Below are 55,514 nucleotides of genomic sequence, written 5' to 3' on the forward strand. Positions count from 1 at the left end.
GCCAAGAATTACGGGCGGCGGAAGACCCAGAGTTTGAGACTTTTTACACCAAAAACATTCTGCTGAACGAGGGCATCCGCGCTTGGATGGCTCCTCAAGATCAGCCTCACGAACAATTCCAATTCCCTGAAGAAGTATTGCCTCGCGGTAACGCTCTCTAAATTGATTTGGATTGAAATAAGGCATAAAAATAAACCCCTATTAAAAAGTAGGGGTTTTTCTTTTTTCAGCCAACAATTACAAAACATTGTGTTATATTAATTGAAGGTGACAAACACCCAAAGCAACAAGCTTTGTCCCTTTGAGATTTACGCCGTAAAGGCAACAAGGAGGTGATGCCCATGATAGAAAGTAGTATATCCTTGGGTCATCAAGTTGAAATGAGCCGGCTGCGCGCCGGGGCTGTTCTCTAAATAAAGCTTAGGCTTGCTTGGAGTTCCTTCCGGCAGTCTGGTTTCAACTTGAAGATCCACTACACCGCTCCTACATAAGGTTAACTAACCTTGGTAGGAGCGGATAGCTTTTTGTGGGGTATTGCACAGAACACTCATGGCGTGTCGTGCAAAATCAATAATCCTCCCCTGTGTCGAAGGATTATTGATTTTTAGGACTAAATAGGGCGTTGGCTGAATCGACGCAATAACAAAGAATTTGTAACTACGCTAACAGAGCTAAATGCCATCAATGCCCCGGCGGCGGCAGGATTAAGCACAAAACCAAAACTAGGTAGTAGTAAACCCGCAGCAATGGGAATACCTAGAGTATTGTAAGCAAATGCCCAGAACAGATTTTGGCGAATTTTTTGAAAAGTTGCTCGACTAAGCTCGATAGCGGCAACAACATCTGCTAAAGAATCGCGCATTAGAACAATTTGGGCAGCTTCCATTGCTACTTCTGTACCTGCTTTGAGGGCAATACCAACGTCTGCTTGAGATAGGGCTGGAGCATCGTTGATACCGTCTCCTACCATTGCCACATGATGATTTTGAGCTTGGAGTTGTTGGATTGCTTGGGCTTTTCCGGCAGGAAGAACTTCAGCAATAATATCGGCTTTGCTTAGTCCTATCTGCGCGCCCAATACCTCGGCGGCGGCTATCGTGTCTCCGCTCAACAGCATGACTTTTAGATTCATTGAGCGCAACTGTTCAACAGTGCGATGAGCCTCAGCCCTTAGCGTGTCGCTCGCCGCTATTAATCCGAGTAGGACACCGTTATGAGCAACAAATACTACAGTTTTTCCGTTAGCAGCCAAAGTTAAACTTTGCGATCGCTCTTGTTCGCTAATAATAACGTTATTCTGACTTAGCCACTGGTAGTTACCTAGTAAAACTTGTTTTTCTTCTACCACCGCCGATACTCCTAATCCTGGCTCGGTATAGAAGTCTTTTGCCGTAGGGATAGATAAATTTTGTTCTTTAGCTGCTTGGACAATTGCGGTTGCTAAAGGGTGACAAGTACCGCTTTCCACAACGGCGGCTAGTTGCAGTAGTTCGCTTTGGGATACTAACAAATTAGAATCGTGACCAATAACTACTACATCAGTAATAGTAGGATGACCGCTAGTTAGAGTACCAGTTTTATCAAAAACTACTGTATCTAGCTGATGTACTCGTTCTAGAACATCTCCTCCTTTAATCAACAATCCCTTTTGCGCTCCGACTCCCGTACCAACTAAAATCGCTGTGGGTGTAGCAAGTCCCATCGCACAAGGACAAGCTACTACTAGCACCGCTATAGCTAGTTTCAAGCTCAATAGTAGTGGCGAAGGTTGAAGCAACTGAGCATTGGCTAGATGCTGAGCGTGGAGTGACATATCGTGACTGCTCATCTGCCCAGGTAACAATACCTCTGACCAAAGGTGCGTACCAACAAAGTACCAAAATAAGAAAGTTAATATTGCTGCTGTCAATACTCCGTAAGTAAAGTAACCTGCTACAGTATCGGCTAGTTTTTGGACTGGAGCTTTGCGAGTTTGGGCAGCTTCTACCAAAGCTACTATTTGCGCTAAAGTCGTGTCTGCTCCGGTACGAGTTGCCTGCAATGCAAAAGCGCTTGACTGATTCAATGTCCCGGCGGTAACGGTATCTCCTAGCTGCTTGATTACCGGAAATGGCTCTCCAGTGAGCATAGATTCATCTACCGTTGTGCGCCCTGCTACTACTTCACCATCTACAGGGATTTTTTCCCCTGGTAGTACCTGTATCCATTCTCCTACTCGCACTTGAGTCGCAGGAATTTCTACGCTAGAAGAGGAGTGAAAATTATTATCTATAGATATCCCTTGCGGGGTTATTAATCTTGCTAATTGTGGTTGCAGTGCTAATAATTGCCTAAAGGCGGCGGCGGCTTGACCTTTGGCTTGTTTTTCTAGGGTTCTACCTAGCAATATAAAGCCCAATAACATGACTGGCTCATCGAAGAAGCATTCCCAGCCCAAGGGAGGAAATAATAAAGCCACGACACTCGTGATATAGGCTGTTAGAGTTCCTAGCGCTACCAACGTATTCATATTTGGCGCATTGCGTCGCCAGCCGCGCCAACCTTCAACTAAAATCGGTCTTCCGGGGATAAGGAGAGTAATAGTTGCAAGTCCCCAATGCAACCAAATATTTTTTAATACAGGTAGCGTTAATAAACTTTCTGGCAGATGCCCTAAGCTGGAAAGAATTAGTAGTAATGAAGCTAAAAGTAATTGCTTTAACGCTGAACGTGATTCGCGTTGCTGTCGTTCGCTAAAATCTTCTATTGTCGGTGTCTCGCCTGTCGTAGCATTACGAGCTTTGGTGGGAAACCCCGCCGCCGTCAAAAGTTCGGCTAGTTCCTGCGGCTCGACGCTGTTTTGACACTCTACTACAGCGACTTCTGTAACTAAGTTTACACAACTTGCGATCGCTCCTGGATGCTGCGCCAGTTGTTTTTCTACGGTTTTAACACAACCGCCACACTTCATCCCTGTAATATCTAGGGTAATCGTCTTGCTCGCAGATTGCTCTTGGGACGTTAAGTTTGACGCAGTTGGGGCAAGGGGCATATTGGGAAACTTGTTACGACATCTTAATCCTTATTTACTTTAGCGTTTCTGTACTTACGAGCGAGTAGTTTAGGCTTAACTAATTTGCCAGCAACTCTTGTTTTAGGTATGTTTTAGGTACGTTTAAGCAATAGAAGATTGACTATAAATAAAAAACTACCTGATATAGCAAGTAGTTTTTTGGTTTGTGAGTTATTAAGTTGTGTTTAAAGTTTCTTAAGAATGTCAGCCGATTAAGAAATTAGCCAAAATCCATTCTTTTGCCAATATTGCTTTCTTAGGGTTTTGTCTAATTGTTCTATAGTAATTAGCTTTCTCTCTAACAGTAGCTCTCCTAACTTTTTGTTTTTCAAATATTGTTCCGCCAACACTTGATTGAGTTGCTCTTGAGATATTAAATTTTCTGCAACGAACATCTCACCTAAACGAATATTTTGTTCGGATAACGCTCGATTGAGTTTATCCGACGAAACTAATTTCTTTTCTAGTAATACTTCACCCAACTTTTTACCACTTTGGTTTTGAGAGACCAAAGCTTCTTGTAACTCGGTTGTCGAAATCAATCCTTTACGAAGTAGCATTCTGCCTAGCATCGGTTTAGAAACCTGTTTTAGAGTTTTTGTAAACATTTTGCACCCCCCTTCGACCATGTATTTTTTAACAATTGCTTACTGATTGTGACGCTTCGCTTGAACTTAACTACGATGTTTCTTAAGTTTGTTTTTATTTATACAAGGCTTTACTTAACTTAGAAGAAAAGTTTTATTTACTGTTAACTACACATTGAAGCTTAATCATTTTGTAGTTGTATCTATAAAAAGAAGTAAAGCTATATAGTGTTATTCAATTTTATTGATTTATGTAGCAATTATCAACTAGAGCTACTACCCAAAATAAATAGACTGACTAGAGTACCGCTATTCCAAAGACTGTGAAGCAATATAGGAGCAAGAAGATTGCGCGATCGCGTATATACAAATCCTAACACTACTCCCAAAACCATTAGTGGCAGAACTTCAGATAAGCTCAAGTGAGCAATAGCAAATAGGAAAGCACTAATTAAAATAGCTTGCCAGAGCGAAAAGTAACGAGTTAAGGAAGGTAATAAAAAACCTCTAAACAAGAACTCCTCAAATAGGGGGGCGGCGACGGCGGCTGTAAGGAAGAATACAGCAAGAGCGACTCGATCTTGCCCCTCTAAAACCAAAGAAAGTAAAGGATTGCTGCCACCTTGTCCATTCCATAGTTGTTGATTGAGCAGGGATACAACTACAACTAAAGGCAATGCCGCGCAATAGCCTCCTAGCCCCCACAAAAACCAATTGCCTTTTACTTTGAAGCGAAACCAGCCTGGAGGTAAAGGTAAAAATTTCTTGATAGACAAATACAGCACTGTAACAGCACCGAAGGCTAGAAACAGGTAAGTTGCTAAAGTATATAAAGCTTGAACTCTGACACTAGCAACTCCTGGCTTAATTTGGAATACAGAAAATATGAGCGGGACAATTATTTGCCCCATCAAGAAAAAGCCGACTATAAATACTTGCCATACTATTTCCCAATCCCAAGGTGTTGACCAAGCAACATCACCATTTTGAGAAAATACAGATTCTTTGCCTTTTATCAAGCGATTGATGAACAAATAAATTAATAAGGACAAGCCTATTAAGCCCGTTAGGGCAGGGATACTACTGATAATCGCTAGTTTTAATAATGCTTCCTCTGCTTGCTCTTTTTCTTTTACTTGGAGAGCAACTTTTTCATCTGGGCGCTGTTGTAGTTCGTAGAGTTGAGATAGAGCGCGTCCTTGAAACCAACCTTCTAAGTTGGCTTGAATTAAGGCTTCAGCATCAGGAAGTAGTTGGGGAGGTTCGCTCCATAATCCTGTTAAAACTGTTGCTGTAGCGGGTAAAGATTTGTCTTGCAGGGGCGAATTAATAACATTAAGCCATGTTTGCGCTGCGGGTTTAATTTGTTTTTGTTGTACTTGGAGAATCCCTAGGCGTAAATTGAGTTCAGCAATTAATTTTTGGATTTGAGCAACAGATTGAAGTAATTGTTTTTGCTGCGATAAGCGGGAAGTATCGGTAATTGGGGCAAGCTGCGAATCAGGCTTGGGCGGTGCAGGAGTGTTGCGAGGTTTTTCTGCTAGTTGCGCCAGTTGATTTTGAGCTTTATCTAAATTCGCTTGGGCGGATTTTTGCGCGTCAAGATATTGCTTAGTTGCTGCTTGTAGAGGATTTTCGCCCAAAAGTGTTTTACTAGCTTTAGTCAGATTGGGATCGGCGCTTTGGGCGGGCAACTGTTGGGCGCGAAGCAATAAATTAGTCTGGTATAGTTCCAAGCGGCTTTGAATTTGGGGCTGCTGCCAACTTGACCATAAGGCGCTTCCAGCCAAGAAAATTATTGCTAAAGTAAGCAAACTTAAAATCAACCGCTTAATCGTCATGAATCTTGAATTACTTTAATAAAGTCGCCACAAATTGCATTATCGCATTTTTGCCCTTGGATTCTATTGACTAGAAAAAAATTGAGCAGCAAGCTGACTCTCTGGTAGAATGACGCTGATTTGTCTTGCGTTTAGCGCAGCAGTTTGTAAGGCTATGAGAGGAGAAAAAGATTGACTACTCGCGCGATCGTTGTACGCCACGGTCAAAGCAGCTATAACACCGAGCGGCGCATCCAAGGGCGCAGTGATGTTTCAACTTTGACTCAAAAAGGTCGTGATGATGCCTTAAAAACGGGTACGGCTCTAAGTCACCTTAATTTTGCCGCTATTTATACAAGTCCTTTAAAACGAGCAAAAACAACGGCGGAAGTTATTGGACAGTGTTTAGTAACTCCTGCCCAAACCCAAACTATTGATAACTTAAGGGAAATTGATTTACCTCTATGGGAAGGGATGCGCTCTCAAGAGGTTAAAGACAACTTGGCTCAAGACTATCGTTTGTGGAAGCAGCATCCCGACGAATTTATGATGCTTGTACCCCAAGAAGATGGTGGAGAAAAAAAATATTTTCCAGTTTTAGCCCTGTACGAACAAGCACGACAGTTTTGGCAAGAAATATTATCCCGCCACGATGGGGAAACCATTTTGATTGTGGGGCATAATGGCATTAATAGAGCTTTAATCAGCACAGCGCTAGGAATTGCCCCCAATCGCTACCACAGCCTTCAGCAATCTAACTGTGGCATCAGCGTCCTCAATTTTGCTGGAAATTTGGGGCAAAGCGTCCAGCTAGAATCAATGAACCAAACCGGGCATTTGGGCGAAGTTTTGCCCTCGCTGCGCCCAAATCATCATGGCACGAGATTATTGCTGGTACGTCACGGCGAAACCGAGTGGAATCGCCAAACTAAGTTTCAAGGACAAATAGATGTGCCTTTAAACGATAATGGGCGATCGCAATCTCGCAAAGCCCAGGAGTTTCTCAAGGATATAAAGTTTGATTTTGCTTTTAGTAGCCCAATGCTACGTCCCAAAGAAACCGCCGAAATTATTTTGCAATCTCACCCCCATATTGAATTGCAACTGCTTGATGGCTTAAGAGAAATTGGTCACGGACTTTGGGAAGGCAAATTAGAAACAGAAATAGAGCAAACCTATCCCGGAGAATTGGAGCGTTGGCGGACTGTACCGCAGGAGGTACAAATGCCCGAAGGAGAGAATCTAGAGCAAGTACGCGATCGCAGTATCGAGTCTTGGCAGCAAATTGTTACTTCCGCCCTTAATCAGCAGTTGCAGATAGGCTTAGTCGTTGCTCACGATGCGACTAATAAAGTGTTGCTCTGCCATATTTTAGGCTTAGATAACAAATATTTCTGGAACTTCCGTCAAGGTAATGGCGCGGTGAGTGTAATTGATTATCCTCAAGGCTTGGATGGTTTACCTGTTTTACAAGCAATGAATATCACAACTCATTTAGGCGGTGGTGTATTGGATAAAACTGCGGCGGGTGCATTGTGAAATTTAACCAGTAAAAAGCTGATAGCAATTATGACAAGCGAATTGCTACAACAAGTCCGGGTAATAGATCCCGTTGCCAATACCGATCGCGTTGCTGATGTGGAGATTTGTGATGGTGTAATTAAGGCAGTACAAGACAATATTACCCAGTGGTCTAGGGATACTCAAGTGCGCGATTGTCGCGGTTTGGTCTTGGGGAGTGTGCTAGTAGATTTATACAGTCACTCCGGGGAACCTGGTTTTGAAACTAGGGAAACTTTGTCATCAATGCTAGAAGCGGCGGCGGCGGGAGGTTTTACACGGCTGTGTATTTTACCCGACACCATGCCCAGCTTGGATAATCCCGCCGCGATCGCCGGAATAGAGCAAAAAAGGCGAGAACTAAGCGGTCGCTTACCTAAAATGTATGTTTGGGGAGCATTAACCCTTGGTGTCCAAGGGCAGCAAATGACCGAGCTTGCTGAACTTGCCACTGGAGCGGTGGGTTTTGCGGATGGTAAGCCCCTGCAAAACTTGGCACTGCTGAGGCGGTTGCTGGAGTATTTAAAGCCGCTTAATAAGCCTGTGGCGCTGTGGTGTTGCGATCGCCAATTGACAGGTAATGGGGTGATGCGCGAAGGCACAGACTCGATTATTTTAGGTTTGCCAGGGAATCCCGACTTCTCTGAAACAACGGCAATTGCGGCAGTAATTGAGCTAGTTGCAGCAATTGGTACTCCGGTGCATATGATGCGCGTTTCTACGGTTCGTAGCGTCCAGCTAATTGAACGCGCTAAAGCTCAAGGTTTGCCGATTACCGCCAGCACTAGCTGGATGCACTTATTACTCGATACTAAGTCGCATTACAACTACGATCCCAACTTGCGCCTCGAACCACCTTTGGGCAACCCGCGCGATCGCACGGCATTACAAAAAGCGCTACGTTTGGGAGTAATAGATGCGATTTCCCTCGATTTAGCTCCCTATACCTACGAAGAAAAAACCGTTGCCTTTGCCGAAGCACCGCCAGGAGTAATTGGGTTTGAACTAGCTTTAGGTTTACTGTGGCAGTGTTTGGTAGAAAACGGTCACTGGTCAGCTTTGGAATTATGGCGCTGTCTTAGCCTTAATCCAGCTACGTGTTTGCAACAAACTATCAAAGAAATTTGTCCTGGTAACCCTGCCGAACTTACCTTATTTGCGCCGCAGCAATCCTGGCTTGTAGAACCACGCACCTTGAAATCTCTGGCGACTAATACTCCTTGGCTAGGGCAAAAAATTACTGGGCGCGTGGTGCAAACTTGGGTGAATAAGCTGCCTTAATCTACTTCTCCTAAGCGATTTGGCGGCCAAAAGCGCACTACAGCGCGACCAATGATTTGGTTTCTTGGGACAAAACCCCACATATGACTATCGCAACTATTGTTGCGATTATCACCCAGCATTAAGTAAGAGTTTTGCGGGACGGTAATTGGCCCTAATTCGTAATTGGGCGCATCCGCAATATATGCTTCCGATAAAGGGCGATCGTTGATGAAAACTCGCCCTTGGGTTACTTGGATTTTGTCTCCTGGTAAGCCAATCAACCGCTTAATATAAGCATCCTTAATTTGAGGAATTTCTGACTTATTGGGGTCGGGATGCCAAGGATCTACCGCTTCTCCTTCCGGAACTGGAGGCACAAGTTGCGAACAAACTTTGGCGCTGTTGGGCGGCATAAATACGACAATATCTCCTCTTTGAGGTGCTTGGAGGCGATAACTTACTTTATCAATAATCAATTTGTCATTGATTTGTAGAGTTGGTAGCATAGAGCCTGTAGGAATCCAACGTGCTTCAGCGACGAAGGTGCGTATCCCTAATGAAAGAATAATACTGAGGGCGATCGTTCTACCGAGTTCGCCCAGCCATGAACCTTCACGCTCTTTTTGCGACTTGTTATCAGACACTTGCTTTGACTCGCGCGACATATATATTTAATAGTTTATGTAAGGATTTTTGACTCAATTTTTCCTAGAGACTCTACTATATTAAGTTTAAAGTTTTCTCGGTAGAATAGGGTGATTTTGGGGCGATCGCCGCCCAAAAAACCTAGCTTTTGAATTTGTTTCAATTTTTTACCTGCCAAATACTGCCATGTCTCCTAATTCCAGCTTACTTATCCGCCATGCCACAATTTTGCTCCCTGATGAAGAATTTTTAGTTGGAGATGTGCTGGTACGCGATCGCTCCATTGTCCAAGTTGCTCCAGAAATTACTGCTCCAGGTGTTAAAGAGATAGACGCAACAGGCAAAACTTTGTTGCCCGGAGTTATTGACCCCCAGGTACACTTTCGCGAACCTGGTTTAGAACACAAAGAAGACTTGTTTACCGCTAGTTGTGCCTGTGCCAAGGGTGGAGTAACGTCTTTTTTAGAAATGCCCAACACGCGCCCGTTAACCATCACTCAGGCGGCGCTCGACGACAAGCTGCAACGGGCGGCGCAAAAGTGCGTAGTTAATTATGGTTTTTTTATTGGTGCTACTGCCGAAAATTTACCAGATTTGCTAACCGCTCATCCCACGCCAGGCATCAAAATTTTTATGGGTTCGATGCACGGGCCGTTATTGGTAGATACGGAAGCGGCGTTAGAGGCGATTTTTGCGCGTGGAAAGCGCTTAATTGCAGTCCATGCTGAAGATCGTGCCAGAATTGAGCAAAGGCGAGCGCAATTTGCTGGCAACCACGATCCCAAAATTCATTCGCAAATTCAAGACAATCAAACCGCAATACTTGCTACCCAATTAGCTGTAAAACTCGCTAACAAGTACCAACGCCGCCTGCATATTTTGCATATGTCCACGGCAGAAGAAGCCGAGTTTTTGCGTCAAGATAAACCAAGCTGGGTGACAGCAGAAGTCACCCCCCAGCACTTGCTATTAAATACTAATGCTTACGACACCATCGGCACTTGGGCGCAGATGAATCCGCCCTTGAAGTCGCCCCATGACAACGAAGTTCTCTGGCAAGCTTTACTCGATGGAGTTATAGACTTTATTGCTACCGATCACGCCCCCCATACTTTAGAGGAAAAAGCCCAAGAATACCCCCTTACGCCGTCAGGAATGCCTGGGGTGGAAACATCGCTGCCTTTGATGCTAACGGCGGCAATGGAGGGGCGTTGTACAGTAGCCCAAGTAGCCAATTGGATGTCTACCGCCGTAGCGAAGGGCTATGGAATTGCTAATAAAGGTGCGATTTCTCCTGGCTATGATGCAGACTTAGTATTGGTAGACTTGAATGCTTATCGCCCCGTTGTACGCGAGGAACTATTAACTAAGTGCGGCTGGAGTCCTTTTGAGGGTTGGAATCTTACCGGGTGGGCGGTAATGACTATTGTGGGCGGTCAAATTGTCTACGAAAATGGGAAAGTAAATACAGAAGTGCGAGGGGAAGCTTTAAAGTTTGCCGATAACTAATATTTTGCACTTTCTAGGGCAACTTTTATGCCTAACGCGATTAAAATTACTCCCATAGTTTTTTCTACATAGTGAGATACAGATAAAAACCGATTTTTAATGATGGGATGAGAAATTGCTACTGCTAATAAGGTAAACCAGCCTAATGTAAAGACAAACATCTGCAATCCATAAAGCGCTCTTAGGCTTGCAGGCGTAGAGGGGCTAATGACTTGGGTAAACAAACTAAAGAAAAATAAAGTAACTTTTGGATTAAGTATATTAGTTATAAAGCCAATTTTTACCGCTTCTAGTCTATTTAGATCTTGTTTAGATTTTAGCGCTGCGATCTCTCTACTCGGTTTAGCTTTTAACGATTTATAACCAATGTAAATTAAATAAGCTGCCCCTAAAAGTTTGAGCGTGGAAAATAGAACGATTGACTTAGCAATAATTAACCCAATTCCAACCAGGGTATAGGTTAGGTGAACTAAAATTCCGAGCGATATGCCCAAAGCCGAATAAATACCAGTACGGCGAGAATAGACTAAACTATTGCGACAGATAATAGCAAAATCGGGTCCAGGACTCATAATTGCTACTAATTGAATAATCGTAATAGTTACTAATTGGGCATAAAAAGACATAGTTATTTTTGCAAAAATTCGTTTAATTCGAGCGCTACGCCAAAATTAAAAATTTCTACTTGTCGCTGCTCGTTTTTGTAAGTTAAACATAATTGTAAATAAGTTGGCGGCTTTTGTACCAATCTCTCCGCCCATTCAATTGCCACAATTCCCAAAGGATATTCCAGCCCATTCCAGTAACTTTCTAAATTTAATTGCGTAACTTCCATGCTTTGCAAGCGGTACAAATCTAGATGATACAGAGGTAAACGTCCTTCGACGTACTCGTTAATTAGGGTAAAAGTTGGGCTAACAATTGATTCAGTAATTCCCAAGCCTTCACCAATTCCTTGCACTAAAGTAGTTTTACCACTACCCAAATCTCCCTCTAATAAAAGTACGCTACCAGCAACTAAGGATTGTCCCAAACTTATCCCCAATAGTCGCGTAGCTTCAGCATCGGCTAGTAAAATTTTTAAAGGAGTTTTACCTTCAACCATAAGCGCGACTGTACCAACGCAATAACACTCCGGCTAGGCGCTTAGGATTGTGTCTGACTACACCTGTTACTTCATCTTCATCCATAACATTTGCTAAAATAACCCGTCGCCCTATCTTTGTGACTAATTCGCGATCGAGAAATACTGGATGGGAGTTTTCTTGAGCATAACGTTTTAAGCTGCGGGGTGAAGGGGCTTGTTTGTGGACTAACACGGCATTAAATAAACGTTCTCCACAAGCATTATCGATCGCTCTAATATGATCGGAAACAGTATAACCATGAGTCTCGCCTGCTTGCGTCATAATGTTGCACACATAGATGCAGGGTACGGGGGGGACTCTACCGCCTCCTTTGCGCCTAAAAGCGATCGCTTCGGTTATTTCTGGTACTAATAAATTGGGAATAACGCTCGTGTAGAGACTGCCAGGACCAATAATTATACAGTCGGCTTCTTCTATTGCTTGCAATACTTTGGGTAAGGCGGGGGGACTTGCAGGAATACTGCCAATTTTGAGAATACTTCCCCCAGCTTCGGTAATATTTGACTCTCCTTCAATTCTCCGCCCATCGGCTAATTCTGCCCACAAGCGCATATCGCTAAGAGTTGCGGGTAATACTTGCCCTCTTACGGCTAAAACATCAGAACTAGCGGCGATCGCTCTTTCTAGATCTCCCGTAATATCACTCATTGCTGTCAAAAATAGATTACCAAAACTGTGACCTGTTAATCCATCTCCCGCCGTAAATCGATACTGGAATAGTTCAGTTAGTAGTGTTTCCTCCGATGCTAGGGCTGCTAGACAGTTGCGGATGTCTCCCGGTGGCAAAACGCCATTTTCCCGTCGCAATCGCCCAGAGGAGCCACCATCGTCGGCTACAGTGACAATAGCAGTAATGTTGTTACTGTAAGTTTTTAGTCCTCTTAGCAAAGTCGATAGACCTGTACCGCCACCAATAACGACAATTTTTGGACCTCGATGCAGGCGGCGGTAGCTGAGAAGTACATCTATTAATTCTTCGTCGTCACCTTCAGGTCTTAAAACTTCTGTAATTGAACCAACCGTACGAGTTTGTCCCCAAAATATCAACAGCAAGCCAAATAGCAAAATTAAAGGACCGCTAATATAGTTTGGCAAAAAGTTGGCGATCGCACTTACAAGGTCTTGAGTCAATTGAATGGCATAAAAAATGGGTGTTAGCTTCACCCATATTGCTAAACCTAAAGCTGCGAGTATTACACCACCAGCACTTATTAGCAACCAGCGTTTGACCGATAACCCCGGCGAAAGCCATTTAAACCACTGGCTAAGTCTATACTGAGTCCGATTGCGCGACTCTTGCCTAAATAAGTTTAGGACTTGTTTGAAATAACTGATTGACATAGGCTAATTTGACAGAAGGATACACAGGATAGCTAGGACTACAGGATGCTCGGATCTAAGAAATCGCCCTTCTAATTTTCAACCATAGGCGGTAAGTAAGTTTATAGTTTAAGTCTTCATTTAGATTTGCTGCGTCTCCTACTTTACTAGCTTTGAGGACGTTAGAGCTTACTTTTTGGTTGCAACAATAGTTTATGGATAACAACACATATCTTATACAATTAATGCTCCATACAACTATCTAGGTGAATAATTTTTTCAGACATCTTAAGCTGGTTAACGTTTGAATGCTAATAATTGTTAGTTTATAGAAAATAATTAATTTGTATTGAGATGTTTAACTAAACTTGTGTAAGTTTGATTAGCTACTTCCCGGACAAAACTGCTCGTATCTATGTATTGATCAAATAAAGTTTTAGATTTACAAATGGAAAAGCGTATTTTAGGATTAGATCCAGGTTTGGCTATTTTAGGGTTTGGAACGATTTGCTATCAATTTGAAAATTTTTCAACTCTGGATTCATCTCAATCTTGTAACCTAGCAACTAAAGTAGTAAGTAGCTCCGTAAGCTTGGTAGATTTTGGCGTAATTAAAACTAACGCCAAGGTAGAAATGGGTAAACGCCTATGTATTATTTATGACGACTTGAATACGCTAATAGAACAGTGCAAACCCGAACTTGTCGCCATTGAAAAACTATTTTTCTATCGGATGGCTAATACTATTACTGTAGCTCAAGCTAGGGGAGTGATGATGTTAGTATTAGCACAGCATAATCTACCTTTTGTAGAGTTTACACCTGCCCAAATTAAACAGGCGCTCACAGGTTGGGGTAATGCAGACAAGAAGGAAGTACAAGAAGCCGTAGCACGAGAACTAGAGCTAGATTATATTCCACATCCTGATGATGCATCTGATGCTTTAGCTGTAGCGCTAACAGCATCTTTTCACTTATAAAAAAGTTGCCTATTGGGGCTTTTGTTTGGACTAAAGGCGATGGTTTAATATTGGTTTAGCAAATTACATTTCATAGCTACGATCGTTGCATTGTCTCGTGCGCCTCGTGTTAATACTAAATTAATTGTATCGTTGACAGATACTTTTAAGTGTCGATTTCCTGTAAAAATTTCTGCTAATTCAGTCTGCGGTATTAAATCCCAAATACCATCAGAGCAAAGTATAATAATATCGTCTTGTTCTAATAATATTGATAAGTCTGAGCCAAAAGTTGCCAATGTTTGGATGTGACTAGAATTTAATTTCTCTTTTGAACCAATACACTTAGTTAAAACATTTCGTTGCGGATGTTTACGACTTTCTTCATAGGTGATATCGCCATCTGCAAGGAGCATAGCTACTAATGAGTGGTCTTCGCTCAATTGACAAATCATTCTTTTGCGTATTAGATAAATGCGGCTATCCCCTACATGAGCGATTCTTAATTTGCGGGAGTCTGCCCAAGCTATACTTAGAGTTGTTCCACCTTTATTAACATTTTGATTTACACATTTATTTGCTTTTTTGACTACTGACTCTAGCCATTCTTGGCATTGATTTTCGTCATTACTAGCACAATCAATAGCTGATTCTATTACTGTTTTTACAGCCAACTGACTAGCAATTTCTCCTTGAGCTAATCCTCCCATTCCATCAGCTAAAACTGCCAAAATAGTATCTTTATAACTGCTAGAATACTGTTGTACGCTGTAGTTGTCTTCATTATGTAGGCGCTGCATAGATAGCCCAATGGTAGAACGACTTGCTACATCCCACTGCACTTTACAGTTACTAAATGTTTGTTTGGTTTCACCTAAAACTTTTACTAAGCGAATTAAAGAAATTCGTTCTTCTATAACCGGAGAAAGACAATGGCTAATAATTTGGTATATACCTGGTATAGGTTGAGTATTTAAACCAATAAAATTAAGCTTTGTATCTAGCAATTGTTGGTAAACAGCTTGATAAAGCAAAGTGCCTATAATATAAACGCTCATCCCTTGACTAATAGGATGCTCGAAAGCTATCTCTGGAGCGCAATACTCCTTTTCTCTACTAGCTACGACCTTATCGCCAATAAGCTGAACGTGAGTCAAATCAAAAAATTTGATTGTAGAGTCTACTACTTGAATAAACTTAGGAATTACTTGAAAAAAGCACCATCCTTGATGACTAGCTTGCTGAAATAATTGGCAAACTTGATGTGTTATCTCTAAAGATACTTCTTGGCTGTGCTTTTTTCGCAACCAAACATCTAAAGTTTGTCCTGGAATTGGTAGCTCGCTAAGTATAAGTAGCTTTGAATCTGGTACAAGATTTGTATGCGCTGTATGTTCATCCTCCAAATATTCATAGTTCTCCGTAACTTGCCAGTCAGCATCAAGGTAACTTTCAGAAATTGAGAACTCTATGGGATGATTAATTATCTGCGGTGAACATAATTCGCTGGGAAAATCGCTATCTTTTACAATGTTTTCAACTACAATACCAGTTCTTTCGATTGAATCTGTATTCAACCGAGAGTAATCAAAGCTATTGTTTTTATAATTCTCATCCGTAATATTTGATAGTGAATGTGTTTCCTTCACCCCAAAAGTTAGAATCTTTGAGATTGACTTACTGTCTTTAAGAGCGTAACGTAACTGCAATTCGCGACTTAGCCCGCCGTTTAGATCACCAATACGTAACAAGCCTAGCTTATTTGAATTAGCATTAGTTCTAGACACTTCTTGAATGCTAACTTGGTAATAATCTATGTCAGCAAATTTACATAAATGTGAATCAATAACTAAATAAAAGTTGTTTAGGTGGAAAGAAGTATTTTCTTGAACAATTAAACAGGACATATTAAAATATAGGAAGCCGCTATTCCAGACTAATTTGTGAGCTTGACTAAGCTTTTATTAATTAAAATTGTAGGCTATCTTTTGAGATTTATAAGCGGTAGGAACGGAAAAGATAAGGGCTTTATCAATTATTTGCACGCTGAAGCTATTTATGAATTTTTGACCTAATAAAAAATAATTAAGAGGGCTTTGATCCCTTCTTAATTATTTGGGTAACGATCTGGAGGAGAATCGAGCTTACTGCTGCTAAAAATAACGATCGCACTTTTAGAACTAAACCACCGCTTTCATCGCCCGTTCTAGAGCTTGCAAAGCCGAGTCTACCTCAAAAGATGAAACAATTAACGGTGGCACAAAACGGATAACTTTGGGTCCGGCTGGCACGAGTAACAAGCCCTCATTCATAGCAGCTTTGACAACATCGCTAGAAGTCAAAGGTATGTCTTGAGCAAGTTCCATGCCATTAATTAAGCCCCAACCGCGCACTTCTGCAACAATATCTGAGTATTTTGCCGCCAAAGCTTGTAAGCCTGCTCTTAGTTGTACGCCGCGTTGTTGGACGTTTTGAAGCAAGAAGTCGCGTTCTATGGTTTCTAGGACGCATAGCGCCGCCGCACAAGCAAAAGGATTGCCCCCAAAGGTACTAGCATGATCGCCAGGAGTGAAGACATCGCAAAAAGACTTACACATCACAGCCCCAATTGGAATACCGCCGCCCAAACCTTTGGCACTGGTAAAAATATCTGGTTCAATGCCCAAGTTTTCGTAACCCCACAGGGTTCCCGTTCTGCCTACTCCTACTTGGACTTCATCTAGCATTAATAAAATGCCCGTTTCGTCGCAAATCTCGCGGAGACGCTGGAAATAAGCGCGACTTCCAGGACGCACGCCGCCTTCTCCCTGCAAAGGTTCTAGCAGAATTGCCGCCACACCGCGATCGCCGGAATCTAATTCGGTAATTGCTGTCTCTACAGCTTTGACATCGTTATAAGGCACGTAATGGAAGCCCGGAACTAAAGGACTAAAATTTTTTTGATACTTTGGCTGTCCAGTGGCGGTAATAGTTGCTAAGGTGCGTCCGTGAAAGCTGGCATTAGCAGTCAAAATAATTGGTTCGTCGATTTGTTTTACTGTATGAGCGTATTTGCGGGCGAGTTTAATTGCACCTTCATTTGCTTCCGCCCCAGAATTACAGAAAAATACCCGATCGGCGCAGGATGTATCGATTAGCTTTTTGGCTAACTGGCCTTGAACAGGAATGTAGTACAAATTGGAAACATGATGCAGGGTTTTAATTTGCCGGGTTACGGTTTCAACTAAAGCGCTGTGAGCGTGTCCTAGAGTGCAAGTCGCAATTCCCGCTACAAAGTCTAGATATTCACGCCCCTGAGTGTCCCAAACCTTGCAGCCTACGCCTCGTTCCAATGCCAAGGGAAAGCGCCCGTAAGTAGTCATTACCGATTCGTTGAAGCTACTTGGATCGTAGGGGCTGCCCAAAACAGGGGCGGATTCGGTGGGTATAGAAAGATTGTCAGCTAAATCTATACGCATTAATTACTCCTTAAAAGGTTATTTATTTTTATCAAGTTTAATAGGTGTGAGCAAAAATTTTTGTCCGATTTGATTCAACTAGCGATATTGACCAGGAAAAACGGTTATAGTTTCGCATTCTATCTAGGGTGAAAACCTATTTGCTCTTACTTCCGTCTAGGACTAAAGTTCTAGCTAATAGATCAAACCGACTGCTAAAACCAAAATTTGGCTTGACTCCGATATAATCGTTGCTCAAACCAACTTGCATTGCCGCTTAAATAAAGCAATCTTATATAATCCAACAAGCTAACCGCCATCGGCAAACACCTGTGTACTCAACTTTCGAGCAAAAATATCGCCGCATCCAACAAGAGTTATTTGCTGGGGCGATCGCCCTTGTAGGTGTCTTTTTGATTGGCACTTTATGGTATTGGCTAGTAGAAGGCTGGACGTGGGAAGATGCGGCATACATGACCGTAATTACTCTAGCTACTGTTGGTTTTGGGGAAATTAACCCTTTGGGCAACCGGGGGCGGTTATTTACTATCTCTCTGATTTTGATGGGAGTAATTACAATTGGTTACATTGTTAATCGTTTTACAGAAGCTCTTATTCAGGGTTATTTTCAAGAAGGAATCCGACTGAGGCAACAACGGCGGGCAATGGAATCACTATCAGGACACTACATTATCTGTGGTTGCGGGCGTATCGGGCAGCAAGTAGCTTTAGAATTTGATGCCGAGGGAGTTTTATTTGTCACTGTAGACTTAAATATTGCTTCAATTCAAGCTGCGCAGCAATTGGGTCATATTGCAGTTCAAGGCGATGCTACTTTAGATGAAACTTTAATTAAAGTGGGCATAGAAAGGGCGTTCGGGTTAGTTGCTGCTTTACCTTCCGATGCGGAAAATTTGTACACCATACTGTCGGCAAAAACGTTGAATCCCAATGTTCGAGCGATCGCGCGGGCGAGCAATCGAGAAGCGTTGCAGAAGCTCCAACGGGCGGGAGCCGATGCTGTTGTCTCCCCCTATATCACAGGTGGGAAGAGGATGGCTGCGGCGGCGCTCAGACCCCAGGTAATGGATTTTGTTGATGGTATCCTGACTGGAGCCGACCGAGAGTTGTATATGGAAGAATATCGTCTCGATCCGGCAGTTTGTCCTTGTATTGGTCAAACTTTAAAAGAAGCGAGGTTGCGTAGCCAGACGGGTGCTTTGGTATTGGCTATTCGGCGCGTTGATGGCAGTTTAATTGGTGGTCCCACGGCGGAGACTGTTTTGATGGCGGGAGATTTACTTATTTGCATGGGTACGGCAGAACAGTTGCGGCAAATTAATCAAATCTTAGGTCCGATTCGCAGCCAAGTTCCGCGTCCGCCTAAGCACGGAAACACTTAGTCTAATTTCAAAGCATTAACTGGGACTTCATCCCAAGTTGCTACGGTGCGCATATTTGCTACCCATCCGGCGGTTTTTTGAATATCGGTTAAGTTACGAGCAAAAGAGTCGTGACAGTCTTTTGCCTGGGTTTCGTCGCAACAAGCAATGCAAGCATGAATCATCCCAGAAGGGTCAATTTGTTCGTTTATCCAAATAATCAAGGCTCGTTTCTCCCATTCATTGACAATTGATTTAATGTATCGCCCGTAACTCGGCAAGTTCGCCAGTCTGGTAAGACTTGCGCGCCCATCTGCTCGTAAAATGCGATCGCATCTATATTCCAATCTAGAACGCTCCACTCCAATCGTCCATACCCGCGCTCTACAGTAAGTTTGGCTAAGTAACCTAAAATCTCTTTCCCAATACCCTTACGTCGATACTCAGGTAAAACAAACAAGTCTTCTAAATATATTCCTGGCTGAGTGAGAAATGTTGAGTAGTTAGGGAAAAATAGCGCAAATCCGGCAGTTTCCCCCCCATACTCTGCAATTATTGCCTCAACGTAAGGATGAGAACCACACAAATGGTTATGCAAAGCTTCTACATTGCCAGTAACGGCATGAGCTAACTTTTCGTATTCTGCCAGTGCTTGAATTAAGCCAAACAAAATTGGTACGTCATCCGGTTGTACTTGACGTAATCTCAAATCTCTACCCATCACATACATCCACGACTGCTTTTAGATTTTACCTATAGTCCAGCCGTGGGATACAAAAAACTTTAAACTAGCCAGCCTTTCAAACGTTTAGCTATTTGCGGTCTTCTTAGTTTTCGCATTGCTTTACTTTGAATTTGCCGCACTCTCTCGCGGGAAAGATTGAACAAGCAACCTACTTCTTCTAAAGTACAAGGTTCGCTGGTCGTCAAACCATAACGCAAGGAAATCACGTCTTTTTCTCTGGGAGTTAATACGTCTGCTAGTACGTCCCAAATTTCTTGACGCATCATAGTTTCATTCATTTGCTGTTCGGGAGATTGCCCGTCTTCATCTTCTAGCAAGTCTACAAGTTCGGTGTCTTCTTCTTTACCGACGCGATGATTTAATGATAAAGATTTGCGCCTTAGTTGTTGCAGTTGGCGTAGTTGTTCAGGAGTAGTGTCTAAAGCTTCAGCGAGTTCGTTTTCTGTAGCGTTGCGATGCAGCTTTTGTTTGATTTCTCGCTGGGCTTTTTTGAGTTTATTTAGTTTTTCGACGATATGAATTGGTAATCTGATGGTACGAGCATCGTTGGCGATCGCTCTTGTGATTGCCTGTCTAATCCACCAATAAGCGTAAGTTGAAAATTTGTAGCCTTTGTCTGGATCGAACTTTTCTGTAGCGCGATTTAATCCCATCGCGCCTTCTTGAATTAAGTCTAAAAATTGGACTCCTCGATTCAAGTATCTTTTGGCAATAGATACTACCAAACGTAAATTGGAGCGGATCATTTTCCGCTTTGCTACTCTACCTTGATACAGCTTTTGCTCTAATTGGCGTTCAGTTAGACTCAGCGTGGCGGCAGTTTCTGCTTGGGTTACACCACGATTTAGTTCGCTACTCAATCGCTCTTGGATTTCACCTACTTCTACTAAAAATCGTACCCGTTTTGCTAACTCTACTTCTTCTTCTGCTTTTAGCAATGGATAGCGTGCCATTTCCTTAAAAAAGGCTCCCACTGCATCGTCTGTATCAGTTTTACGGTATCCTGATGGTCTAGCAGCAGCTAAACTATCTCCGTCTCTATCTTCTGAGCCTTGGGTTTCTACATCCCCTATTTCTTCTACAACTGCTTCTATATTTTCTAAAGACAGTTCTTCTAAATCGTCCACATGAGAATTACTTGTTTCTTCTATTGGTAACAACACATCAATTGAGTCTAATTCAGTAATATTCATATTTACGTTTAGGTGAGATAAACTAATTTACTTTGTAGGTACAGTGCTTGCACATAAATGATTAAAGGCACAGTAATCTAGCCTATTGGCTTGCAACTAATAGCAGTTTGAATAAATAAAACTTAATAGATTTTGCACTTGTTCTATTATGCTATTTTTCTCCTTTTAGCTGTTTAAATATTTCTGTTTTTATCCTAGCGCTAATATAAAAATAATGGTTTGCATGGCAAATCTATATGCAATCTAAAATGTCTACTCATGATGTACTTGAGTGCCTTTGAAGTAAGATAAAACTACTACCGAAAGTTACTTAACTTAAAATTTATCTTCTTACCAAAATCTGCTTACAATCAATCTCAGGCAATTTGTCAGTAAAATGTAGTGATGTTACAACTAAAACATCAAAAAATTCTTGACTAACTTTGCAAATTTTCTGTAACAACTACTCTCGCGATTGAGTAATTAAAATGATGGATGGCAGTAGTTGATTCTTGTGCTAAAGCAAATTTACTTAAGTGGTTTCTAGGGTAGACTTAGACATTTATACCTAAACATTACTGATTTATTGACCTCAAAAATAGAATCTCATACATCTCAAAGCTTTACTCTCTACCGATGGGGAGAAAATATTAGTTTTAAAATAACTAATTGCGTAAAATTAGTTACAACTATTTAAGCTATCTATTCAAATCTACCTAAACAAGCATAGAAGTAGTAGCTTAGAGCAGTATAAAAAAATTTAATACCTTAAACTAAAGCTTCAAGCACAGATGCCGATTTTTTATGTATATTCCTGAGTTAAACGGATCAAAATTTGTAGTAACAGAGCCTGCACCTAGCTATCAATCGACTCCAACAGATTCTAGGCGATGGGTTGAGGTACTGGTAGACTGTCCGGGAGCTACGGGAATATACACGTACAAATTGCCAGAAAGTATGTTGTCTGTGCAACTAGGTAGTATTTTAAGTGTTCCTTTCGGTACGCAACAAGTAGGCGCGATCGCAATTCGGTTATTAGAGCAACCAAACGCTGATGTACCTATCAATAAAATCCGCGAGGTTGAAGAAGTAGTAAGCGTAGGTTTTTTCAGTGCAAATTACTGGGAATTGTTGCAACGAGTAGCCGATTACTACTACACGTCGTTGATGCAGGTAATTAAAGTAGCATTGCCACCAGGCTTATTAGGGCGAAGTCAGCGTCGTATCCGTCTAAAACTTGAAAATATACCTGTAGGTGGGGAGGCTTTTTTACCTACTACTGCGCGTCAGGTATTGCAATTACTCCAAGCTCAAAATAACGGCGACTACAGCGTTAAATATCTCAAAAGTCAAATTAAAGGAGCAAGTTGGGGCGTAGAACAACTCCTAAAACGCGGTTGGGTAGAGAGTTATATAGAATTGCCGAGATATACCAAACCCCAAACAAAACAGGCAGTAACGCTAGTGGGTAATATAACGACTGGGGAATTAAATAAGCGTCAACAAGAAATTTTACAAGTTCTGCGCGATCGCGGTGGTGAATTGTGGCTAAATGAATTTCTCCCGCTATGCAAAACCACTTTACCCACTTTGAAAACTTTAGCCGTCAAAGGTTACATAGTAATTGAACCGCGCGAAGTTTTGCGCCAAGAAACATCACCCTTGCAAGCCCAAGATCGTCCCAAAACCTTAACTACCGCTCAAGCCGAGGCTTTGGCAATGATTAATAGTTTAGAGGGCGTTGCCGAAGTTTTATTGCATGGAGTCACAGGTTCGGGCAAAACAGAAGTATATTTACAAGCGATCGCGCCATTACTCGCCAAAGGAAAATCTGCCTTAGTTTTAGTCCCAGAAATTGGACTGACACCACAGTTAACCGATAGGTTTCGCGCTCGTTTTGGCGAAAAAGTTTGCGTCTATCACAGCGCTTTATCCGACGGCGAACGTTACGACACCTGGCGACAAATGCTAACGGGAGAACCCCAAGTAGTAATTGGTACTCGTTCGGCGGTATTTTCGCCTTTACCTCAGCTTGGCTTGATAATTTTGGATGAGGAACACGATAGCAGCTTTAAACAAGATAGTCCGGTTCCTACTTATCACGCCCGGAATGTCGCTAAATGGAAAGCCCAGTTGGAAAATTGCCCGTTAGTTTTGGGTTCAGCGACTCCAGCGCTAGAGAGTTGGTTAAGTAGAACGAAAGATAATAGCTATTACCTAGCTTTACCAGAACGGATACAATCGCGTCCTTTACCGCCTGTAGAAGTGGTAGATATGCGCCAAGAGTTGCAACTAGGCAATCGTTCCATATTTAGCCGTTCGCTGCAAGATGCGCTTAAAGATATGAAAGAGCGATCGCAACAGGGAATATTATTTATCCATCGACGGGGACATAGTACCTTTGTCTCGTGTCGCAGTTGCGGTTATGTCATGGAGTGTCCCAACTGCGATGTTTCTTTGGCTTACCACCAAACCGAAGCCGAGGCAAGTAAATTATTGCAATGTCATTATTGTAATTATGTGCGATCGCATCCCCGCAATTGTCCCGAATGTAGTTCGCCGTATTTAAAGTTTTTTGGGAGCGGTACGCAACGAGTAGCGCAAGAATTGACTGGGCAGTTTCCCCAATTACGTTTTATTCGATTTGATAGCGACACAACCCGCACAAAAGGCGCTCACCGCAATTTACTAACCCAGTTTGCAAATAAAGAAGCCGATTTATTGGTAGGTACGCAAATGCTGACTAAAGGTTTAGATTTGCCTCAAGTAACTTTAGTCGGCGTAATGGCGGCGGATGGATTGCTGCATTTGGCAGACTATCGGGCGAGTGAAAGAGCTTTTCAAACGCTCACTCAAGTTGCTGGGAGAGCAGGTAGAGGCGACGATCCAGGGCGGGTAATTATCCAAACTTATACCCCCGATCATGCCGTAATTCAAGCAGTGCAGCAACATGAATATGAGCCATTTATTGCGACAGAATTGGCAGAAAGAGCCGCGCTCAATTATCCGCCCTATGGGAGACTTATTTTATTGCGCTTAAGTAGCACGGAGGCGGAAGTAGTAGAGCAAACAGCGCTGCAAATAGCAGATAAACTGCGTCCCTTGGCATCTACAACTTACGAAATACTGGGACCCGCACCCGCCAGCATTTTGCGAGTTGCTAACCGTTATCGGTGGCAAATTTTGCTGAAATTTGCCGAGGAATTTTTGCCGCAATTACCTAATTGGGAAGAAGTGCGATCGCATTGTCCGCCGTCAGTTAGCCTCACTATTGATGTAGATCCGTTGAATATGATGTAGAACTACCTTTCAATTTTTAAACCCGATTGGACGCGCCACAAACTAGCATAGATTTTTTGCTGTGCTAGTAGCTGTTCGTGAGTTCCTTGTTCTACAAGCTTGCCGTATTCCATCACATAAATGCGATCGGCATTACGCACTGTAGACAGACGATGAGCGATCGCAATTGTTGTTCTATTAACAGTTATTTTTTCTAAAGACTTTTGAATTGCCGCCTCAGTTTCATTGTCTACGGCAGACGTAGCTTCATCTAATATTAATATCGGTGGATTTTTTAAAACAGCACGAGCGATCGCAATTCTTTGTCTTTGTCCCCCCGATAACTTTTGTCCTCTTTCCCCCACAATGGTTTCATAACCTTGGGGAAGCTCTTTAATAAATTCGTGTGATTCAGCAATTTTTGCGGCGGCGATTATTTCTTTTTCGTTAGCGGTAATCGTTCCATAAGAAATATTTTCGGCTACCGTACCGTGAAATAAGAATACATCTTGGCTAACTAAACCAATATGTGATCGCAAGTTTCTAAAATCTAACTCGCGGATATCTACCCCATCTAAGCTAATAGTTCCTGATTGCACTTCGTAAAGCCGCAACAATAACTTAACTAAAGTGCTTTTCCCTGAACCAGTTGAACCCACGATAGCGATCGTTTTCCCCGCCGGAATATGTAATGACAGGTTTTCAATTACTGGGTTGCGCCCATTGTAAGCAAAACTCACGTCCTCAAATTCCAACTCACCTTTTACCGATGGTAAGGAAATATGACCAGTACGAATTGCGATCGGCGTATCGAGTAAATTCATTACTCTTGTAGTCGAAGCCATCGCTCTTTGATATTGGTCAAAGGTTTCGCCTAATCTAGTTAAGGGCCACAACAAGCGCTGAATTAAAAAGACTAACGTGCTGTAGGTACCAACAGAAATATCTCCCCTCACCGCCGCCAAACCGCCGTACAAAAGCAACGCTGTAAAACCCACCAAAATAATCATGCGAATTAATGGCACAAAAGCTGCCGAAAGAGCGATCGCATGACGGTTACTTTGACGGTAAGCTTCGCTATCATTCCTCAACCGAGCAATTTCGTAGTCTTCGGTAGTAAAGCTTTTAATAGTTGTAATGCCCGTCAAATTATTAGTTAACCGCGCATTCAGCAAGCCCACTGTTTCGCGCACCGCAGCGTAACGAGGCGCAAGACGGCGTTGAAAGGCGATCGCACCCCACAAAATAAATGGCATCGGTAGCATTGGCATCCAAGCCACGCCAGGAGCCAAAATAAAGAACGCACCGCCAATAATTATTACGGTAGTAGTAACTTGAATTAAGTCATTTGCACCTACATCCAAAAACCGTTCTAGTTGGTTAATGTCATCGCTCAAAATAGACATCAAACCGCCCGTACTGCGTTCCTCAAAATAGGCAAGTTCCAATTCTTGCAAATGCTTGTAAGCATCTAACCGTAAGTCGTGCTGAATATTTTGCGCCAAATTGCGCCACAAACGAGCAAAAGCATACTCAAACACTGATTCTAGTACCCAAACAATCACTGTTAGGATAGACAGAATTACAAATTGTCTGTAGACATCTCGCACGCCCAAACGGGCAATAATTGAATCTTGTTGCTTGACAACTACATCGACTGCAATCCCAATTAAAGCTGGTGGTGCGAGATCGAAAATTTTGTTTAAAACCGAGCAAGTAGTCGCCAGCCAAAGTTGCTGTCGATAATTACTACTATAAGCAAGTAGACGCTGGAGCGGTCGATTGGTAGGAGTTTGGGCTTTGGCTAAGTGTTTTTTGGGCGATCGCAGTGACACTATGAACAAACCTAAATACTAAACTTCAATCATAGAAGTTAACGATCAAGTCGATAAATAGATGACTCCAAATTTTTTGTTATACGGCGCTAACGGTTATACGGGCGAATTGATTGCCAGGTTAGCTGTCAAACAAGGACTGCGCCCAATTCTAGCGGCTCGTAACTCTCAAAAAGTTGCCCCCCTTGCCACTGAACTAGGTTTAGAATACCGCGCTTTTGCTTTAGATAACCAATCAGCAATAGCTGCGGCTTTAGCCGATATAACAGTAGTGCTACACTGTGCGGGTCCATTTTCTCAAACTTCTGCACCAATGGTTGCTGGCTGTTTGCGCTCTCAAACCCACTATTTGGATATTACCGGAGAAATTAGTGTATTTGAAGAAGTCGCTTCTCAAGATACTTTAGCAAAAACCGCCGGAGTGATGTTGCTTCCGGGTGTAGGCTTTGATGTTGTTCCCTCTGACTGTCTCGCCGCTCACCTCAAAGGGCGACTACCATCAGCAACGCGGTTAACACTTGGGTTTCAAGCATTGGGGCGCATCTCTAGAGGCACGGCTACCACGATGATAGAAGCTCAACATCAAGGAGGAAAAATTAGGCGCGATGGAGTTCTAACGACTGTTCCTGCGGCTTTTAAGACTCGCTCAATTGACTTTGGACAGGGTAAAGTTGAAGCGGTAACAATTCCCTGGGGCGATGTATCTACAGCTTTTTACAGTACGGGTATTCCCAATATAGAAGTTTATGCCGCGTTTCCTGCTTCCACACGGATTTTAGCGATCACTAGTCGCTATCTTGGTTGGTTGCTAAAATTGCCAGCAGTGCAGAATTTTCAAAAACAGTTGATCCAAAATCAGCCGCCAGGACCTAGTGAAACTGAGCGCGCTGAGGGAAAAAGTTATTTATGGGGAGAAGTAGAAGATAGTTCGGGTAAGCGATTGAGTTCGAGATTGCAATGCCCAGAAGGTTATACTCTTACTACTTTGACGGCTGTAAAAATCGCGCAAAAGGTACTGGTGGGAGAATATACCTGCGGCTTTCAAACCCCATCAAAAGCTTATGGCGCAGACTTTATTTTAGATTTTCCAGGAGTTGGACGTGAAGATCTTGAAAATTGATCTCACTATTGAAACAAATAATGCGATCGCATCTTTCCATATTTGAGAAGCTGCTTTTCATTTTTACTGACTACTCGACAAATCTAAAGCCATTTAAACTGGCAACAAAATCCATCGCGTTGTGTTTCACAAAATTACTGGTATATCGGAGGAAAATAGGGATAAGTAAGCAATTTTTTATCAAGCCGATCTTAAGTGCGATTTTTATCGTTTTCCTACCACTGACAGCGTTTCATATTTGGGCAAAAACATCGCCAGCATCAGTAAAAGCAGTTCTTCCTAAAGATCTGCAATGGAAAGTTAATCCTAATATCAAGGGCGTTCAAAGCGCGATCACAATTGGCGATTCATCAAATTCATAATTGTATGTTTTGTTTGGAAAAATGGATAAAGGTGCAATATTTCCCGCTCACACTCATCCAGACGATCGAATCACAACTGTTATCTCTGGCGTGATGGATTACGGAGTTGGAGAACAGTTCGATCGCACTAAAGTTAATGCCTATCCAGCCGTGTATACACCATCGGGAGTATCGCATTTTATGTGGGCAAAAAATAGTAATACAGTGATGCAAGAAACAGGATTTGGTCCAACGGGGTTGAGGTTCACTACTGCTAAATAGTATAAGCAGACTTTATTTGAGAATTTTTAGGCATTGTGCGTGAAAATATAGATTGAATGCGCGTTAAATGAGATCAGAAAAATTGAAAGCTAGAGATGACCAAAATTGGCAAGGTATAGTTGGAGGAGCGATCGCAGCTATATTACTTTTGATTGCTCTTAATGCTTTTGTAATCATCAATCCCGGTGAAGCTGGGGTAATTAGTATTTTGGGTAAAGCTAGAGATGGAGCTTTACTTGAAGGCATACACGTCAAGCCGCCTTTTGTCTCGGTGGTCGATATCTACGACTTAACGGTGCAAAAGTTTGAAGTACCAGCGCAAAGTTCTACTAAGGATTTGCAAGACTTGACGGCTCGATTTGCGATCAACTTTCGCCTCGATCCTACCCAGGTTGTTGAAGTCCGCAGAAAGCAAGGAACATTACAAAATATTGTCTCAAAAATTATTGCTCCGCAAACCCAAGAATCTTTTAAAGTTGCCGCCGCCAGACGAACGGTAGAAGAAGCAATTACTAAAAGAAACGAACTAAAACAAGACTTTGATGAGGCTTTGGGAGCCAGATTAGATAAATATGGAATTATAGTTTTAGATACTAGCGTAGTAGATTTAACTTTTTCCCCAGAATTTGCGAAAGCCGTAGAAGAAAAGCAAATTGCCGAACAACGGGCGCAAAGGGCAGTATATGTGGCACAAGAAGCCGAACAAGAAGCCCAAGCAGACATCAATCGTGCCAAAGGTAGAGCCGAAGCTCAAAGACTTTTAGCTGAAACTTTAAAAGCTCAAGGAGGACAGTTAGTATTGCAAAAAGAAGCAATCGAAGCTTGGCGCACTGGCGGCGCACAAATGCCCAAAGTTTTAGTTATGGGTGAATCTAAAAGCAGCGTACCTTTTTTGTTTAATCTAGGGAACGTTCAAGAGTAAACTTAGCAAAAGCTGTCCCATTGATTTAGGGAATTTATTTTAGCCCGCCTAGGGTTAAAACCCGCTTGCTTATGGATAAAGTCGGCCGGAACCGACTGATAAATATTTTGCGAGAGGACAAGGAAAAAAGTATTTTCCTTGTCCTCTAATCATTGATCTAAACGCCTACAGTAGAAGACTGATAAGGGCTTGTGAGCTTATCTAATTGCTGGACTAATAGACTCAGAAATAAACCGACATCGGTAACTACACCAACAGATTCTACCGAACCGCGATCACTTAATTTTGTTACTACTGCCGGGTTAATGTCTACGCACACCATTTTTACCCCCGCCGCCGTCATATTTCCTACGCCAATGGAGTGCAGCATGGAAGACAGCATCAACACCATATCCGCGCCTACCAGCAATCGAGCATAATCTTCTTGCGCTTTAATCAAATCCATCTGTGTATCTGGTAACGGGCCATCATCGCGGATAGAACCCGCTAAGGAGAAAGGAATATTGTTTTTTACGCACTCGTACATGACACCACCCGTCAAAGCACCTTGCTCTACAGCTTTCGCAATACTGCCATAACGACGTACCGTATTAATTACCTTCAAATGGTGGCGATGTCCGCCGCGCACGCTGACCCCGCGCTTCATATCCACACCCAAGGAAGTCCCCATCAGGTTTTGTTCCATGTCGTGGACTGCGATCGCATTTCCCCCTAGCAGCGCCTGTACGTAGCCTTCACGTACCAATCTAGCTAGGTGTTCGCCGCCGCCTGTATGAATTACCACAGGTCCCGCCGTCACTACTACCTTACCACCTTGATCGCGAATTTGGCGCAATTCCCAAGCTACTTGTTCTACCACAAGTTCTACTCGACGTTCGCTAGAAACTCCCGCCGACATGAAGCTAAATTCTTGGGTATTGCGTTGTTCTCGTACTTCTGGTTTGCGGATGGTGCGGATACCTAATACATCTACTACTACTTGTTCCCCGACTTCCAGATCGCGCAATAGCTTACACCGAGCAACTATACCTGTAGGAGTTCGCTTGACTGCTACCGCGCCATCCATGCGCTGATTTTGCACCTTTATCCACGCGCCATCGATGCGTACTTCTGTAGGATAAATAGTTGTAACATAAAATTCATCAGGGGATACCCCAGCTTGAACAACTGGTTCTAACTTCGCATCGCGTTCGTCTTGGGGTAAATCTACTGCTCCTAGGTCGATTAGTTGCGATAAAATCCCTTCCATCACTTCATGAGATGGCGCAGATACTTTGACTTCGGCGGCGGAGGTACTTTGTCTTTGCTCTCCCAAATTAAAATTGAGGACTTTAAAACTACCGCCACTTTCTACTACCAAATCTAAAGCCTGATTGATTAAGCCCGAATCAAGCAAATGCCCTTCTAGCCTAATGGTGCGGCTTTCTACCGATACGTTGGCGCTAACTTCTGCTCTTACAGGCTCCGTTACTCGCAATGTCAAGCACTTCGCCGCGCCACCAGCTTTGAGAAATTCTGTTAGTGGGGTTTCAATTACCTGAAATCCCGCCGCCGTCAGACGCTCCTTTAAAGCAGCGCTGGCTTTATTCATGACTACGATGGAATTGATATTTACTGAATTGCAGGCAAAATTCACAGCATCAGCTTCGGAAATAGCTATACGCTTTGCTTCTGGTACGCGCATCTCAATCACGCGGTTGGAGTAAGCATCAAAGGCGGCGGGATAATACAGCAAATAACCGCCATTAAGCGGACAAAAGCAAGTATCTAAGTGATAAAATCGCTCGTCCATCAAGCGCAGAGATAATACTTCAATATCTAGCCATTTTGCTAAATAAGGGTGGGAATCGAGTTCTGAGCGAAACCCATAACCCGCCCACAACCAGCGCCCTTCCCGATCTAATAAAGCATCGCCAGCGCCTTCAAAGGGTAAATCTTTGGGCAATTCGTAGACATTGTAGCCCTTTTCTTCAAACCATTTTTTAAAGTAAGGTTCTTCCCCTTGGCGCTCTTTGTGAAAGAAGCGGCTGAGAACTACATTTTTTCCTAAAACCAGTCCCGCATTTGCCGTAAATACCATATCTGGTACGCCTTTGTGCGGTTCAACTAGGTCTACAATGGCATTGCCTGCAAGGACATGGTGTAATTTTTGCCATTGTTCAACCGCGCGATCGCGCGATGATTTATGAATATTCCCTTCCATCCAGGGATTGATGACATAATCCACATCGTAATGATCGGGCGCGCACATGAGAAACTGAATTTCAGAAGTCATAAAGATACTTGGTGGGACGAGCAATTCATCAATCTTTATATTGCATACATATTTGTGCTGTTGCAATTCTGCTAACTTAGCTACTTCTTGAAAACCTTTGGCAAAGGCAGCGCAAACTTTACGGGAGGCTGTGCCTGCCGGAAAGGTTTGCAAGAGAGAGCCACACCCCAAAGTTTCTGTTAACACTTTTTTAGTTAAGCAAAGTTTTAAGGAATTTTTAGCAGTAATATCTCTATTCTATGGGAACGCGGATTTAAACAACTTGATAAACAAAGTTGAGACTCGCCCAAGAATTTATATCTAGATGGTAAGTATCTAGATTGGGCTTATTTCCACTGCCATTGTGCAAGTCTTGCAACACAGCAGTAGCAACTTCTACAGGATTTAATAATGCCCCAATATACTCTTTTTCGGCGGTAGGTGCTTGAATACCATTTTGTAAAGCTGGCAGAGTAGACGTAAAACTTGCAATGCTAAAAATTAAATAAGTTTCTGTAACCGCCGCCGGGGTATGAGTCAACCACTGAAAATCGACCCAATTAGACGGTACGGTTATAGTTTCTCCGGGAGCTATTGCTATATTTTGGAGTAGGGGTTTTTCTAGGCTATTGGGTTCGCTAGTAGGTGAAATCGGGTAAAGAGCGATCGCACTTTTATTACTATCCAATCCCATTAGTAACAAATAGACTGGGCGATCGCTATTATTACAAACTCGGTACTGAATTTGACTGCCAATCGCAATAGTTGGCAGTAAGAGCGAAGCCTTAAGAGTCGAGTCTTTACGGTAACTCACAGGCGCAGTAATGCGACTGGAATGCAACTGCATTACTACTTGTTTTTCGGGGTTAATAACTTCTAAAGTTGCTTCTACTGGAAGCATTGAAGATCCCGCATTACTGGTTAGCCGCCACAATTTTGCTGCCAAAAGTGTCTTTAATTTCGGAATTAGCCGATTTACAGCCAATTTTGCCGCTTCCCCAGCTTCTCCAACACTATTAGGAATCAATTCTTGCTTGGGGGAAAATAACCCGTAACGACTAGCGGGGGATTCTGGTACTCGCCCAAATAAATAATCTACAGGTTGTTCAGCCGTTGTTACTAATGAAACACGAGGAATAGCTGCAAAAGCGCTGGTTGCATCTACTTTTTCAATCCGCTCTAAACTTGAATCTAAAGCAACATTTAAGCTGACATTACGCGGCAAAACTCTGATTGCTTCTCTAATAAGTTGCCCTACTTGCAAGGTATTATTACCAATAATTTGGGCTTTAGCCGTTAAACCATGACGCGATCGCACTTGCAATTGCATCGCTGTCAAATCTTCAGCTATAACATTCAATCGAGAATTTTCGGCGTAGTATTCCAAAACTGTAGGCGGTAAGCCTCCTAGCCACAATTGAGCGCTTTTGCCCTTGTCTTCTATAGCCGTTATGACACCATCAGCACTTTTTGGCTGGTTTTTGACTTGCGTTTCAACTACCGATGCTAACTTACTAAAGCTAACTTGAACAGTATTTGTTGGTGTAGCTTCCCATAAATATTGAGTTAAAGCATAGGTAAATAACCCCGCACTAAACCCCGTCCATTGTCCTTCTACTGCAAGTCCATTACTCGAAGCCGCACTTAAAATATTTCCTGGTGTAAGTTGCTTGCTAAAGAATTTTTGCTTGTTTTTAATTTCTTGTTGAAAAGCCAACTCCACCTTTGTCAATTGCCATTGTTCTAAGGAAGGTAAAGAGCGAACTTTTAAGTAATTAGGAGCAATGCTAGGAGACAGAAAGCCAGTATCAAAAATTGTTGTGATGTAAGAAGTAGCCAGACTCCGCAACAATAACTTTATAGTTTCCTCGCTCAGGTAGTTATCTATGCCATCATCGCAAGTAACTAAACTATTTAATTTTGCATCTCGATCTTTCAATTGCAGGCTACGACCGTAACCGCTAAAGTGAAATACAACCAGATCGCCCGGTTGAGCTTGAGTAGTTAAATGATTTAGAAAAGCACTCTCAATTTGGGTTCTAGTAGCTTGCTTATCCGTCAAAGTGAGAATATCGCTCTCTATAAAACCAAAACGGTGAATTAGTAATTCTTTTTGCAACTCAACATCAGTCAGACAACCTGCTAAAGGTGAATTACCTGGATATTGATTAATACCTACTAATAGGGCTAGTTTGCGCTTAAGTGGAGAAGCGATCGCATTAAGAGCGCGATCGCCCAAGTTCATCCACTCCGCTTCACTTATACCTAGTAATGCTAGTATCCAGCCTGCCCTTTTAAAAAAATTCCGCCGTTTCATAGCCCTCAGCCATCAGCCCTTAGCTATCAGCCTAACAGGAAGTTAGGCTTTGATTACGCGATCGCATCGCTCTAATTAATTTGGCATTTATGTCCCTACAGGAAGTCGCATCGCTCTAATTAATTCGGCGGCTACTTCAGGGCGAGAAAATTGCGGCGGTGGAAGTTCGCCCCGGCGTAGCATTTCACGAACTTTTGTCCCCGATAAATGAATCCGCTCTGAGGAAGTGCTAGGGCTAGTTTTTGTCGTCGCCATAGACTCGGTGCGAGTGCAGTAAAAAGCGTGTTCAAATTTCATGGGTACAATACCCAATTCTGCCGATTCAAACTCATCAAAAATGTGTTGAGCGTCGTAAGTGCCATAATAGTCACCCACACCTGCATGATCGCGCCCGACGATAAAGTGAGTACAGCCGTAGTTTTTCCGCACAATCGCATGAAAAATTGCTTCACGCGGTCCTGCGTAACGCATGGCGGCGGGATTAATCGCCAAAATTACCCGATCTTTGGGGTAATAGTTTTCTAAAATAATTTCATAGCAGCGCATCCGCACATCTGCGGGGATATCATCTTCTTTAGTTGCGCCGACTAAAGGATGCAAAAACAAACCATCTACCGTCTCCATCGCGCATTTTTGGATATATTCATGAGCGCGGTGGATGGGGTTGCGAGTTTGAAAACCAACAATTGTTTTCCATCCCTTTTCTTTAAACATTCGCCGCGACTCGATGGGATCGATTTGGTAAGCGGGAAACTGGGGATGAGCTTCGCGTTGCAACAGCCAAATTGAACCTGCTAGATTTATCTCACCTTGGTTGTAAACTACTTGTACTCCTGGGTGGTTAGCATCATCAGTTTTATATACATTAATTACTTCCTTAGTTTTGTCATAGCGATACTTTTGGGTTAATTCCAAAACGCCGATAAATTTACCTGTAGGATCGTCTAAACGAATCAAACTACCTTCTTTTAAGGGAGAAGCAACGGCTTCTGTTACTGATAAAGTAATTGGAATCGACCAAGGTAAGCCATTAGCCAGACGCATATCTACAACTGTGCGATCATAGTCTGCTTGTTCCATAAATCCCGTCAAGGGACTAAATGCACCTATTGCCAGCATGACCAAATCGGAAACAGCACGCTCATCAAGCTGCACTCGCGGCAAAACTTCAGCTTTTTCTAGAAATTCTTGCTTTTTTTCGGGGGAAGCAATGCGATTAACTAGCTGCATTCCGTGAGGAGCAATACCGTCTCTATAACTCATAATATTTCGATTTTATCTACAATCACCTATCGTACCAAGTTATCGCAGCATCATCGAACCAAGGGGTTTTTGTTCTGGGTTGCTGAAATTATTGTTTGCTCAATTCTTTTTAACCTTGTTTCCGGGCGTTTGGCATTTTCAACCCAATACAGGATATTTTTTTTGGATGTGTTACTAAATGCCTCAAAATATTTATTGGCAGTTTCATTTGCGGCTAAGGCTTGCTCTAAATCTACTGGAATAATCAATTGTTCTATCGCATCTAACTTGTTCCAAGAGCCATTTTGCTTTGCAACTTCAATTTTTTTAAAACCAGCCTCCGTCATCAAACCTTGTTCTATCAGTTCTGCAATATATTGCTTATTTAATTTTGACCAAACACTTTTTGGTTTTCGGGGTGTAAATATTTGCTGATAACGTTCTGCGTCTAAGGATTTTACTTTACTGTCAATCCAGCCAAAACATAAGGCTTCTTTTACTGCTTCGCTATAGCGAACGCTTGGCTTACGACTTTTTACTTTGTAGTAGACAAGCCATATCCAAAGCGATGTGCGATGGTTTTGCGCTAACCATTCTCGCCATTGCTGGCGATCGCTTGCATAAACAGTTTTTAGGCAATCGTCAGATTTTGGCATAGTAAAAAATTATTTTGTAGCTACTTAGTAAATAAAAAAGGCAAACATATTACTGTTTACCTTTTAAAAACTTACTTGATAATTTTAAGCTTGCTTTTCGATAATTCCGCCACCTACTACCATATCGCCATCGTACCAAACCGCCGCTTGACCGGGAGTAATACTAAATTGCGGCTCGTCAAATACTAACTTGACGCGCGAATTTTCTAAGGGAATAACCGTTACTGGTACACCACTTGAGCGATAACGGATCTGAACTTCAGCGCGAATTGGCGCAGTTGGTTTGTCAATACTTACCCAATTGACTCGTGCTACCGTACATTCAGTTTTATCGGCGCTCGTGCGATCGCCTACAATCACTTTATTGCTCGCGGAGTCCAATCCCACCACGTACAACGGCTCCGCCGCAGCGATTCCTAGCCCTTTACGCTGACCAATGGTGTAATGATGTACGCCGTCATGCTGACCTAATACTTTGCCTTGCAAGTCAACAATATCGCCTTTTTTAGGTGCAATATATTTATCCAAAAATGTTTGCATAGAGCCGTGACTTTCTACCAAGCACAAATCTTGACTTTCTGCTTTATCTGCCGTTTTTAGCCCGTAATAAGTCGCAATCTCGCGGGTTTGGGCTTTGATATATCCCCCTAACGGAAACACCGAAGCGGCTAACATTTCTTGACTGAGATCGTACAAAAAGTAAGACTGATCTTTATTGCGATCTACTGCTCGACGCAACTGGTAACGCCCTGATGCCTCGTCATAGGTAATTTGGGCGTAATGACCTGTGGCAATTTTGTCAATGCCCAATTCTTCACGGGCATACTTAACCATGGGACCAAACTTTACTGACTTGTTGCAAGCAGAGCAAGGCAAGGGTGTAATACCTTCGCCGTAACCCGCCACCAAGTAATCGATAATATTCGCCTCAAATACTTCCCGGCTATCAACTACATGATGGGGAATACCTAATTGCTGACAAAGCTCGGCAGCATCAACCATGCCTTCCGAGCAACATTGACCTTTCCCCTTCATTAACCAAAGAGTCAAGCCCACAACTTCATAACCGCGACTTTGCAAAATAGCGGCGGCGGTGGAACTATCTACACCACCAGATAAACCAACCACAACTTTGTTCATATTAGTCAATTGAAATGCCGGGACTATCTTCTAAGTTAACACTTTCATTGTTGAACAAGTGCGCTAAGCGCCAAAACACCGCATATTTACGGAATTTTGGCGCTAATAATTATTCTTTAGGCAAATTTTTCCGAGAAATTGCGCTTGAATCTGTATGCAAAGAAACCTAATCTTACTTTTTATAGTCTTGTTTTTTGCAGCCAATTTTTTAGAAACAACCATTGCTTTAGCACAGTTCTCCCTAATTACATCTATTACCCCATTACTACTCGAAACATGAATCGGATAAATCAAATTACCGTCTTTTTTAGCTGTCAATTTTTACTAGGAAGATGGTTTGTAACAACTGTTCCTACTCAGGCTCAAACATTTTCAAGTCCTTTGGCAATTTCTCAAACTGTAGTTGAAACCCTACCTCCACCACCGCAATTAAATAAGTCCAATTCTCACGTTGTCGATGAAGTCTTTGTTCCCCGCGATCTTGATTTTCGCGTACCAGAGACTCCTGCTCCTCAAAAAGTTGACAATTATTTAGTCTATATTAATAATGCTAATTCAGCCCAACTAGAACAAGTCAAACAGATGATCCCGACTGCTTTTATGCGTCAACATCAAGGAAAATCTGTAATTCAAGCTGGAGTTTTTGGCAAAGAATTAAATGCTATTACCCTAGCCCAAAAACTACAGTCTCAAGGCATTTCTCCTCATATATTCAATTTGACTACGGCTAAAGAAGTAGCTTTAAAAACAGACAGTTCTAAGTTTTACTTTGTTGTAATTCCTACTGATGTTAAAAATTTATCTAGTGTTGAAAGCCAGGTAAAATAGTTACCAATAGTAGTTGCAGCTATCATTAGTCAAAGACACGATCGCGGTTCTTATCTGCGTGTAGGACCCTTTACTGCCAAGGGACAAGCAGAAACTTACAATCGTTATTTGCTAGATTCTGGATTAAGCAATACGCAAGTTTATTACGGACGTTAGCACAATTGAGCGATCGCTAAATTAGTCGCTGCCTATAGTTAGAGACAGCCAAGATAACTATTAACTAAAGCAATATATATATATATACATATTTATGAAAATTTAATTGCTAGTTAGTATACAAAATACTGCAAAAAACAAATTTAAGTTTAATTAAATCATGAGATATTAATTTAATCTTAATTAAGCTTTACGTTGAGATAACTTAGCTATAGAATTTTCCTAGTGTGGCTCCTTCTTAAAGTGTAAGTAAGTTGACAGACGGTTAGACCGTTGGCAATAGATAATTTTTTAGTTGAAGGTGTGAGGAATAGATGATGTCTAAGATATTCTGGCAAGCTTTACTGTTTTACCCAGCAGTAATCGGAGCAACATTAGCGATCGCGCCTGTAGCAATGGCTACAAATGAAATAAAAACAACCCAAGCTGAACTACCAACAGTAGTAAATGAGCTAAAAATTGCTCAAGCAAGTGTAGAAGCTCAACAACCAGCCGCTAACCCTACTATCGATAATCTCAGCCAGATAGATAGCTACAGCAATGAAGGGAAAGGCAAAGTAGACAATAATACAATTTCTCAAGTAACCTCTGTATCGCAGTTATCTGACGTGCAGCCTACAGATTGGGCATTTCAGGCATTGCAATCGTTAGTAGAGCGCTATGGCTGTATTGCAGGTTATCCTGATGGCACATACCGGGGAAATCGCGCTACGACAAGATACGAATTTGCGGCAGGCTTAAATGCTTGTTTAGATAGGGTTAATGAATTAATTGCCACCGCCACCGCCGACGCAGTAAGGCGTGAAGACTTAGCAACCTTGCAAAGACTACAAGAAGAATTTGCAACAGAACTTGCAACCTTGCGCGGTAGGGTAGATAGCGTAGAAGCTGTCACCGCCGAACTAGAAGCAAATCAATTTTCGACCACTACTAAGCTACTTGGTGAAGTAGTTGCCGCCGCCACCGATGCTTTTGGGGACACCGTCGGAGATCAAAATAATACTGTACTGCAAGCCCGCGCCCGCCTCGAATTCCAAAGCAGCTTTACCGGGACAGATATTTTACATACCCGTCTAGCGGCAGGTAACGCCCAAGCATTTTCTTTTAACCAACAATCAAGTGGTACTAACAGAACATTTGAAGGACAGCAAACCTTCAACCTCTCACCTTCAACAGACAATAGTTTCTTCCTAGATTGGGCAGCTTACGAATTTTCAATCAGTAAAGTTCGCGTTTATCTTGCTGCTGTTGGCGGGCTTTGGGCAGATTTTGTGCCGACAGTGAATCCTTACTTTGAAGGTTTTACTGGGGGTAATGGCGCGCTTTCGACCTTTGCTGAACACAACCCAATTTACAACGTTGGTGGTGGTGTTGGTGGCGGCATCAATATTCCCTTTGGAGAAAGAGGAGTGTTAGGTGCTACGTCGATTAGCTTGGGCTATTTTGCTGATAATGGCAATAGTCCTGGCAGAATCAGTTCAACGGGGACAACCAACGGAGAGGAGTTTGCTGGAGTTGATGGCGACTTAGGTTTTGTCAATGGTGACTTTAGTGCGTTGGCGCAAATTAACTTTAACTTAGGAGATCGCTTAGGACTTGCGGCAACCTACGTTAGAGGCTACCATAATGCTGGCGATGGGATTTTTGATATTGGTAGTTCTGCTTCTAGAGCGATTGGTACACCTATCGTAGGTACGGCTCAGGCGAACGATCCTAGTTCACTTTTGGACGGACGACGAACAAAGCTAAGTACCGATTCCTATGGATTATCGGCAGCTTTACGGTTGAGCGATCGCATTTCAATTAGCGGCTGGGTAACTAAAACCGATGTTGAGTTGATCGATGTCGGTAGTGCAGACGTTTGGAGTTATGCTCTTGGAGTCAGTTTCCCAGATTTAGGTAAAGAAGGTAACGTGCTAGGGATTATTGCTGGTGTGGAACCGACGCTAAGAGACATTGATGTTGCGGGCGTTAGCTACGATCCCAACTATGGTTATCACATTGAAGGCTTTTACAAGTACCAGTTAACAGATAACATCTCCCTTACTCCTGGTCTAATCTGGCTAACGGCTCCGGGTCAAAGTGGACCTCGTGAGGACATAGTAATTGGTACTTTAAGAACAACATTCACTTTCTAAATCCGGTAATATTTACCTGAATGCTCAAAACCCCGCTTAGAGGCGGGGTTTTTCTTTGCTAGTAGAGACAAAAGTTCTTTAATCAAAGAACAATTACTATTTTTAGCAAAACTAGCAAACCCCAGTGGAGAACCGTAGTATAATGAGCGTAAAGCCGATAACAATTTTAATTATCTTTCGCGCTCATTTTTGCCTGTGGATATCTCTTGTAAATCTGAATATGCCTTGCTTGCCCTTCTAGAACTAGCAACTCATTACGCTGGTGGCGAACCTCTGCAAATTCGGCAAATTGCAGCAGAACAAAATATACCCGATCGCTACTTGGAACAGCTACTTGCAACCTTAAGGCGTGGGGGAATAGTAAAGAGTCAACGTGGGGCAAAAGGTGGTTACATCTTGTCAAGAGAACCCTGGAAAATTACCCTATTGGAGGTGATGGGATGCTTGGAGGGATTAAACTCTAATTCGCCTGAAGAAGAAGCGAATCCCAAAACATTAGAAAGTGCAATAATTCAAGAAATCTGGGTAGAAGCACGGCAAGCGGCGGATTTAGTTTTACAAAATTACACGCTTCAAGAGCTTTGCGATCGCCGCTCTGCTAGAAAGCAAGTGAATTTAATGTACTACATATAAAAGGGGGCGTTTTTACCTTTGCACCAATTTTTGGTTTGAATTTTTTGTTTGCTGTTGAACCCATCGATTACACAACTAACTAAGACTATGCGTATTGCTCGCGATATTACAGAATTAGTCGGTCGCACTCCTTTAGTGCAGTTAAACCACATTCCCCAAGCTGAGGGATGTGTAGCCCAAATTGTGGTAAAGCTTGAGAGCATGAATCCTTCCGCCTCCGTTAAAGATCGAATTGGGGTGAGTATGATTAATGCCGCCGAACAGGAACAATTAATCGCTCCTGGAAAGACAATATTAGTAGAACCAACTTCAGGAAATACAGGAATCGCTCTAGCAATGGCAGCCGCCGCTAGAGGATATCGTTTGATTTTGACCATGCCCGATACCATGAGCGGCGAGCGCAGGGCAATGTTGCGCGCTTATGGAGCCGAATTAGAACTCACTCCAGGCATTGAAGGTATGAGCGGGGCAATTCGGCGGGCGCAAGCAATTGTGGATACAACACCAAATGCTTATATGTTGCAGCAGTTCCGCAACCCCGCAAATGCCCAAATTCACCGCGAAACTACTGCCCTAGAAATTTGGGAAGATACAGACGGACAAGTAGATATGATTGTCGCCGGAGTAGGCACTGGGGGAACGATCACGGGGGTTGCAGAGGTTCTTAAGACCAAAAAGCCTAGCTTCAAAGCGATCGCCGTTGAACCCGTCAATAGCCCAGTTTTATCGGGAGGCAACCCCGGACCGCACAAAATTCAAGGCATTGGCGCAGGTTTTATTCCCCAAGTTTTGAATGTGAACATGATTGATGAAGTAATCAAAGTTAGCGATGATGAGTCGATTGCTTACGGTCGGCGTTTGGCACGGGAAGAAGGGTTGCTTTCGGGTGTTTCCTCCGGTGCAGCATTACGGGCGGCGATCGTTGTTGCCCAGCGTCCAGAAAACGCCGGAAAATTGATTGTGATGATTCAGCCGAGTTTTGGCGAACGCTACTTAAGCACTCCATTATTTCAAGATTTGGAGCCGCGAGTTCCGGCAATAGCAGGAAGTAGAGAGTAAAACTAAGAGGGCAATATACTCGATTATTTTGCCCTCGCTCTTGCGCTAAAGTGGTGAAATGGCAGATCTAAACAACCACTACGACACCCTCCAGGTGCTTCCTAATGCCACAGGTGCGGAGATTAAGCAGGCTTATCGCCGTCTGGTCAAGCAGTTTCATCCTGATAGCCATCAGGCAACAAATGATTGCCAAGAGATTATTCGGATTAATGCGGCTTATGAAGTACTTAAAGATATGGCTAATCGGCGATCGTACGATCGCCAATTGAACGCTAGTAAAGTTCAAAGTAATCCGTTTGCAAAATCCCCAACTTCGGCAAAAAGCGATCGCGCTTCTCGCAAAAGAGGTAGGGCAGCAGACGAGCAAGTCCAAACATGGCTACAACAAGTTTATCAACCTGTAAATCAGCTATTGCTTGGCATTCTTAATTCCTTAGACGAACAAATTGACGAACTTGCGGCAGATCCTTTCGATGACGAATTGCTAGAAGGATTCCAAGACTATCTCAAAAATTGCTGCGATTTTCTTAAAGAAGCGCAAAGTATTTTTCGCTCAATGCCCAATCCGCCAATTGTAGCTAGTGCCGCCGCCCATCTTTACTACTGTCTCAATCATTTAGGTGATGGGCTAGACGAATTAAACTACTTTCCCCTCAACTACGACGATCGCTATCTTCATGTTGGTCAAGAATTGTTCCGCATTGCTGCGTCTTTGCATGAAGACGTACAAGCTGCTTTAGCTGACTTTGCCTAAAATCTTAGTTTTGGGCTAGTAGGTTAAATCAGACTTGCTTTATGCTTTAAGTAGGTAGGTTAAGATTTTTTACAAACTGCGTCTAAATACTCATGCAATGTATTGTCAATCGCCGCGCTCAATTTTCTGCCAGCCATCGCTATTGGTTGCCCCAATTAAGCGAAGCTGAAAATATTCAACGCTTTGGCTTATGTACCCGCTCTCCCGGACATGGACATAATTATGTGTTGTATGTAGCGATCACCGGAGAACTAGATCGCTACGGTATGGTGATGAATTTGTCGGAAGTCAAGCAGGTAATTAAGCGCGAAGTTACCGACTATTTAGACTATTCCTACCTGAATGATGCTTGGTCAGAATTTCAACAAACTCTGCCGACTACCGAAAATATTGCCCGAATTATCTGGCAAAAGCTAGAGTCTCATTTACCTCTAGTCAATATTCAACTATTTGAACACCCTCAACTTTGGGCAGATTATCAAGGAAACGGTATGGAAGCTTATCTAACTATCAGCACTCACTTTAGCGCCGCTCATCGTCTGGCGCATCCTGACCTTAGTTACGAGGAAAATGTCGAAATTTATGGCAAATGCGCTCGTCCCAACGGTCACGGTCATAATTACCATCTAGAAGTAACCGTAAAAGGCGAAATAGATTCTAGAACAGGGATGTTAGTTGACTTAGGTGCTTTGCAAGCAGCTATCGACGAGCAAGTAGTTGAGCCATTCGATCATACTTTTTTGAATAAAGATATTGCTTACTTTGCCCAAATAGTACCAACGGCGGAAAATATTGCCGTCCGCATTCGGGACTTATTGCGATCGCCTCTTGAGCAATTGGGAGCGCAGTTGCATAAAATTAAGCTGATAGAAAGTCCCAATAATTCCTGCGAAGTATACTGCACTCAAGCAGAGGCAAAAGTCAGTAATGCCAGCGAAGTCGTTTTAACCTCGGTGTAGTTATAAATAACAGTGACAATTTAATTACACAATTCCACTTATCCAACTAAAATAGATACGGTAGTTGCAGCAATGCGACGCTATCTGCTGCACTTAAATGTTGCTGGAGGCGCAAGCAATGGTAGAAACTTTAAGCATTTCCAAACAAGACATTGCCGTCATGTCTGCGGAGGAAGTGGAAGACTTAGCTTTACGTCTAGAGCAAGATAATTATACAAATGCTTTTGACGGATTAAACGATTGGCATTTACTTAGAGCGATCGCCTTTCAGCGTCCAGAATTGGTAGAGCCTTTCGTTTATTTATTAGACATAGATCCTTACGACGAGTCGTAAATGCTCGGTAGGAAAATTTTAATTGGCGTAGGCGGCGGTATTGCGGCTTACAAAGTTTGCGAACTTGTATCGACGCTATTCAAAGCTGGGGCGGAAGTACGGGTAATTCTCACTAATTCCGCCCAACAATTCATTACGCCGCTAACTTTAGCTACTCTTGCCCGTCATCCAGCTTATACCGATAAAGATTTCTGGCAATCAACCCACCATCGCCCTCTACATATAGATTTGGGTGAATGGGCGGAAGTTTTAGTTGTTGCACCTTTGACAGCCAATACTCTTGCTAAATTAGCTCACGGTATGGCAGATAATCTACTTACTAATACCGTTTTAGCTTCTAATTGTCCAATTTTACTTGCCCCTGCCATGAATACAGAAATGTGGCAGCAATTATCAGTACAGCGCAACTGGCAGCAATTATTAACGGATAGCCGATATTATGGTATGGAAACCGGGCATGGCTTGTTAGCTTGCGATCGCGTGGGCGCGGGGCGCATGGCAGAACCTGGGGAGATTAATACTCATTTGCGATCGCTTTTGTACGCAAAAGGACAGCGAGACTTGCTCGGAAAACGAGTATTAATTAGTGCGGGTGGAACGCGAGAATATTTAGATCCTGTCCGGTTTATTGGCAATCCATCTACAGGGAAAATGGGTTTAGCTTTAGCCCAAGCTGCATTAAGTAGAGGCGCAATAGTAACGCTAGTTCACGCCCCTATTAGCGGCGATATCCCTTCAGGGGTACAGACAATTGCGGTAGTAAGCGCTGACGAAATGCGCCAAGCAATGTTAACTAATTTTGCTAACGCCGATATTACAATAATGGCGGCGGCGGTGGCAGATGTAAAGCCTGCAAATTACAGCAGCGAAAAGTTGCCTAAAAAGTCGCTACCTCAAAGCTTACCTCTAGAATTTGTTGGGGATATAGTAGCGCAATTAGGACACTTAAAGCAGCCGCATCAGCGTTTGATAGGTTTTGCCGCCCAGACGGGAGATATTGTCACGCCAGCCTTGCAGAAATTGCAGGCAAAAAAATTAGATGCGATCGCATCTAACCCCATCGATTTACCCAATAGTGGTTTTGGTAGCGATTCTAATAGCGCAGTTTTTATAGATGCTCAAAATCGTCAAGTAGAAATTCCTGCTTGTAGCAAACTGGAACTAGCACATCATTTGTACGATTTTATTAGAACGTTGTTTTAGGCTCAACTCCACGACTGTTGATAGAGTATTTTTCTAGAATAAATTGTTAAGATTTAAAAAGTTTAAACAAGATTAGTCAATGAAAACTGCTTTGATTACTGGAGCTTCGGCGGGGATTGGGGAAATTTTCGCCCAAGAACTAGCACAAAAGCAAATGAATTTAGTTTTGGTAGCACGTTCGGAAGAAAAGCTGCAATTATTGGCACAAAACTTGCGATCACAGTACACAATTGACGTAGATGTTATTGTTCAAGACTTGACTGCCCCAAACGCGGCGCAAGATGTATTTGACAAGGTAAATCAAAAAGGAATAACCATCGATTTATTGGTTAATAATGCTGGTTTTGGTGACTACGGTGATTTTGCCGAGCGCGATGGCGAAAAACAAGTAAAGATAGTTCAACTAAATATATTGGCATTAGTAGACTTAACGCACCACTTCTTACCAGGAATGCGCGATCGCCGTTCTGGAGGGATAATCAATATGGCCTCGAGCGCTGCTTTTCAACCAATGCCATACTTTACGGTTTACGCTGCTAGTAAAGCTTTTGTATTGAGTTTTAGCGAGGCTTTGTGGGCAGAAAATCGTAGCTACAACGTTAACATTCTTGCCGTTTGTCCGGGTCCATCGCCTACGAGCTTTTTTGCAGATGCGGAGTTTCCGAGCTTTTTAGCGAAAGCCGCCGAAGCAAATTCTACTCCTCCAGAAGTAATAGTGCGTGAAGCTTTAGAAGCATTGAAAAGCGATCGTTCTACGCTTGTACCTGGAGATATTAGAAATCAAGTGCTTGTAAATATCCCGCGATTTTTACCGAGAGAAGCCTTAATAAATTTGTGGAAAACTATTCTAGGAACAGGTATAAACAATAAATCTAAAGCTTAGTTAGTTTCCTTTCAATCAGCCTAGGGTTAGAACCCCAGGCTTATAGCTATTGGCTCAACCCAACGCTGGAAATATTTTGCCTATGTGTATTTGTTACTTACATATAGCGAGTGAGTTGGATGCGATAACGTTCTTTTTTAGTTACAGCAATTTCGCCGACTTCCAATCTCCCCTTACCGCTAATAGCAATCAAATCGCCAGACTTGACTTGATAACTTGCTTGAGTAACATCTTTCCAATTGACGCGCACATCGCCGCCATCAATTAAGTCCGACATTTTGCTGCGAGACATTCCAAAACCCGCAGATGCGATCGCATCTAACCGTAAAGAAGCTTCAACAGTCGTTGATGCCTTTTTTTTGGGTTCTCTAATTTTTAACTCGCTTAAATCGATACGCTGAGTTTTCACCGGGACAGAACGCACCTGCTGTAAGCTCATTTCTAAAAATTCTCCTAATTCAGGCGCAACGATCGCCTGCGCCCCCCGTTCGCCCAATACAATAACATCTCCCGTCTTCTCGCGGACAATTCCCGTCCCCAACATCGCCCCCAAAAAGTCGCGGTGCGTCGCTGTATCAAATAGGAAGTTTCCAGCGATTTCTAGCGCTACTAACTCCACCTGCTCGCGTTCTAGAGGCATTTCCGCACGGGCAATTGCAACTCTTTGACGTTCGGCTTGTTCGTACCCGCCCCAAGCTACCATTTGCACCTCTGTCAAGCGGCTAAACACCCGTTGGAGTTCGGCAAGTTCTGGAGGCGACAGAAAGTCTGTTAACACAACTTCCCACGTCTTAATTGACTGTTCGGCGCGATCGATTACCCGCGCTATACTGTCTCGATTTTCTACACCTTTTAAAATTTCTTCTCTTGGTAGCATTTAAAACTATTAACTAGATAAATTTTATTACTGCTCGTCAGGATCGTTGTATCCTTGTAAGTTTTCTGGCTCTAACTGTCGCAATACTCGGTTAGCTTGACGAGTAACTAGATCTGATCCTTTGACAACTACTAAATATTTGCCTGCATTTAGACGATTGCGGTAGGGAAGCGCGTCGCCGCCACCTAGAGTTAAACCCACTCCACCACCCGCGAAAAAGCTGCCCATCAAACCGCCAGCCGCACCTAAAAGAGCGCCAATTACAATATTACCTACGCTCCCCGCCCAAGGAAAAGTATTTAAACCTGTCAGCAGATTAAAAGCTCCGCCAGCAATAAACCCAAAAGGTACTAGCCAAAATGATAGTAAACGCGATTGTTTTTTAGCTTCGGCATTGGGATCGATTAAACCAAACTCGTCCGCCGTTTTATAACCCTTGCCCAAGATACTGACATTTGCTAAAGGTATGCCTTCTTTTTCTAGAGCTACATAGGCAGTCTCAGCTTGAATGCGATCGCTCATTACGGCGATAAGATAGTTCATAAAATACGATAGATTTTGTGATTACTGGTTTCGGCTTTGGGTTATAGTTTAACTTGCTGCGAGTATGCCCTAAACTATAGTTATTTTAATTATGGCGGGAACAATTATTGCTTGTGCCGCCGTGACTTTGGGCGCGATTGCGCTTTTAGCGCAGCGTTAAAAGCGATCGCACTTTCGTTATGCAAACAATCTTCAAGTTTTGAAGTATTGATACGGAACCAAGCAAAGCTAAAGTTAAAAATTAAAGCCCACCGTAAAAAAGAAGTATAGCGCGACTTCCTATAGAAAAATGCCCAAAGTTCTTGTATCTGACCCCATCGACCAAGTTGGAATTGATATCCTCTCTCAAGTTGCAACCGTTGACATAAAGACCAATTTATCGCCCGAACAATTTATCCAAATCATTCCAGAGTATGACGCACTAATGATCCGCTCTGGTAGCCGCGTTACTAAAGAAATTATTGATGCGGGAACCCAACTAAAAATTATTGGACGCGCTGGCGTAGGGGTAGATAATGTCGATGTACCCGCCGCGACGCGCCGAGGCATTGTAGTTGTAAATTCCCCCGAAGGAAATACAATCGCCGCCGCCGAACACGCTCTAGCGATGATGATGGCGCTCTCTCGCTACATTCCTGATGCCAATACTTCGGTAAAAAGCGGACAGTGGGATCGCAAAAGCTACGTGGGCGCTGAAGTTTACAAAAAAACTTTGGGAGTTGTGGGTTTAGGTAAAATTGGCTCTCATGTCGCTAATGTTGCTAAAGCCATGGGGATGAAATTAATTGCTTTCGATCCATTTATTTCCAACGAACGCGCCGAACAGTTAGGCTGTCGTTTGGTAGATATGGATCTACTCCTGCGAGAGGCGGACTATATCACCCTACATATTCCCAAAACTCCCGAAACAACTCACCTCATCAACGCCGAAGCTTTAGCTAAGATGAAGCCCAACGCCCGAATTATTAACTGTGCTAGAGGCGGCATTATTGACGAAATTGCTTTAGCTGAAGCTTTAGAAAAAGGGCAAATTGGCGGCGCGGCTTTAGACGTATACGAAACCGAACCCTTGGGAGAGTCGCCCCTCAAAGCCTTGGGCAAACAAGCAATTTTGACTCCGCACTTGGGCGCATCTACCGCCGAGGCGCAAGTAAACGTAGCCATAGATGTTGCCGAGCAAATTCGGGACGTATTGCTAGGCTTGCCAGCGCGTAGCGCCGTAAATATTCCCGGACTTAGCCCGGATGTAATGGAAGAACTGCGACCTTATATGCAACTAGCTGAAACTTTGGGTAAGTTTGTCGGTCAGTTGGCAGGGGGGAGAGTAGAGTTGCTCAATGTCAAACTCCAAGGCGAACTTGCAACCAATAAAAGCCAGCCATTAGTAGTAGCATCGCTCAAAGGCTTGCTCTCCCAAGCTTTGCGCGAACGGGTAAATTATGTAAACGCTAGTATTGAGGCAAAAGAGCGGGGAATACGAGTTATTGAAACGCGGGATGCGGCGGTCCGAGATTATGCCGGATCTTTGTACTTAGAAGCAAAAGGCTCGTTAGGCGCTCACTCGGTTACAGGCGCACTACTAGGAGATGGCGAAATTCGGATTACAGATATTGACGAATTTCCGATTAACGTCCCACCAACTCAACATATGCTGTTTACTTTGCACCGCGATATGCCAGGACTCATTGGTAAAATCGGCTCGTTGCTAGGCAGCTTCAATGTCAATATTGCCAGTATGCAGGTAGGACGTAAAATTGTTCGTGGCGATGCGGTGATGGTGTTGAGTTTAGACGATCCATTACCCGATGGAATCTTAGCGGAAATTATCAAAGTTCCAGGAATTAGAGATGCGTATACAGTCACTTTATAGCCGTGCTAATTGCTAATGCTTTATGGCAAATAGTTGGTGGGAACTACAAATTAATTGCGATTCAAGCTTAGAGGAATCGATTTTCTGGCGCTTGGACAAGTTCGGCTGTCAAGGGACAGTGAGTGAGAATAATGGTGCTGCTAGTTTAGTAAAGGCTTATTTACCCAGAAATCAAGTTCAACTACTTGACTTGGCAGCGCTGTCATTGTGGCTGAGGCAAGATGCTTTAATTGCCGAACTACCTACGCCATCAATGCACTGGCAATTGATAGATGAAGAAGATTGGGCAAGTAGTTGGAAAGACTACTGGCAACCAGAGGAAATCGGCGAGTATTTTTTGATTAATCCAGCTTGGATAGAAGTACCAGAAAATACAACGCGCTTAGTTCTTACTCTCGATCCGGGGATGGCTTTCGGTACGGGCAATCATGCAACGACTCAGCTATGTTTGGAATCATTAGAAATGCGGATTGATCAAGATTCCCAAGGCGAAGTATTAGCAGACATTGGCTGTGGTTCGGGCATTCTTTCTATTGGCGCGTTGCTACTTGGTGCGAGTAAAGTCTATGCCGTAGATACAGATTTATTAGCTGTAGAATCTACTACTAGCAACCGAGAGTTGAATAAAATTGCAGGCGATCGCTTATTAGTAGATAAGGGTAGTGTAGAGCAAGTACAAAAGCTGCTTCATAATGAGCAGGTAGATGGCATTATGTGCAATATTTTGGCAGAAGTAATTATTCGCTTAATTCCCCAAATAAGCGCGCTTTGCAAACCAACAACATGGGGGATCTTTAGTGGTGTATTGCTCGACCAAGCGGCAGATGTGGCAGATACTTTAGAAGAAAATGGCTGGGTTGTTGCAACTATTTGGCGGCGCAAAGAATGGTGTTGCTTTAATGTCCGGCGTTCTTAAAGCTATATTTCTCACGTCGTTCTGTTTTTGGCTAGCGAGTCTGTGCGATGGGTAAAAAGACAAAATTTAGGGGTCAATGGAGGTTTTGCGTAGTTGATGCAGTAGAACAATTCTGTTAAAAGCGGACTCGTCAGTTGGTTGATGATATGGCAAAGGTTATCGGTGAGGGCAGTATTTACAAACTGCCGGGAAGAGATTTGAAACGCAATAAATAACCATGGCAGATTAGAAAATATTTTTGTTGCTTATTCCTCCCCTAATGTTTATTGAAATTGTTCTGGAGTACAACCTTTCTGATGAAGTCCACAAGCTTGCGAATCAGTTATTAGTAGAATCGTTTCCAGATTATCCACTCGATCGGAGTTACTACAAACTTTTGCCGCAGTTCCGTTACTTGGTATGGGCAGGCGAGAACTTGATTGCTCATATGGGCATCGAGCATCGAGTGATTACCAACACGGGAACTCCAGCGCGAATCTTCGGTCTGATTGATTTGTGTGTATCCTCATCCTATCGATCGCAGAAAATTGCAACGACATTGTTACAGCAGATAGAAGAATTGAGCAAAACGAGCAAGATTGACTTTTTGATCTTATTTGCAGATGATTCTCGTTTGTACGCTAAAAATGGATATCAACGAGTCGAAAACCTTTGTCGTTGGATGAAGGTTGATGAACATCAAACCCTTGGTGTAGGGGAGGAATTAATGTCAGATTGTATGATGGTCAAGCAGATTAGCGAACAAACTTGGCAAGACGGAATGGTCGATCTGCTCGGCTACTTGTTCTAAATTTTCGCGCTAGCTGTACGCCGCAGCCCAACAACTGTGCTACACCGGAATGACCCAATATAGGCAGTGGTTGAACACTAAGGTGGGCAGCACGACAAAGCAGTGCTACTGGCATCGATTAGATACTTAGAAAGACTTTTCGTAAACCTGCTAGAACCATTGGCAAAGGCATTTTATCCTCTTGAATCGCTGTGTTGAAACTAGGACGCGCTCTAAGTTGGTTGAAATATGAACTGAGGGCAGGACGTGTAATATCTTGCCACAAATGACCGATTTTCAACTCGTCTAACCGATTCAAAACGGCTGTCCATACTGTTGTATCCGCTAAGGAATAACTATCTCCGCATAGTCAGGCTGTTTGACTTAATTGAGATTTTAGTCGCTCCAACATTGGTTCGAGTTTTGCATTGAGATTCGCAATCTCGCTTGCATTTTGAATCGTGCAATTCCATTGCCTCACGTCCTCTAGCTTAATAGCATATAGTTCTTTGAGTTCTGGATTTGCTTGCATCAATTTAGGAAGAAGTTTTGCTTTCATTTGAACTGAGCGCCGCAACACAGCCCCTTCAATTCCTCGGTAGTTCCCGTACATCACCTCTCGCATTGGAAATCGATTTTGCAGATCGATCCAGCTATTCATCTTTTCTTGCAATACAAATTCAACTGGAATTAATTGAGGATGGGGAAATTGTTCATCTAGGTATCGAACGATCGCGGCGGAATCAGTAATGACTCGATCGTCGTGGAGTAGGGTCGGAACAACACCTTTAGGATTGAGCCGCATATAGCTCGGTTGTAAGTTCTCAAAGGTCAGGAGGTTGATTAAATGGCTTTTCAATTCCAGATTTTTCTCAGCCAAAACTAGCTTTACTGTTTGAGAACAGAGCGAACTCGAAGCGTGATACAGTGCAAGCGTCATGGTCAATTCTCCTCTTAAGCGCGTGACATGATAACGATCCCTGCGGCAATCAAACTTGATTTGGCTTGATGGAGTTTCAGGATTATCCTTGATTGGTTTCTTGTTGTGGTCATGTATTGTAGTGCAAGAATGGCGCATTACCCAGGTTGTAGAGTAAGGTGAATCGCGCGGGACAGCAGCAGAACAATGTGGTGGTGCGGACGTGCAGGGTCTACTCATCTATCGTTCGATTTCCTTGACCGCTACCCACCTTTACTGTCATGGCGCTAGGGGATTAGATAATGGAGATCCAGAAGCAGCGATTACTATGGTAAGTAAGTGGCGATAAGACTTATAAGATCGCAACAACCTTACTAGAGCGAATATCAAGATGCCTATTTTGCTGCCAATCAAGTTTATAGTCCAAGAAAATATAATATGACATTTTTTAAGCATGAATTATGATAGACGCGATCGCTTACAATGTTCCTTGCAGAAATAGAGCGATCGCAAATAAATCAAATTCTCGTTTTTATTTACTCTCCCGCTTGCAATCGCTTGACTAATTCATTAAAAGGCTGCCAATTGTCTTCGGTAGCTATAGATTCCCACACTGATTCTATAACTGGTCGAAGTAATGTTGTTTTAGGATTGCTTTGCTGTAATTGATGGGCTACTTTTTCCATCTCATCAATAGAAAGATTGGATAAGCTTTGTTGATATAAGTTTTGCCATTTTGATAAAAGCTCTGCTGGAACATCCCCAAAGTTAAATATGCTGTCTGCTTGCTCTCTCCAACTAGGTGTAAATCGCGATCGCAATTGAGTAAAAAAGTCGTGATAGCCAATTTGAGTATCTTTTAAAAGTTGAATTGTTACTTCTAATAGCTCGTCGGATTGGGGAAAATCTGGACTCGTAAAACCTAACTTTTTCAGCATCAAATGCTTGTACTCAACCTCATAATATTCGTAAAACTTTGCTAACCCTTGCGCCATAGCATTACTATCAATAACGGCGGCTAAAGGCTGTTGCAATGCCTCTAAATTCGTACAACAAACATCTGGTTGATTGCCGTAACTATAGCGCCGATAATGGTCAAAATAAGCTGCTGTAAATTGCAAATCGTAGCTAGGAATAAAAGCATAAGGACCATAGTCAAAGCTTTCTCCAGTAATAGACATATTATCGGTATTTAGTACGCCATGACAAAAACCTGCTGCCATCCATTGCGCGGCTAATTTGGCAATTCTAGCCACTAACTGAGCGTAAAAAAGTGCGTATCGATCGGGTTCATTGTGAATGTCTGGATAATAATATTCAATTACATGGTCTAATAGCTTTTGAGTTAAATCTGGGCGATTGATGTGATGAAGTCGCTCAAAAGTGCCAAAACGAATATGCGATCTGCTAAATCGTACCATTACTGACGATCGCGTTGGCGACGGCTCATCTCCCCGCCAAAGTTGTTCCCCCGTCTCCACTAAACTAAAAGTGCGAGAAGTCCGCACGCCCGTTTGATGCAGCGCCTCAGTTGCCAATACTTCCCTTACTCCCCCTTTGAGCGTGAGTCTACCATCACCGCCGCGAGAGTAAGGAGTTTTACCCGATCCTTTCGTACCAAAATCGTACAATTCTCCATCCGTACCGCGTACTTGTCCGAAAAGGAAGCCTCTACCATCACCCAAATCGGGGTTGTAGTAGCCAAATTGATAACCGTGATAGCGTAAAGCTAGTAAAGGCTGGCGTTGAAACTTACCAAAAGCCTCAACAAAATCGCTGTCGGTGACGTTTTGAGGCTCTAATCCTAAAAGAGGTAATACAGAGTCGTTGCGAAAACGTAAGATTTGTTCGGGAAATTGCGCCGCTTCAACGGTGTCGTAGTATTCATCGCCCAAGGATTCGATTGCGGGTTCGTAATTGAGGCTGAGTAAGGGATTTGTCATGGTTGGGTGTTATTTCAGCAAGTTTTCTAGTTCGTCTAGCAGCAAAGCTTCCGCTTCTGCGTCTGTAAGCTGCTGAATTTGGGATACAGTCAGATCGATGTCTGCACCACTCTCTTTTAGACCAAAACTAGAGTCTTGGAGCAATTTTTCAGCTAAATAATCAGTGAGTTTGGCGACAGTGGGATAATCCAAAGCCAAAGTAGAGGGTAGAGTACAGCCTAAACTACTTTGTAGTTGGTTTCGTAGCTCTACAGAAGTAAGAGAATCTATACCCAAATCAGTAAATCCTTGATGCACGTCTACTGAATGAGTAGAATTTAACCCCAAAATTTTAGCAACTTGCGATCGCACGTATTCAATTATTAGCTCGTGGCGAGTAGTATTATCTAAGCTTTCTAATTGCTCTGGTGAAAAATCCCTACAGATTTTTGGCTGCACCAACGGCGTAGTTTCTGGCAATGTTGCTAATTGGGTATAAAACTTAGAGTTTTTTTGCCACCAATGCGCCCAATTAATAGGTACTACACCTACTTGAGTAAACCCTGAGTAAGATAGCAATTGCTCCAAAACTTCTATTCCTTGTTGGGGGCTGATTGTTCCCATCCCTTATAGTTAGCTTGTCCCGCCGAACCGAGGAGAGAAGCTACCGAAGAAAACATGATAAAAAAGTCTAGAGGACAGTTGCGAGTTAAAACGTGTAAATTCCAAGCGCCTTGTACTTTGGGAGCAAGCACTTTTTCAAATCTTTCCCAAGTTTGCTGTTGTAAAATGCCATGATCTAAAATTCCCGCCGCGTGAATAATTCCGCGTAAGGGTGGTAAAGATTCTATATCTGCAAGCACTTGAGCAAGTTGGGAAGTATTAGCAACATCGGCTTGGGCAACAACTACGGTTATATTTGTAAACTGAGTTTTTAACTGCTCTTTGACTTCAACTGTAGGCGGGTTGCGCCCTACTCATACTAAATACTTTGCGCCTTTATCTACTAAAAACTTGGCGACAATTAAACCCAAATCCCCCAAACCACCAGTAATTAAATAAGTTCCATCGCTACGAATTGGGCAAGGGCGAGTATTTTGGCAATGGTATGCGATCGCAATTTTACCGATATGTTTGGCTTGTTGCATATACCGAAAAGCATCTACTACTCGCTCAGGCGGGAACAATTGACAAGGGAGTGGCACAAGTGCGCCGACTTTAAACTTCTGCATTAGTTGGCGCAGCATGGAAGCGATTAAATCACGCTGCTGTTGAGTTACTTGCAATAAATCGAAAACATAATAAGCCGCATCAGGCTTTAATTGCTCAAGTTGACTTGCTTGCCAAATTCCCAATTTTCCAATCTCTACAAACCTCCCGGTATCAGCTAAAACTGAGAGACTTTTGGGGATAAATTCACCCGTAAGGCAACTAAGGACAATATCTACACCCAAACCATGAGTAATTTCCATCACTTCATCGGCAAAACCTAACGTCCGGGAGCTCATAATATGTTTTACTCCCATAGAGCGCAAAAACTGCTCTTTGCTGGGAGATGCGGTAGCAAAAATTTCGGCGTTGCGGAAAGGGTAATGATATTTTGCTAAAATGAAGGTATGAAATGTTGTCATTGCAACTCAAATCAGACAGTTAAGAACGGACATCGTAAAGACAGACAGTGCTACAAGTGGAAGCAGTGCGGTCGCCAGTTTCTTGAGTCATATCGTCCTTGGCAATAGTCAAGTGATGTAAAACAACTATGCCTCAAAATGGATTTGAACGGTATGGGACTACGAGGTATTGAACGAGTGACCGATATTCACCACCCTACAGTCATGGGGTGGGTAACAGAAGCGGGATAAAAAAATGCCAGATGTACCAGAGCCGGAAGCAGAACCAGAGATGACCGAGCTAGATGAATTACAAACATTTGTGGGCAGCAAACAGGATAAAATTTGGTTATGGACTGCGATAAATCATTGGCAAGCTGGCATTATTGCTTGGACAATCGGCGCTCGTAGTTCTGTGACGTTTCAACTATTATGGACAGTCGTCAAATGTTGGCAGAGTTTTTTGGATGTAACAGATGGGTATGCTGTTTATCCAAAGTTTATTGATGACTCAGGTCACGTAGACGCGCAAGACTTATATGACACGTGTGGAAGGGGAAAATACACGATTGAGGCACTATTTGGCACGCCTGCACCCTTAAAACACTCTGTTATTCCAAGTCGATAGAAATGATTAAGTACTCTGTTCAGATTGTTGTTGCACTACCTGCGGTTCAGAACACTGCCTATTCCTGCCTCAATCATTACTCTTTCCGCAACGCCAAAATTTCTGCATCAAATAACTCGATATCTGCGATCGCAGGTTTGGCTTTAACGTAGTTAGGATTAGTTAATAGTTGAGGATCTACCCCTGAAGCTAAAACTTCCTCATCGCTAAAAAATGAGATCGATTCCACCCCATCACATAAATTTTCCTAAAATTCCTCAACAGTATTCGCCCCAGGAAAACGGCAAGCCATACCGATTACAGCAATATCACAGCTAGTTGTAGTAATTCTTTTAGCGATCGCGCACTTTACGGTTTGATTGCCCAAATATCCAGCCATTGCCCTTACAGTTGAATATTTATACTAAGTTGTGGTCAGAGGTAGTAGAGTATTAAATAGAGAGAACTTTGGCAAAGATAAATGTACAGGAGTCAAGTAACGCAAGCCTGTCCTCATCTAGACCTAGAGACAGTCAAGCAGAAAGTAA

Annotated in this window: 50 protein-coding genes and 3 pseudogenes; 25 read left to right on the forward strand and 28 right to left on the reverse strand. The window is 42.8% G+C overall.

The genetic code is table 11. The features are described 5' to 3' along the window. Positions 1-161: pseudogene (locus AC2VE5_RS10440) on the forward strand (photosystem II D2 protein (photosystem q(a) protein)); the annotation flags it as partial. Between the two features lie 449 nt (positions 162-610). Here AC2VE5_RS10440 and AC2VE5_RS10445 read toward each other — a convergent pair. The 3 genes from AC2VE5_RS10445 to AC2VE5_RS10455 all read right to left on the reverse strand — a co-directional run bounded on the left by AC2VE5_RS10445 (position 611) and on the right by AC2VE5_RS10455 (position 5,480). Then, positions 611-3,031: a heavy metal translocating P-type ATPase gene (locus AC2VE5_RS10445; RefSeq protein WP_486887688.1), complete on the reverse strand. Its 2,421-nt coding sequence runs from the start codon at positions 3,029-3,031 to the stop codon at positions 611-613. 233 nt (positions 3,032-3,264) lie between these two features. Then, on the reverse strand, positions 3,265-3,660 hold the full coding sequence (locus AC2VE5_RS10450; RefSeq protein ID WP_486887689.1) for a cyclic di-GMP-binding domain-containing protein, MshE-related: 396 nt from the start codon (positions 3,658-3,660) through the stop codon (positions 3,265-3,267). A 242-nt stretch (positions 3,661-3,902) separates the two neighbouring features. Further along, positions 3,903-5,480 carry a CPBP family glutamic-type intramembrane protease gene (locus AC2VE5_RS10455; protein ID WP_486887690.1) on the reverse strand — a complete coding sequence of 526 codons (1,578 nt, stop codon included), beginning with the start codon at positions 5,478-5,480 and terminating at the stop codon, positions 3,903-3,905. Between the two features lie 171 nt (positions 5,481-5,651). On the opposite strand from AC2VE5_RS10455, the gene AC2VE5_RS10460 reads away from it, so the two are divergent. Continuing rightward, entirely contained in the window at positions 5,652-6,998 is a 1,347-nt protein-coding gene (locus AC2VE5_RS10460; protein WP_486887691.1) for a histidine phosphatase family protein, read from the forward strand. A gap of 30 nt (positions 6,999-7,028) precedes the next feature. Beyond that, positions 7,029-8,300, forward strand: a complete 1,272-nt coding sequence (locus tag AC2VE5_RS10465; RefSeq protein WP_486887692.1) for a dihydroorotase — start codon at positions 7,029-7,031, stop codon at positions 8,298-8,300. On the opposite strand, the gene lepB is transcribed toward AC2VE5_RS10465, so the two are convergent. Together lepB and AC2VE5_RS10475 are read right to left on the reverse strand one after the other, a co-directional pair. Beyond that, entirely contained in the window at positions 8,297-8,947 is a 651-nt protein-coding gene (lepB, locus tag AC2VE5_RS10470; protein WP_486887693.1) for a signal peptidase I, read from the reverse strand. The two genes, AC2VE5_RS10465 and lepB, sit on opposite strands and share 4 nt — an antisense overlap. Positions 8,948-8,961: 14 nt before the next feature. Continuing rightward, a complete protein-coding gene (locus AC2VE5_RS10475; protein WP_486887694.1) occupies positions 8,962-9,090 on the reverse strand; it encodes a hypothetical protein in 129 nt (42 codons plus the stop codon). Positions 9,091-9,113: 23 nt separating this feature from the next. Here AC2VE5_RS10475 and AC2VE5_RS10480 point away from each other — a divergent pair, with 23 nt between their 5' ends. Beyond that, the gene (locus tag AC2VE5_RS10480; RefSeq protein WP_486887695.1) at positions 9,114-10,436 is read left to right on the forward strand and encodes a dihydroorotase; all 1,323 of its coding nucleotides are present in this window, start codon (positions 9,114-9,116) and stop codon (positions 10,434-10,436) included. On the opposite strand, the gene AC2VE5_RS10485 is transcribed toward AC2VE5_RS10480, so the two are convergent. From AC2VE5_RS10485 to AC2VE5_RS10495, 3 genes are read right to left on the reverse strand one after another with little or no spacing between them, the layout of a single operon-like run. Then, positions 10,433-11,062 carry a LysE family transporter gene (locus AC2VE5_RS10485; protein ID WP_486887696.1) on the reverse strand — a complete coding sequence of 210 codons (630 nt, stop codon included), beginning with the start codon at positions 11,060-11,062 and terminating at the stop codon, positions 10,433-10,435. The two genes, AC2VE5_RS10480 and AC2VE5_RS10485, sit on opposite strands and share 4 nt — an antisense overlap. A 2-nt stretch (positions 11,063-11,064) precedes the next feature. After that, a complete protein-coding gene (tsaE, locus tag AC2VE5_RS10490) occupies positions 11,065-11,541 on the reverse strand; it encodes a tRNA (adenosine(37)-N6)-threonylcarbamoyltransferase complex ATPase subunit type 1 TsaE (RefSeq protein WP_486887697.1) in 477 nt (158 codons plus the stop codon). Then, on the reverse strand, positions 11,534-12,925 hold the full coding sequence (locus AC2VE5_RS10495) for a gluconeogenesis factor YvcK family protein (RefSeq protein ID WP_486887698.1): 1,392 nt from the start codon (positions 12,923-12,925) through the stop codon (positions 11,534-11,536). Before AC2VE5_RS10495 ends, tsaE begins: the two co-directional genes overlap by 8 nt. A gap of 427 nt (positions 12,926-13,352) precedes the next feature. Between AC2VE5_RS10495 and ruvC the strand changes: the two genes are divergently transcribed. Next, positions 13,353-13,883: a crossover junction endodeoxyribonuclease RuvC gene (gene ruvC / locus AC2VE5_RS10500; RefSeq protein ID WP_486887699.1), complete on the forward strand. Its 531-nt coding sequence runs from the start codon at positions 13,353-13,355 to the stop codon at positions 13,881-13,883. 44 nt (positions 13,884-13,927) lie between these two features. Here the strand turns inward: ruvC and AC2VE5_RS10505 are convergent, their stop codons facing one another. Both AC2VE5_RS10505 and AC2VE5_RS10510 read right to left on the reverse strand, forming a co-directional pair. Continuing rightward, positions 13,928-15,769 (reverse strand): PP2C family protein-serine/threonine phosphatase, encoded by a 1,842-nt coding sequence (locus AC2VE5_RS10505; protein WP_486887700.1) that lies wholly within the window; start codon positions 15,767-15,769, stop codon positions 13,928-13,930. Between the two features lie 273 nt (positions 15,770-16,042). Next, positions 16,043-17,320: an acetylornithine/succinylornithine family transaminase gene (locus AC2VE5_RS10510; protein ID WP_486887701.1), complete on the reverse strand. Its 1,278-nt coding sequence runs from the start codon at positions 17,318-17,320 to the stop codon at positions 16,043-16,045. A 311-nt stretch (positions 17,321-17,631) separates the two neighbouring features. On the opposite strand from AC2VE5_RS10510, the gene AC2VE5_RS10515 reads away from it, so the two are divergent. After that, complete coding sequence (locus tag AC2VE5_RS10515; RefSeq protein ID WP_486887702.1) at positions 17,632-18,702, forward strand: potassium channel family protein; 1,071 nt, start codon at positions 17,632-17,634, stop codon at positions 18,700-18,702. On the opposite strand, the gene AC2VE5_RS10520 is transcribed toward AC2VE5_RS10515, so the two are convergent. The 3 genes from AC2VE5_RS10520 to AC2VE5_RS10530 form a co-directional block, all read right to left on the reverse strand. After that, the gene (locus tag AC2VE5_RS10520; RefSeq protein ID WP_486887703.1) at positions 18,699-18,905 is read right to left on the reverse strand and encodes a glycogen debranching protein; all 207 of its coding nucleotides are present in this window, start codon (positions 18,903-18,905) and stop codon (positions 18,699-18,701) included. The genes AC2VE5_RS10515 and AC2VE5_RS10520 overlap by 4 nt on opposite strands. Further along, on the reverse strand, positions 18,902-19,402 hold the full coding sequence (locus tag AC2VE5_RS10525; protein WP_486887704.1) for a GNAT family N-acetyltransferase: 501 nt from the start codon (positions 19,400-19,402) through the stop codon (positions 18,902-18,904). Before AC2VE5_RS10525 ends, AC2VE5_RS10520 begins: the two co-directional genes overlap by 4 nt. A gap of 62 nt (positions 19,403-19,464) precedes the next feature. After that, positions 19,465-20,619, reverse strand: coding sequence for an RNA polymerase sigma factor, RpoD/SigA family (locus tag AC2VE5_RS10530; protein ID WP_486887705.1), 1,155 nt, complete (start codon positions 20,617-20,619; stop codon positions 19,465-19,467). Positions 20,620-21,402: 783 nt separating this feature from the next. On the opposite strand from AC2VE5_RS10530, the gene priA reads away from it, so the two are divergent. Further along, complete coding sequence (gene priA / locus AC2VE5_RS10535; protein ID WP_486887706.1) at positions 21,403-23,898, forward strand: primosomal protein N'; 2,496 nt, start codon at positions 21,403-21,405, stop codon at positions 23,896-23,898. A 2-nt stretch (positions 23,899-23,900) separates the two neighbouring features. Here the strand turns inward: priA and AC2VE5_RS10540 are convergent, their stop codons facing one another. Continuing rightward, positions 23,901-25,712, reverse strand: a complete 1,812-nt coding sequence (locus AC2VE5_RS10540; RefSeq protein ID WP_486887735.1) for an ABC transporter ATP-binding protein — start codon at positions 25,710-25,712, stop codon at positions 23,901-23,903. 61 nt (positions 25,713-25,773) lie between these two features. Here AC2VE5_RS10540 and AC2VE5_RS10545 point away from each other — a divergent pair, with 61 nt between their 5' ends. From AC2VE5_RS10545 to AC2VE5_RS10560, 4 genes are all read left to right on the forward strand, one after another. After that, the gene (locus AC2VE5_RS10545) at positions 25,774-26,832 is read left to right on the forward strand and encodes a saccharopine dehydrogenase family protein (RefSeq protein WP_486887707.1); all 1,059 of its coding nucleotides are present in this window, start codon (positions 25,774-25,776) and stop codon (positions 26,830-26,832) included. 20 nt (positions 26,833-26,852) lie between these two features. Continuing rightward, positions 26,853-27,194 (forward strand): hypothetical protein, encoded by a 342-nt coding sequence (locus AC2VE5_RS10550; protein ID WP_486887708.1) that lies wholly within the window; start codon positions 26,853-26,855, stop codon positions 27,192-27,194. Positions 27,195-27,215: 21 nt separating this feature from the next. Beyond that, positions 27,216-27,455: a cupin domain-containing protein gene (locus tag AC2VE5_RS10555; protein ID WP_486887709.1), complete on the forward strand. Its 240-nt coding sequence runs from the start codon at positions 27,216-27,218 to the stop codon at positions 27,453-27,455. 67 nt (positions 27,456-27,522) lie between these two features. Next, the gene (locus tag AC2VE5_RS10560; RefSeq protein WP_486887710.1) at positions 27,523-28,377 is read left to right on the forward strand and encodes a prohibitin family protein; all 855 of its coding nucleotides are present in this window, start codon (positions 27,523-27,525) and stop codon (positions 28,375-28,377) included. Positions 28,378-28,534: 157 nt separating this feature from the next. Here the strand turns inward: AC2VE5_RS10560 and argZ are convergent, their stop codons facing one another. The 5 genes from argZ to mnmA all read right to left on the reverse strand — a co-directional run bounded on the left by argZ (position 28,535) and on the right by mnmA (position 35,986). Continuing rightward, the gene (gene argZ / locus AC2VE5_RS10565) at positions 28,535-30,652 is read right to left on the reverse strand and encodes a bifunctional arginine dihydrolase/ornithine cyclodeaminase (RefSeq protein ID WP_486887736.1); all 2,118 of its coding nucleotides are present in this window, start codon (positions 30,650-30,652) and stop codon (positions 28,535-28,537) included. A 253-nt stretch (positions 30,653-30,905) separates the two neighbouring features. Then, entirely contained in the window at positions 30,906-32,948 is a 2,043-nt protein-coding gene (locus tag AC2VE5_RS10570) for a caspase family protein (protein ID WP_486887711.1), read from the reverse strand. Between the two features lie 87 nt (positions 32,949-33,035). Further along, a complete protein-coding gene (gene sat / locus AC2VE5_RS10575; protein ID WP_486887712.1) occupies positions 33,036-34,211 on the reverse strand; it encodes a sulfate adenylyltransferase in 1,176 nt (391 codons plus the stop codon). A gap of 50 nt (positions 34,212-34,261) precedes the next feature. Further along, a complete protein-coding gene (locus tag AC2VE5_RS10580) occupies positions 34,262-34,846 on the reverse strand; it encodes a YdeI/OmpD-associated family protein (protein ID WP_486887713.1) in 585 nt (194 codons plus the stop codon). Between the two features lie 84 nt (positions 34,847-34,930). Beyond that, the gene (mnmA, locus tag AC2VE5_RS10585; protein ID WP_486887714.1) at positions 34,931-35,986 is read right to left on the reverse strand and encodes a tRNA 2-thiouridine(34) synthase MnmA; all 1,056 of its coding nucleotides are present in this window, start codon (positions 35,984-35,986) and stop codon (positions 34,931-34,933) included. Between the two features lie 276 nt (positions 35,987-36,262). Here mnmA and AC2VE5_RS10590 point away from each other — a divergent pair, with 276 nt between their 5' ends. From AC2VE5_RS10590 to AC2VE5_RS10630, 9 genes are all read left to right on the forward strand, one after another. Continuing rightward, a complete protein-coding gene (locus AC2VE5_RS10590; RefSeq protein WP_486887715.1) occupies positions 36,263-36,814 on the forward strand; it encodes a hypothetical protein in 552 nt (183 codons plus the stop codon). 473 nt (positions 36,815-37,287) lie between these two features. Further along, positions 37,288-39,108, forward strand: coding sequence for an iron uptake porin (locus AC2VE5_RS10595; protein ID WP_486887716.1), 1,821 nt, complete (start codon positions 37,288-37,290; stop codon positions 39,106-39,108). Between the two features lie 195 nt (positions 39,109-39,303). Continuing rightward, positions 39,304-39,741 (forward strand): RrF2 family transcriptional regulator, encoded by a 438-nt coding sequence (locus AC2VE5_RS10600; protein WP_486887717.1) that lies wholly within the window; start codon positions 39,304-39,306, stop codon positions 39,739-39,741. A gap of 87 nt (positions 39,742-39,828) precedes the next feature. Then, complete coding sequence (gene cysK, locus AC2VE5_RS10605; protein WP_486887718.1) at positions 39,829-40,800, forward strand: cysteine synthase A; 972 nt, start codon at positions 39,829-39,831, stop codon at positions 40,798-40,800. A 58-nt stretch (positions 40,801-40,858) separates the two neighbouring features. Beyond that, the gene (locus AC2VE5_RS10610; protein ID WP_486887719.1) at positions 40,859-41,554 is read left to right on the forward strand and encodes a J domain-containing protein; all 696 of its coding nucleotides are present in this window, start codon (positions 40,859-40,861) and stop codon (positions 41,552-41,554) included. A 92-nt stretch (positions 41,555-41,646) separates the two neighbouring features. Then, positions 41,647-42,513, forward strand: coding sequence for a 6-carboxytetrahydropterin synthase (locus tag AC2VE5_RS10615; protein ID WP_486887720.1), 867 nt, complete (start codon positions 41,647-41,649; stop codon positions 42,511-42,513). 118 nt (positions 42,514-42,631) lie between these two features. Next, positions 42,632-42,847, forward strand: coding sequence for a protein IsiD (gene isiD / locus AC2VE5_RS10620; RefSeq protein ID WP_486887721.1), 216 nt, complete (start codon positions 42,632-42,634; stop codon positions 42,845-42,847). Further along, positions 42,848-44,050: a bifunctional phosphopantothenoylcysteine decarboxylase/phosphopantothenate--cysteine ligase CoaBC gene (coaBC, locus tag AC2VE5_RS10625; RefSeq protein ID WP_486887722.1), complete on the forward strand. Its 1,203-nt coding sequence runs from the start codon at positions 42,848-42,850 to the stop codon at positions 44,048-44,050. It begins immediately after the preceding gene. Between the two features lie 79 nt (positions 44,051-44,129). Next, entirely contained in the window at positions 44,130-44,933 is an 804-nt protein-coding gene (locus AC2VE5_RS10630; RefSeq protein WP_486887723.1) for an SDR family NAD(P)-dependent oxidoreductase, read from the forward strand. Between the two features lie 97 nt (positions 44,934-45,030). Here the strand turns inward: AC2VE5_RS10630 and AC2VE5_RS10635 are convergent, their stop codons facing one another. Then, the gene (locus AC2VE5_RS10635; RefSeq protein ID WP_486887724.1) at positions 45,031-45,810 is read right to left on the reverse strand and encodes a photosystem II electron transport protein, Sll1252 family; all 780 of its coding nucleotides are present in this window, start codon (positions 45,808-45,810) and stop codon (positions 45,031-45,033) included. A 27-nt stretch (positions 45,811-45,837) separates the two neighbouring features. Beyond that, positions 45,838-46,353 (reverse strand): hypothetical protein, encoded by a 516-nt coding sequence (locus AC2VE5_RS10640; RefSeq protein WP_486887725.1) that lies wholly within the window; start codon positions 46,351-46,353, stop codon positions 45,838-45,840. A gap of 289 nt (positions 46,354-46,642) precedes the next feature. Between AC2VE5_RS10640 and serA the strand changes: the two genes are divergently transcribed. From serA to AC2VE5_RS10655, 3 genes are all read left to right on the forward strand, one after another. After that, positions 46,643-48,223 (forward strand): phosphoglycerate dehydrogenase, encoded by a 1,581-nt coding sequence (gene serA, locus AC2VE5_RS10645; RefSeq protein WP_486887726.1) that lies wholly within the window; start codon positions 46,643-46,645, stop codon positions 48,221-48,223. A gap of 22 nt (positions 48,224-48,245) precedes the next feature. After that, on the forward strand, positions 48,246-49,139 hold the full coding sequence (gene prmA / locus AC2VE5_RS10650; protein WP_486887727.1) for a 50S ribosomal protein L11 methyltransferase: 894 nt from the start codon (positions 48,246-48,248) through the stop codon (positions 49,137-49,139). Positions 49,140-49,398: 259 nt separating this feature from the next. Continuing rightward, the gene (locus AC2VE5_RS10655) at positions 49,399-49,929 is read left to right on the forward strand and encodes a GNAT family N-acetyltransferase (protein WP_486887728.1); all 531 of its coding nucleotides are present in this window, start codon (positions 49,399-49,401) and stop codon (positions 49,927-49,929) included. A gap of 118 nt (positions 49,930-50,047) precedes the next feature. Here the strand turns inward: AC2VE5_RS10655 and AC2VE5_RS10660 are convergent, their stop codons facing one another. Together AC2VE5_RS10660 and AC2VE5_RS10665 are read right to left on the reverse strand one after the other, a co-directional pair. Then, entirely contained in the window at positions 50,048-50,227 is a 180-nt protein-coding gene (locus AC2VE5_RS10660; protein WP_486887729.1) for a hypothetical protein, read from the reverse strand. A 51-nt stretch (positions 50,228-50,278) separates the two neighbouring features. Beyond that, positions 50,279-50,848 carry a glutathione S-transferase family protein gene (locus tag AC2VE5_RS10665; RefSeq protein WP_486887730.1) on the reverse strand — a complete coding sequence of 190 codons (570 nt, stop codon included), beginning with the start codon at positions 50,846-50,848 and terminating at the stop codon, positions 50,279-50,281. Between the two features lie 202 nt (positions 50,849-51,050). On the opposite strand from AC2VE5_RS10665, the gene AC2VE5_RS10670 reads away from it, so the two are divergent. Then, the gene (locus AC2VE5_RS10670; RefSeq protein WP_486887731.1) at positions 51,051-51,176 is read left to right on the forward strand and encodes a hypothetical protein; all 126 of its coding nucleotides are present in this window, start codon (positions 51,051-51,053) and stop codon (positions 51,174-51,176) included. Positions 51,177-51,363: 187 nt separating this feature from the next. Here the strand turns inward: AC2VE5_RS10670 and AC2VE5_RS10675 are convergent, their stop codons facing one another. The 3 genes and pseudogenes from AC2VE5_RS10675 to AC2VE5_RS10685 form a co-directional block, all read right to left on the reverse strand. Then, on the reverse strand, positions 51,364-52,770 hold the full coding sequence (locus AC2VE5_RS10675; RefSeq protein WP_486887732.1) for a protein adenylyltransferase SelO: 1,407 nt from the start codon (positions 52,768-52,770) through the stop codon (positions 51,364-51,366). A 9-nt stretch (positions 52,771-52,779) separates the two neighbouring features. Next, positions 52,780-53,373 (reverse strand): acyl carrier protein, encoded by a 594-nt coding sequence (locus AC2VE5_RS10680; protein WP_486887733.1) that lies wholly within the window; start codon positions 53,371-53,373, stop codon positions 52,780-52,782. After that, positions 53,343-54,380: pseudogene (locus AC2VE5_RS10685) on the reverse strand (SDR family NAD(P)-dependent oxidoreductase). The gene AC2VE5_RS10680 and the pseudogene AC2VE5_RS10685 overlap by 31 nt, the downstream one beginning before the upstream one ends. Here AC2VE5_RS10685 and AC2VE5_RS10690 point away from each other — a divergent pair. Beyond that, positions 54,366-55,134, forward strand: a pseudogene (locus tag AC2VE5_RS10690) (IS1 family transposase). The pseudogenes AC2VE5_RS10685 and AC2VE5_RS10690 sit on opposite strands and share 15 nt — an antisense overlap. Here AC2VE5_RS10690 and AC2VE5_RS10695 read toward each other — a convergent pair. Then, positions 55,064-55,216, reverse strand: coding sequence for a hypothetical protein (locus AC2VE5_RS10695; protein WP_486887737.1), 153 nt, complete (start codon positions 55,214-55,216; stop codon positions 55,064-55,066). The pseudogene AC2VE5_RS10690 and the gene AC2VE5_RS10695 sit on opposite strands and share 71 nt — an antisense overlap. 18 nt (positions 55,217-55,234) lie before the next feature. Beyond that, positions 55,235-55,366 (reverse strand): beta-ketoacyl synthase N-terminal-like domain-containing protein, encoded by a 132-nt coding sequence (locus AC2VE5_RS10700; RefSeq protein WP_486887734.1) that lies wholly within the window; start codon positions 55,364-55,366, stop codon positions 55,235-55,237. Positions 55,367-55,514: the final 148 nt, after the last annotated feature.

The sequence above is a fragment of the Aliterella sp. E5.1 genome (assembly GCF_057473825.1).

Excerpts from the sequence above, each read along its gene's own strand:
- AC2VE5_RS10680 (WP_486887733.1), bottom strand. The coding sequence starts at position 53,373 with ATGGGAACAATCAGCCCCCAACAAGGAATAGAAGTTTTGGAGCAATTG.
- AC2VE5_RS10630 (WP_486887723.1), top strand. The coding sequence starts at position 44,130 with ATGAAAACTGCTTTGATTACTGGAGCTTCGGCGGGGATTGGGGAAATT.
- AC2VE5_RS10510 (WP_486887701.1), bottom strand. The coding sequence starts at position 17,320 with ATGCGTATAGATTTAGCTGACAATCTTTCTATACCCACCGAATCCGCC.
- mnmA (WP_486887714.1), bottom strand. The coding sequence starts at position 35,986 with ATGAACAAAGTTGTGGTTGGTTTATCTGGTGGTGTAGATAGTTCCACC.
- serA (WP_486887726.1), top strand. The coding sequence starts at position 46,643 with ATGCCCAAAGTTCTTGTATCTGACCCCATCGACCAAGTTGGAATTGAT.
- AC2VE5_RS10610 (WP_486887719.1), top strand. The coding sequence starts at position 40,859 with ATGGCAGATCTAAACAACCACTACGACACCCTCCAGGTGCTTCCTAAT.
- AC2VE5_RS10560 (WP_486887710.1), top strand. The coding sequence starts at position 27,523 with ATGAGATCAGAAAAATTGAAAGCTAGAGATGACCAAAATTGGCAAGGT.
- AC2VE5_RS10675 (WP_486887732.1), bottom strand. The coding sequence starts at position 52,770 with ATGACAAATCCCTTACTCAGCCTCAATTACGAACCCGCAATCGAATCC.
- AC2VE5_RS10465 (WP_486887692.1), top strand. The coding sequence starts at position 7,029 with ATGACAAGCGAATTGCTACAACAAGTCCGGGTAATAGATCCCGTTGCC.
- AC2VE5_RS10665 (WP_486887730.1), bottom strand. The coding sequence starts at position 50,848 with ATGACGCTTGCACTGTATCACGCTTCGAGTTCGCTCTGTTCTCAAACA.
- AC2VE5_RS10525 (WP_486887704.1), bottom strand. The coding sequence starts at position 19,402 with ATGGGTAGAGATTTGAGATTACGTCAAGTACAACCGGATGACGTACCA.
- AC2VE5_RS10455 (WP_486887690.1), bottom strand. The coding sequence starts at position 5,480 with ATGACGATTAAGCGGTTGATTTTAAGTTTGCTTACTTTAGCAATAATT.
- coaBC (WP_486887722.1), top strand. The coding sequence starts at position 42,848 with ATGCTCGGTAGGAAAATTTTAATTGGCGTAGGCGGCGGTATTGCGGCT.
- argZ (WP_486887736.1), bottom strand. The coding sequence starts at position 30,652 with ATGACTTCTGAAATTCAGTTTCTCATGTGCGCGCCCGATCATTACGAT.
- AC2VE5_RS10450 (WP_486887689.1), bottom strand. The coding sequence starts at position 3,660 with ATGTTTACAAAAACTCTAAAACAGGTTTCTAAACCGATGCTAGGCAGA.
- AC2VE5_RS10570 (WP_486887711.1), bottom strand. The coding sequence starts at position 32,948 with ATGAAACGGCGGAATTTTTTTAAAAGGGCAGGCTGGATACTAGCATTA.
- AC2VE5_RS10555 (WP_486887709.1), top strand. The coding sequence starts at position 27,216 with ATGGATAAAGGTGCAATATTTCCCGCTCACACTCATCCAGACGATCGA.
- priA (WP_486887706.1), top strand. The coding sequence starts at position 21,403 with ATGTATATTCCTGAGTTAAACGGATCAAAATTTGTAGTAACAGAGCCT.
- AC2VE5_RS10445 (WP_486887688.1), bottom strand. The coding sequence starts at position 3,031 with ATGCCCCTTGCCCCAACTGCGTCAAACTTAACGTCCCAAGAGCAATCT.
- AC2VE5_RS10580 (WP_486887713.1), bottom strand. The coding sequence starts at position 34,846 with ATGCCAAAATCTGACGATTGCCTAAAAACTGTTTATGCAAGCGATCGC.
- AC2VE5_RS10655 (WP_486887728.1), top strand. The coding sequence starts at position 49,399 with ATGTTTATTGAAATTGTTCTGGAGTACAACCTTTCTGATGAAGTCCAC.
- AC2VE5_RS10595 (WP_486887716.1), top strand. The coding sequence starts at position 37,288 with ATGTCTAAGATATTCTGGCAAGCTTTACTGTTTTACCCAGCAGTAATC.
- AC2VE5_RS10530 (WP_486887705.1), bottom strand. The coding sequence starts at position 20,619 with ATGAATATTACTGAATTAGACTCAATTGATGTGTTGTTACCAATAGAA.
- AC2VE5_RS10480 (WP_486887695.1), top strand. The coding sequence starts at position 9,114 with ATGTCTCCTAATTCCAGCTTACTTATCCGCCATGCCACAATTTTGCTC.
- lepB (WP_486887693.1), bottom strand. The coding sequence starts at position 8,947 with ATGTCGCGCGAGTCAAAGCAAGTGTCTGATAACAAGTCGCAAAAAGAG.
- cysK (WP_486887718.1), top strand. The coding sequence starts at position 39,829 with ATGCGTATTGCTCGCGATATTACAGAATTAGTCGGTCGCACTCCTTTA.
- AC2VE5_RS10495 (WP_486887698.1), bottom strand. The coding sequence starts at position 12,925 with ATGTCAATCAGTTATTTCAAACAAGTCCTAAACTTATTTAGGCAAGAG.
- AC2VE5_RS10505 (WP_486887700.1), bottom strand. The coding sequence starts at position 15,769 with ATGTCCTGTTTAATTGTTCAAGAAAATACTTCTTTCCACCTAAACAAC.
- isiD (WP_486887721.1), top strand. The coding sequence starts at position 42,632 with ATGGTAGAAACTTTAAGCATTTCCAAACAAGACATTGCCGTCATGTCT.
- AC2VE5_RS10550 (WP_486887708.1), top strand. The coding sequence starts at position 26,853 with ATGCGATCGCATCTTTCCATATTTGAGAAGCTGCTTTTCATTTTTACT.
- AC2VE5_RS10485 (WP_486887696.1), bottom strand. The coding sequence starts at position 11,062 with ATGTCTTTTTATGCCCAATTAGTAACTATTACGATTATTCAATTAGTA.
- AC2VE5_RS10590 (WP_486887715.1), top strand. The coding sequence starts at position 36,263 with ATGAATCGGATAAATCAAATTACCGTCTTTTTTAGCTGTCAATTTTTA.
- tsaE (WP_486887697.1), bottom strand. The coding sequence starts at position 11,541 with ATGGTTGAAGGTAAAACTCCTTTAAAAATTTTACTAGCCGATGCTGAA.
- AC2VE5_RS10700 (WP_486887734.1), bottom strand. The coding sequence starts at position 55,366 with ATGGCTGGATATTTGGGCAATCAAACCGTAAAGTGCGCGATCGCTAAA.
- AC2VE5_RS10640 (WP_486887725.1), bottom strand. The coding sequence starts at position 46,353 with ATGAACTATCTTATCGCCGTAATGAGCGATCGCATTCAAGCTGAGACT.
- AC2VE5_RS10615 (WP_486887720.1), top strand. The coding sequence starts at position 41,647 with ATGCAATGTATTGTCAATCGCCGCGCTCAATTTTCTGCCAGCCATCGC.
- sat (WP_486887712.1), bottom strand. The coding sequence starts at position 34,211 with ATGAGTTATAGAGACGGTATTGCTCCTCACGGAATGCAGCTAGTTAAT.
- AC2VE5_RS10545 (WP_486887707.1), top strand. The coding sequence starts at position 25,774 with ATGACTCCAAATTTTTTGTTATACGGCGCTAACGGTTATACGGGCGAA.
- prmA (WP_486887727.1), top strand. The coding sequence starts at position 48,246 with ATGGCAAATAGTTGGTGGGAACTACAAATTAATTGCGATTCAAGCTTA.
- AC2VE5_RS10635 (WP_486887724.1), bottom strand. The coding sequence starts at position 45,810 with ATGCTACCAAGAGAAGAAATTTTAAAAGGTGTAGAAAATCGAGACAGT.
- ruvC (WP_486887699.1), top strand. The coding sequence starts at position 13,353 with ATGGAAAAGCGTATTTTAGGATTAGATCCAGGTTTGGCTATTTTAGGG.